The sequence below is a fragment of the Clostridium frigidicarnis genome (assembly GCF_900111985.1).
In the GTDB taxonomy this organism is placed as follows: Bacteria; Bacillota; Clostridia; order Clostridiales; family Clostridiaceae; genus Clostridium_Z; species Clostridium_Z frigidicarnis.
Map to the genome: position 1 here is coordinate 190296 of NZ_FOKI01000001.1, position 44143 is coordinate 234438.

Below are 44143 nucleotides of genomic sequence, written 5' to 3' on the forward strand. Positions count from 1 at the left end.
ATTTAAATACATCCTATGTTAAGGTTCAACCCGTAAAAATCTAATACAACTTCTTAATTAAGTAAATTTAAATACATCCTATGTTAAGGTTCAACCAGATAATTGTTTGGGTGCTGTAGGATTAAGAAAATTTAAATACATCCTATGTTAAGGTTCAACCGGTAATTCTATTTGCATTGTTAAGTGGTCAATAATTTAAATACATCCTATGTTAAGGTTCAACCACTGTAAAATCAAGGTTCCTATAATTAATGATATATCATAAAACCTCATAAATCAAGGATTCCTTTAAAAATTACCAACCGATTCTAATTTTTTAGTTTTACATATTAAAAAATCTACTACCCCCTTAAATTCAAAAGGGTTTAAGAGGTTTTGTTTTAAAATACCGTTGGTAAAATATAATGTGAGCTTACTATTCAATAGATAATTTAATTAATTTGTCACTTGCCACTCTACAACTTGTCACTAAAATAAGTACATCTCATGTTAAGGTTCAACTTTTCATCTATCAAATCTGAAATATATTTCTTATATTCATTTAAATACATCTCATGTTAAGGTTCAACTTATAAATTAAATCCTAAAGTAAATGGAGAAATGTCATTTAAATACATCTCATGTTAAGGTTCAACTTTTAAGTTTCAAGACATGGGAAGAATATATTATAAAATTTAAATACATCTCATGTTAAGGTTCAACTTAACTTAGAAGAAAAGGAATGGATTGCTTCAGCTAAATTTAAATACATCTCATGTTAAGGTTCAACCACTGTAAAATCAACATTCTTATAATCAATGATATACCCTAAACCCTTATAAATCAAGCACTTCTCTAAAAATTTACCAATCGATTCTGATTTTTTAGTTTTACATATTAAAAAGCCTCTTAAGCTCTTGAATTTAAAAGACTTTAAGGGGTTTTATTTTGAAATACGGTTGGTAAACTATAATATAACTTTACTCTTAAATATATACTTTAACTAAATTGTTACTTAACTATTCTCTTCTTCTTCTACCTCTCCCAAAATAACAACTCTACCATTATCAGGACACTTCATCTCAAATTTCTTCGCTTTACAATTACCATAATCCAATGTAGCCCCATTTAAAAGAGCGTATACATTTGGATATATATTATTCCAAAGCTCATGACAAATAGGAGGACATATATCTTCAACAATAAAGACATCACCCTTCTTATGGTATCCGCTTCTACACTTACTTTCTTTTATAGTTAATTTTACTCTTGGCATAACTTTAACTCCTAACTCTTAATAATTTACTGTAATTCCAAACTAATTTTTAATATACATTTATTTAAATCTATAAATTAAGAATTTTACATTGTTTTCTTAATATTCTATCATGTAAATTTAAGTTAAGGTAAGATACTAATTTCAAATAAAATGATTCTAATGCTAAAAATCATTTTATGCTAAAGAAAAAAAGAGATAAATTTAAAATTTACCTCTTTTTAAATATAAAAACTAAATCAGGCTAGTCTAACTATGACCCTTTAGTATTTTATCTGCAAATTATGTAGTTTTTCTACAAATATTGTAACACTTACATTCCTTGAATTATATATCATTTTCCTTAACTTTAGGTTAACTTTTCTATAACCCAACTTTTATCATAAACTTTTAAAAGTTTATGATAAAAGTATACTACATAGATATTCACTTTTCAATATTATTTTTAGTTTTTATAGAACGATCTTTTTAACTGACCTCATAAACTCTTTGTTTAATAAAAAAAGCCCCAATACAAACATATATCAGGGGCAACTCATTAAAATTAAAATATTTTATTTAATTATCTATAAGGAATGTACTTTCTAAGTTTATCCTTAATAAGTACAATATATACTCAATTTTTATTCACGCATTTATTAGCTTAAAGTTTCATTATTAAATTGAATAATTTATATTGGACATACAAGTTAATATAAACTTATTTACTTATACAATTATATTAAAAAACTCTTCTGATGATACATTTCTTAAAATTCTACCATTATTTATTTCTATAATTCTAGAGGATACTTTTTTAGCGAAAATCATATCATGCGTTACTATAAGTATGCCAATACCCTCTTTAGATAATTCTTTTATTATTTCTCCTACCTCAAGTGTTAATTTGGGATCTAATGCTGAAGTTGGCTCATCAAAACATATGTATTTAGGTTTCATTGCTAAAACCCTAGCAATAGCAACTCTTTGTTTTTGTCCACCTGATAACTCACAAGGATAATTTTTAGCCTTATCCTCTATTGCTAGTGATTTAAGTATTTGAAATGCTCTTTTTTCTGCTTCATATTTATCAATTTTAAGAACATTTATAGGTGCCTCAATTATATTTTGAAGAACAGTCATATGTGGAAACAAATTAAATCCTTGGAATACCATTCCTAAGTTTTTTCTTGTATCTTTATTTAATTCTTCTGAATCAATAAGAACATGTCCACTATCTACTTTTTCTAAACCACTTATTATTCTCATAGTTGTGGTCTTTCCTGCTCCTGATTCACCAATTAAGCTAACAATTTCTCCCCTGTTTATATTAAAGGTTATGTTTTCTAATACTTTTATACCTTTAAAACTTTTCTTTATATCTACAACTTGTAACATATGATTTTCCTCCTATTAATTATTGTATTAGTTATAGTAACTGTATCTTTTTTCTAAGATTTTAAGAGCTTTTGATAGAATAGAAATTGTTATTAAATACATTGCCCCAGCTGCAAGTAGAGGAATAATTGATGCCTCTCTATTGCTTGCTATTTTTCCTACTCTTAAAAGTTCTGAAATTCCAACAACATAAACTAATGATGTATCTTTTACTAAGGTTACTATCTCATTTGTAATAGCTGGTAAAACCTTTTTTATCGTTTGAGGTATTATAATTTTTCTTAAAGTATATCCTTTCGAAAAACCTAACATATGAGCTGCTTCATATTGTCCATCATCTATATCTTCTATTCCACCTCTAAATATTTCTCCAAAATATGCTCCATAGTTTAAAACAAATGCTATAATGGCTGCCTCAAATCTACCTAACCTTATACCAACTAACGGTAGTCCAAAGAATATCACTACAAGTTGTAATAAAAGTGGCGTACCTCTCATTATCATGACATAAAAACTGCTTATTCCATTTAATAATTTATTTTTACTTATTCTTCCTAGTGAAACTATTATGCCTAAGGGAATTGAAAGTATTATAGTTATAAAAAACACCCTTAAAGTTTCCATTAATCCATCTATTAAAGCTGGCATCAAATTATATATTAAATCCATTATGTATTCCTCCTAACCCTTTGTTTCTTTAATTATTATTCAATATTGGTTATATCTTCTTTAAACCATTTATTTGATATTTCCTTTATTGTTCCATGTTCCTTTAATTCTAACAATGCATTGTTAATCTTATCTTTTAGTATGTCATCACCCTTTCTTAATCCTACGCTATATAATTCCTTACCAAAATCATCATCTAAAACCTTAAACTTTTCTTTTCCTATTTTGCTTATATAGTATCTAGCCATTATTTCATCAGCTACAATAGCATCACTTCTATGGGACTCTAAATCCATAAATGCATCATTATTGCTTTCAAATAAAATAAGTTCTCCTTTTTTAAACGTTTTAATCATATCTTTATCCTTTTCCACTGCCTCTTGGGAACTTGATTCAGCTTGAACTGCAACTGCTTTTCCCTTTAAATCATCTTTATCTTTAATATTAGAATCTTTTAATGTAATTATGACTTGTCTATTTTTTAAATATTCCTTAGTAAAATCCACCTGCCCTTTTCTTTCTTCTGTTATAGAATATCCATTCCATATAACATCAATATTTCCGCTGTCTAGTTCCATCTCCTTCATTGACCAATCTATTGGTTGGAACTCCACATTATAGCCAATATTTCCACCTACTGCTTTTGCTAAATCAACATCAAATCCTACTATTTCTCCATTACTATCCTTAAAACCCATAGGTACAAAAGTATCATCAAGACCTACTATTATGGTGTTTTCTAAGGTTTCTCTTTCATCACCACAGAATGTGATTAAAACAGGTGTTAGTATTAAACATAGTATTAGTATTATTTTTTTCAAAACAATTCCCCCTTTTCTAAAGTTAATCTTTCCTCTTGTAATTTTGTTACAACTACTCTTTTTAACTTGCTTGTAAATTATAAATCTTGTTTATTTAACTTATTACTTAATTTTCAACACAAAAAAACTTCCGCCCTAAGCTATTAACTTAAAGGACGAAAGTATAAAATTCTCACGTGTTCCCACCTTGATTTACTAATTAGTCACCTAATCAGCCTCATAGAGTACGTCAAATTACTTAATGTTTATATCCATTGAAATTTGATTATACCCTGGCACTATAACGGGTGCACCCGAATGCAGTCTACTTCCATTTAGGTTTCGATGATTAACTCCAAGATGTGTTCAAAATGATTTCTTTTGCCCCTCTCACCATCCGGGAACTCTCTGTAAAAGTTCTTCATCTTTACTATTTCTTTTCATCGTTTTTTAATTTTATGTTTTTTTACAGTTTACTATGCTAAAGTGCTAAAGTCAATATTTATTTATTAATTTTTAAAATGCAAATACAAAATAGCTATATTTTTATAAAAAAAGTAGAAATGCTCACTTTCTATTGAACACCTCTACTTTTATCATCTTTAACTCAATATAAACCAACTTTTTCAATTATATATCATTAAGATTATCTTATATAATTTACTTTATTTTTCTTTCTTTCAGGGGGATTTACATTCTCTATCTTTTTGTATCCAACTGAAATAGAGTGCATAACTTTATATTCTTCTGGTATACCACATTTTTCTCTATATACGTTTCCTACTTCTGGATCTGAAAATAATGATGCTACTGTACCAATCCAACAAGTACCTATTGATAAGCTTTCTGCTACTAACAACATGTTTTGAACTGCTGCACTGGTATCTTCCATAGGAGTTATAGCTTTTTCATTACCTGAAATTAGTATTACTGTAGGTGCGTTATAGAATATATGAAGCTTTTCATTTTCACCCAACTTTCTGATATATTCATTTTCTGATTTTGATAATATGGTTTTAGTTTTATCGCTTATTTCTTTTGTTAATTCTTTATTTTGAATTACTGTAAAATGCCATGCTTGTTCATTTGTTCCACTAGGTGCCCAAATCCCTCCTTCTAAAATAGTTTCAAGTTCTTCTTCTTTTATTTGGTCTTCTTTGTATGATCTAATGCTTCTTCTCTCTTTTACTACTTCTAGAATATCTTTTGTCATAATATAGTCCCCTTTCAATAAAGTTTTCCGTTTTATCTTTTACTATTATTTATGATTTATTCTTTGGGTAATCTTTATTTTTCAATTATATCCTTCAACTTTTGAATTTGAGCATATTTAACCTTTTTATAACGTATTCTCTAAGTTGTTTTTGTATAATTTTAATAATGCCCCTTGAATAAAAGGAATCATTAAGAAAAAGTAGGTTATATTCTTAGAAGAAATAAACATAATAAATAAAATGATTATAATTCCATAATTTACATTTTTGAAATTCATAAACTGATGCCTCCTTCTGAAATTTATATTATGTGTAAATATTTAACATTTATATAATATTCATATGTATAACTTGTCTCATAATATTAATTTAAAAATCCACCTGAACATTAATATGGATTTACCTATGGTTATATAAACAAGAAGAGTATGCTTCAAACTACTTATTATACTTACTCTGCCAAAGCTACTAAATTCCCAAAGAACTCCTCTAAACTTACCCCAAATTCATTTTTCATTTCGTCACTTGCTTCTTTATTTATTTCCCTACCTATCTCTCTATACCTTTTATAGTCAGCATTCAAAATTTCTAAATATATATCAAAAGTATTATCCATTCCTCCAATACCATTTAGTATGTTCTTAGATTTGGCAAGAGATTCAACAATATTTTTTTTAAGCTCCTCATTTTCATTTATAGATTTTACAAATGAAATAATATCTTTTTTATATTTTTCCTTTAAACTACTATCTCCACTTAAAAGATTTAACATGTTGTTTTTGGATTCTTCGTTATAGTCTTTAATTTTATCAATATCTATGCTACTCATACCTTTTATAAATGTATTATTATCGTCTAACTCATCTAAATCATCCAAGAACTCTACAAGCTTTAACCATACATCTTTCTTTTCATTATTATCTATAGTAATGTTCAAAAATGGTTCATAGCAACTTACAAATATCTCCCCAAAGGTTCCTGGAAAGATTCTTATTAAAGTATTTGATATTAACTCCTTTTTTTCAGTTATAGAAAGTTCTAATGTTTCTCTTAGTGTCCTAACTTGTTCGCCAACACTATAATAATCCTTTGTTTCTTTGTTAATAATACTGCTAATAATAAGTTTGGTTTTTTCTAGGTTACTTATAGTTTCAGTCACTTTTTTTAGAGTATCATCCATAATTTCATGGATACATTTATTTCCCTCTACTAAACACTTTATTTCACTTATTGGTATTTCTATAGCTCTTAATGCACCAATTAAATTAAGTTTTACAATATCATTATCTGTATATTCTCTATAGTTGTTAACATTATTTTTAAAAGGATTAATTAAACCCTCACTCTCATAATACTTAATAGCTTTTTTTGTTAATCTAGTCTTTTCGGATACGACTTTAATATTCATAAATAAAACCTCCAATAAAATTAAAAGTTAGCTAACCTTTAATTTAACTATAATGGTACCTGTAAGGTACAAGTCAATGATTTTTTATAAAGCCAAAAAATATTTATAATATATATCTTGATTCCTAAGGCCATACATAAGGCACATGAAAGAAAATAACAAGTCAAATGTGCCTAAACTTAACAACTACTTTTAATTTTATTTAACTTACATATTTATGATTATAAAATACCATACCAATAATGTCTAATTCTTTATATAAAAAGAATTTGAATTAAATCTTAGCATTAATAAAACTGTCCTCTCTTGTAAATTATCAGTAGAAATTCATTGCACAAAGTTATAATTTTATTACAACATTGCACATTTAATGAAATTTGATTATTTATTTTTTCCTCTAATTGCTTTACCTTAATATTAGAAATACATTATAACTAACAATTAGGAGGGTAAATTTATGGGAAATTTTCAAAATATAAATACTTTAAAACCAGAAGGTATAGAAAATAAAAAAGCTTATTTAATTGGAGGCGGTGTAGCCTCTCTTGCAGCTGCTGAATACTTGATTCGTGATGGACATATGGATGGTAAAAACATCACTATTTTAGAAGAAACACATATTCTTGGTGGTGCTATGGATGGATGTGGAAATCCAAAGGATGGTTACATTGTTCGTGGTGGAAGAGAAATGGAAGAACACTACGAGTGTTGTTGGGATTTATATAGCAAAATCCCTTCTTTGGAAAACCCTAACAGAACTGTTTTAGAGGACTTTAGAGATCTTAACCTTGGTGATCCTAATGAGTCTACTTGTAGATTACTTCATAATTGTGGTGAAAAGGCTGATTTTTCATCTCTTGGATTAAGTGACATTCACGTTAAACAACTAACTATGCTTTTCCTTGCAAAGGAAGAAGATTTAGGCGCTACAACTGTTGAACAATATTTCCACCCTTCTTTCTTAGAAACTAACATGTGGTGGTTCTGGCGTTCAATGTTTGCATTTGAAAATTGGCACAGTGTTGTGGAAATGAAACGTTATATGCAACGTTTTATGCACTTACTTCCTGGAATGAACCGTCTTAAAGGAATTATGTTTCCAAAATATAACCAATATGATACTATGATTCTTCCTTTAAAAAATTGGCTACACTCTAAAAATGTAGTTTTTGATTTAAATACACAGGTTACTGATTTAGATATTCATATAGATAAAGATAAAAAAACTGTTACTGCTATTCACTTATCACGTAACGGCAAAGATGAAATAATTCATACAACAGCTGATGATTTAGTATTTGTTACTAATGGTTCTATGACAGAAAACTCTACTCTTGGAAACATGCATAAAGCACCAGAACTTAATCGTGAAATGGGTGGATGTTGGAGTCTATGGAAAAACATCGCAAAGAAAGATCCTTCCTTTGGAAAACCTGAAGTTTTCTGTGGTGATATTGATAAAAGTAAATGGGAATCTTTCACTATAACATGCACAGATTCTAAAGTAGCAGACCTTCTTAAGGACCTTACAGGCAGAGACCCATACTCTGGTAAATGTGTTACTGGAGGTATTATAACTATTAAAGACTCCAGTTGGCTTTTAAGTGTAACTTGTAACAGACAACCTCACTTTGTTGACCAACCTAAAAATGTGTTAGTGCTATGGGCTTATGGTCTTTTTGCTGACAACATTGGAGATTTTGTAAAAAAGAGAATGTGTGATTGCACTGGTGAGGAACTTGTAACAGAGCTTCTATATCATATGGGAGTGAAAGATGACATGGAGGAAATTATTAAAACCCTTAATGTTATTCCTTGCATGATGCCTTATATAACTAGTCAGTTTATGCCACGTGTGAAAGGTGATAGACCTGATGTTGTTCCAACAGGCAGTACTAATCTCGCATTTTTAGGTCAATTTGCAGAAATTGAAGATGATTGTGTATTCACAGTTGAATACTCTATTCGTTCCGCTATGACTGCAGTTTATACACTACTTAATCTTGATAAAAAAGTGCCTGAAGTATATCCAACTAAATACGATATTCGTGTCCTCGCAGCGGCAGCAAAAACATTATATAGTGGACGTCCTCTCCCTGGTGAGATAGTTGTACGTAAACTGCTAAAAGACACAACACTTGAAGATTTAATTTAAATATACAGTAAATAAAGCAAGGAATCCTCTTGGCTTCCTTGCTTTATTTGCAACAAACGCTTTTATTAAGTTATTCTTAATTGATTTACTTCACATTTTAATAATGCTCTATGTATATCTCCATTTATTACTTTATTAAGATTATCAATAATTTTCTCAGGATCTTCAACCATGTCGGTTCTTATCCATTCAAGCAATAATCCTACTAAAGCAAACTTATAAAAATTCACTACAAACTCCTTGTCCTTTTCTGAAACTTTCATCTCTACAGCAACCTCATCTACAACATCAAATACAAGCTTGTATACAGCACTATATAAATGTATTTCCAACTGATCACGTCCAATGGAATTATAAGTATTTAATACAAGTTTATGATTTTGTTCTAAATACAAAAATATCATTAAAAATCCTTGTTGCCATGTTTCATAAGTTTTATTTTCTGCCATTACGCTAGTAACTTCATTTCTAAAGATCCACTCCAAAAGGGCATAGATATCTTGAAAGTGATAATAGAATGTACGACGATTTACCCCACAATCCTTAACAATATCATTAACTGTAATTTTTGATAATGACTTACTGTTCATTAGATTCTTTAATGATTGTGCCAAAGCTTTTTTTGTCGTTTGTGACATACATTAGGACTCCTTCCTTGTAAATTATATATAATATTTAACCCTCTTCTTAATTTATTTGAATATATTCTATAAAATACATCCAAACTCCTCTAAAATAGCTCCACATTCTATTTCTCTATACATTATCCCTTCAACCAAATTATAGCAATACATAAAAAATAAATCCTGTCTTAAAATGCTCTGTCTTGATAAGATTTAACATTTCTCTTCTTAATAATATTTTGAATGAACATTTATTCACTAATACCAACCTAATATGAAAATCCATTACTAAATGGTATAGAAGATATATAAATAACACATGCTATATTTATATAAATTATTAGTTATAGTTAAACTTTATTATACCTATAATTAATGTAAATGAGGTGAAAATAATTGAGCAAAAAATTTAAAGTCCATGTATCCGCCATTTTGATCTTTTTAAGTTTTTTTTACTCTTTAGGAATAAAAACTCAAGCACATGCTTATGATGTATCTTTAGATGTCAAAGATGACAACAGTGTAAATCTTGTTTTAGATACATCAAAATACAATGACATGCCAAAAAGGTTTCGTAAATCATCTAATTTAGAAGGTATAAAAAACAATAATAATGTAAGTCTTAAAGGACTGGACAAATTGAATATTTCTGGTAGCCAACAATTTTCCGAACATAATCTACCTCTTGTAATAAAGAGTATAGGAACTTCATTACCTATAACTGTTGTTGACTTAAGACAAGAATCCCACGGATTTATTAATGGCATGCCTGTAAGCTGGGCTAATTCAAAAAATAATGCTAATATTGGTCTAACAAGAGATGAGGTTATATCAAAAGAAAATAGTGACCTAAATAGCATTAAATTAAATGTACCTATTACTTTTTATAATCACCAAAAACTAACTGTAGTGCCAACAAAGGTTGAAAATGAAGATAAGCTTGTTACTTCTAATTCATTATCATATCTTCGTGTTCCCGTTACTGATACTAAACTACCTACAGATGACATGGTTGATTACTTCGTTGATTCAATAAAATCGCAAACTGAAAATACATGGTTTCATTTTCATTGTAAACATGGTATAGGAAGAACTTCTACATTTATGATTATGTATGATATGATTAAAAACTCAAAAGATGTTCCAGCTGATGATATTATAAAAAGACAACTATTATTAGCAGATTTTGATGAAGATCACATTCAATCTTTCTATAAGAATGAAAGAATTACTTTTTTACAGAATTTTTATAAATATTGTAAAGAAAACAGCAGTGATTTTAATATTAAATGGAGTGAATGGAAAAAAACTATAAGCACTGAAAGCAATAGTTTTTTTCCTATTGCTTCCCTATCTAACTCTAACCCTACTTCTTATTACATAAAAAACTCTAAAATTCCAACTTCTTTATATGTTATTTCTCAAAATACTATGTCCCCCAGTGAAAGAACAATGGTATCTACCCTTCAAGGAATAGTTAATAGTAAATCATCTAATCAAATCTATACCCTCAATTCCTCACAACCAGATTACAAGATATGGTTAGATGATTTAAAAAACAATTATGGAGTATCATACCAAAATATTTCGGACCCATGGGAATTATTAAATATGTTTAAAAATTATGTTGATGGATATGTACTTTATAATAACAAATCACTAAAAGATCCTTCAATAAATAATGCTTGTTCTTTTGCATCATTAAATAATTGCATTGCAATTGATGAATCTATCCAAGATAAGGTACGAGCCCATGGTGTAACAAATGTTAAAGGTGACTGTAGAAATACAGATAAGAATTGGGCTTACAATAATTTATGGAATGGTTTAAACCATTCCATAGTAATTCAACTATCACCTGAAAAAGATACATCCTTAAGAGACTATGCCATAATGACTAAATCTCTAATATTTTATGAAGATAGCATAAATGATACTACCCTTAGAGATAAAATATTTTCATCAATGGAAACAGATTCCATCTGCTTAGGTTGGGGTCCAGATGAATTTACCAATGTAAGTACATCCTCAAAACATGGTGTAAGTATGATTGCTGCAGATTGGTCCTATAATTTAACTGTGTTAAGTGCCTTTCCATCATCACCCATGACTCAAAAGTCATTACTAAATATTCCTGATAAAGAAAACGCTCATTATGTAACCTTTATTATGTCTGATGGAGATAACCAGCAGTGGAACCTGGGTACTAATTATAACTCACCTAAATGGTACGGCTCTTCTTATAGAGGTAACTTTAATTTAGGTTGGTCCTTAAGCCCATCTTTATATTATCTAGCTCCTACTGTTTTTAACCTATATTACAAAAATGCATCTTCTGGATGTAATAATGATTATTTTGTAGTACCACCCTCTGGAAATGGGTATATATACCCAAGTAAATTTAATACCAATGCTCTAGGTTCATATGTTAATAGATTAAATGATTATATGAAAGAAGTAGATGAGAAATATGTAGCAATTATAGATGACGCCTCTTTTCATAATAATAAACTTTGGGATGAATTTACTTCTAAGCCTAATATACAGGGATTGTTTTATCTTGATTACCATAAACACGATAGTTATCATGGAGAAATTAATTGGTCCAACAATAAACCTATAGTATCTTGTAGAGATTTACTTTGGAATAATCTAGAGGGTGAAGATGAATTAGTTAAAAACATTAATGAAAGAATTGATTCTGGAGAGGTGGATATTCACAATTCTAAGAGTTATACCTTTGTTTATGTTCATGTTTGGAGTAAAGATTTAAACAACATTGAAAATGCAGTTACTAAACTAAAAGAGAATCCTAAAGTGGAAATAGTAACTCCTGAAGTTTTTATGAAGCTTATAAATAAAAATGTTGATCACTAAATAGAAAAACCATTGAATTACAGTCAATGGTTTTTACAATAATTTATCACTTTATGCTTTCTAATATGTTTCTAAAGTGCATTCTTCTCTAAAGAAATGTTAACCTCAATACTTAGTTCATCTATTCCAACCTTTACACAAATAACCTTTTCTGAACTAGCATTTGCTGTAAAGTCTCCTTGAATAATGGTTGGTGTAGATATATCTATATTTATATTATCATTTGAAAAATTAGTTGCAGAATTTGCTGTTAACATATTTATAAGCTCTGAAATCGCACTTTGAGATAATCCATCAAAGTTCTCTACAGGTATTCCCATCATCATTTTTGATGATATTTTTTTTGCATCATCTACACTCATTCCATAAATAATATTACCTTTAATATCTCCAACTAATCCTATAATAACTACAACACCTGGACTTCTTATGTATCTACCATTTAACTTAATTGAATTTTTCTTAATATTTTTAAAGCCTAGTTGAGGCATGATATTTGTAAATGAGTCTAGAAATGGATTTATATAATTGACATCCATGTTTCTTCACCTCTTCTAAATCCTATATTTATTGATATATCAACAATATATTACTAAGTTATTGTTATAATCACTATATTTAATAATTCGACTCTTTTCAACATTTCTTTAGAGGTTTAAGTTATTTTCCCTATATTCAGTGTAAATTTAGCACTATACTAGTCTATTAAGATACATATCCTTTAACAACTTACTTATTCTATTTTTCATTGTTCTGCCACAAAATAAATACTCTCTATAGTATTCTTACTATGTCCTATGGTAATTCATTACTATAATCCTCCATAAAAAGAAATCTCCTCTTTATTTACTCCTTTAATTATATTTGAATTAAGCTAACTTTATTTGAAACTCACATTAGGATTTTAAATAAAGTTATAATGTAACCTTGTAATTACTGGTTCTTATCATTCTAATTTAAATGTCTAAATTAAAATACTTTTATGCCTTTATAAAAGTAAAAAGCTAAGCTTAATGCTTAGCTCTATATACTTAGTAATATTAAAGTTGTATTTATATTTTTTTAACAAATTCAGATTTTAATGACATAGCTCCAAAACCATCAATTTTGCAATCAATATCATGATCTCCATCAACTAAACGTATATTTTTTACTTTTGTACCTATTTTTATAGATGATGAACTTCCTTTTACTTTAAGGTCTTTGATTACTGTTACAGTATCACCATCATTTAAGATATTTCCGTTTGCATCTTTAATAATCTTCGTATCTTCACTATTTTCATTTCCTGATTCTAAATTCCACTCGTGAGCACATTCTGGACAAACAAAAAGGCTTCCGTCTTCATAAGTATATTCTGAATTACATTTTGGGCAATTTGGTAAATTAGACATAAATTCATTTCCTCCATTTGTTAGTGTTAAGTATAATATATAAGAATTATTTTCAATTCCCTTTTCACAAAATATATAGGGAATTCCTTATATGCTTATATTTTATCATAATCTTCTCCTAATGACAAACCCTCCTACAACCTCTCCTTGAAGTTCTTTTTAATTAAACTTAATATAACATAATCATATTAAAAGTTGCAGTTAAAATAGCAGCTATACCCGCAAGTAGTACCCACCCTGGCCATTGTTTAGAGATACTTTTCTTCTTACCTGTAATCATTGCAATAAAACCTATTAATAATAAAATTATTCCTAACGTAAAGCCTAAAATAATTCCAATTAACATATTAATTCCTCCTTTATATAGCATCCATTTTATTAATTTTTCTTATTAACCACCTTATTACTAAAACATCTAATAAAATAAGAATGGCTAATAATACCATGCCTATAAATCTATTATTAATAGACATGTTACCTACAATATCAACTAAAACAAATGATGTGATAATTGTAGTAGGCATTGATTTTCTTATAAATCCTATTGCCATGGCAAGAATACTAATAGCCCCCACAGTAAAAGTTGTCAATAGAATAGTTTGTAAGGTAGATAAGAAGAAAAATAAGGTTAATTTATCTGGAACAATAGGATATATAGACTCGGTTATACTAAAAATCATTAGGCAAAGGCTATTACTCACAATAAACGCTATGACAGTGAATAAAATAACTAAAAATATTTTAGCTAGAAAAATTTTCTTACGACTTTTAGGATATGAGAATAAAAGCACAAGTTTCTTTCCAACATAGTCTTCTATAATAATTCTAGAAGACATAATCGACGAAAGTGTGGCAAATATAATCATGGACATTATACCTATAAATTTAAAAATATTTTGGTAATTTTCAAATAAAGGATCCTTTTCAATATAAGAAACTACAGAGATAAAATAGGTAAAACCTATAAGAACTATGCAGGAAATGATGCTTGCCAAAACATAGGTTTTTATTTTAATTTTTTTCATTTCTAATGTGATTAGGTTAATCATATTTTAATTCCTCCTTGATTTTTTGAAAAAAATAGCCTTCCAATCCTTTCTCTGAGAATTGTGATTGGATTTGTTCAATACTAGCTTCATCTATAATTTTTCCATTTGCAATAATACCTATGTTATCTGCAATATGTTCAATATCAGTAAGAATGTGGCTAGATAGAAGAATTGTCATACCATTATTTTTTAATTTAAGGAATAATTTTCTCATCTCTTGAATTCCCATTGGATCAAGTCCATTAAGAGGCTCATCTAATATAATAAGCTTGGGCTCATGAATAATAGCCCTTGCAATTGCTAATCGTTGTCTCATACCTAAAGAAAATGTTGACACGGGCTTTATATTATTAGCTGAAAGACCAACCATTTCTAAAGTCTTTTCTATATTCATATTAAACTTATCCATATAAGCAAGGTGAACTCTTAAATTTTCAGTTGCAGATAGATGTTCATAAAAAATAGGCACCTCTATAATACTACCTATATCTCTTAAAACTTCATCCCTACCATAAGTAATATCTAGTCCCATTACTTTTACACTTCCTGATGTAGGTGTAAGTAACGTTGTAAGTATTTTAAATACGGTTGTTTTACCAGCCCCATTCAGACCTAGAATCCCATAAATAGTACCTTGTTTTACATGGATACAGCAATCTTTAATTACTTCTACTCCATCAAAGACTTTAACTAATCCATCAGTTTCTACAATCAATTCATTGTACATATGCTTATTTCCCCCAATCTTATACTTATTTTTCATACAAACCGTCGGTATGTATTTATTTAAAAATATACTACCTTTAATTAGGTAGGCTATCTTTAAAATTATACGTTTTTATTAAAAATATTCTCATAGTATTGTACACATTGGCATATGAACTCATCATTAATAAATGGAATTCCAATTTTATCAGTTAAATCCTTCAAAAACTTTAATTTATCTAAAAACTCTTCCTTAGAAACCATAAATATAGCAGGAGTAAGCCAAAAATTAAATAGTAACATAATAGCTTCTGATGCAACCTTTGGATTAATAGCATTAATTGATTCATCCTTTATGCCCTCTTCAATGAACTTAGCCATCATAGGAGCCACATACTTCATTGTATCTTCAAGATGTTTAACAACCATTCTAGGATTTTTTGCAATAGAAAGTGATACGTTGTCAATAGTCTGCTTATTGGCATCTGCTATGTTGTAAATAAAAGTTTTTTTAATTTTTTGAAGCCCATTTAAAGTAGGATCATTATAAATTTTTGTGTAGAAAACGTTCTCTTCAAAATTCTTTTTACTAATGGCATTCATAATTTCTTCTTTAGATTTAAAATGATGATAAATAGCACCCTTAGACATACCTAAGTTATTAACAATATCTTGAATAGTTGTTTGGTCATATCCCTTTTCAATAAAAAGTTTAAAGGAAACATCTAATATCTGTTTAATTGTCTCTTCAGGATATTTATTACGTGCCATATAAATCCCTCCTTAATATACATACTATTGGTATGTATTATACTACAAACTCTAATTAAATATCAACAAAAAATAATATTTATATAGAAATATACCTCTCCTATGCCCTTTAGGTATAATATTATTATCACTTTTACCTTTTTAATCTCTTATTTAATCATAATGTGTTAAAATTATGCTCATTATCTTAAGTTTAATGCTTATACTCTTGTCCTATTACGTTCTCATATAACCTTACAAATAAAAAATCAATTTCTTTTCCTTGTCACTTGTTTATCACCGCAATTTCGCCATACGAAGAAATAGTGATTGTAATGAGTCCTTCCGTATCTGTACGTAAAATAGTTGTATCTAATTTTTCCAATCTTTTTAGAACTTTATTATCAGGAGCATGCCCATCGCTTTCATTGCATGTTATGACAGCATACTGAGGATTTACCGCTTCAAGAAATTTTTTAGATGAAGTGCCTGAAGAGCCATGATGTGCCACTTTTAATACGGCAGCATTTAAATTCATTGTTGAATTTAGCAAATCATTTTCAGCTTCTGTTAAAATATCTCCGGTAAACAGCATCGATTGTCCTGCATAAGTTACTTTTACCACAATAGATGAGTTATTTACATCATCGTATTGATTTGATAAAGGAGCAAGAAAAGTCACTGTGGCACTTCCAAGAAGAAAACTGTCACCTATTTTTGGGTTTTTAACATGAATACCTTTATTTTTAATAGCTGACATCATTGCAATATAGTCGTCTGAATTTTTTTTCACTACGTCCGTCTTATATAGAACGCCTATATCAATTCCACTCTCAATCATGCCAGTCATTCCTCCTATATGATCTTTATCAGGATGAGTTGCAATAACAGCTGAGAGGCTCGTGACATTTTTTTCTGTAAGATAAGAAATCACATCGTCGGCATTTTCCGCATAGCCTGCGTCAATCAAAATAGATTCTCCTTCGCATTGAAGAAGAATGCAATCACCCTTGCCCACAGGATAAAATGAAGCAATTAGACTTTCATCAGAAACCACCTGTTTCATATTAGAATATGAACACCCAACAAATAAAACTCCCATAATCAGCAGTAAAGACATCGAAATCCTGCAACGTTTTTTTTAATATGATCAATATATTGTCTATTAAAGCCACCTCCCGTTTTTGACATTCCTAATAATATGAAAACATTATAATATCACCCAAAACAAGCAACACTATTAAATATGTCCACAAACCGGATGTCATAATTATTCAATATTCATAAAACTCATATTACATACGCCATCATACAGTATGCGGGGTACCTAATTAAATTATCCATCATTATATCATAAGAAAAAACTAAATTCCATATTATTTGAAACCCTGCTTGACTTTTTTAAATCAAAAGCATGTACTACATATTTCTTGACAATCTTTGAAGAAATAGATATAATATTGTTAGTAAATTATAACAATTTAGCAATAAACTGCTATAATAATTATATTTTTACTTGGGAGGGGTATTTATGTTTTTCTTTGAATCACAGCCTTTGACAAATTGGCTTATGTGGCTGGTAGTATTTCTGGTGTTACTTGGACTGAATGAATTAGGTCGTAGATTTAAATCGGGAGGAATATTACTTTTTATTGTATTACCTTTAATTCTTACCTTTGCTGTATGGCCAAATACTACTAAAGGCACAAGCGTAAACGACTGGTTCCATTATGCTAAAGTGTACTCAGCACTAGGAGGATGTATTGGTTTCTGGATTATTAGACATGTGAAAGGCGTAAGTAGTAAAAAGTGGGTTTTATGTTTTCCACCATTGATTTTAGCAATTAATATTTGCGAAGCAGTAGCACGTGATTTCCAGATTTACGGATTACATCTTAACAAAGAGATATTTGAAGGAATGATGACTGTAAGCGGTTCTTGGAATGTTATGAATGGAATTGCTGGTATCTTAAATATCATTACCATTACAGGTTGGTTTGGAATCTGTATCAGTAAGGATAAGAGCAAGGATATGTTATGGCCTGATATGCTTTGGTTCTGGATTGTAGCATATGATCTTTGGAACTTTGCATACACATATAACTGCTTACCTGACCACTCATGGTACTGTGGTTTAGCATTACTGTTAGCTCCTACATTTGCTGCTTTCTTTATCAAGAAGGGCGCTTGGTTACAACATCGTGCACAAACACTTGCATTATGGTGTATGTTTGCAATGACCTATCCTGGTTTCATTGATAAATCGCAGTTTGCAGTTAAATCATCACACAACACAACTGCTTTATTCATTGTAAGCTTAGCAGCATTAATAGCAAATATTGCAGTATTTGTATACTATATTTACAATATTGTTAAGACAAAACGCAATCCTATTAAGGAAGAGCTTTATTCAAACCTTAAGAGCTACAATGAAATTAAAACATTATCTCAATAATATTATAATAGTCATGACCACCTGTAAAACGGTTGGCTTGCTCAAGTGCTATAAAGACATAATATTTTTATTTTATAAATAAAGACTTACAACTATCGCTGTAAGTCTTTTACTATTTTTATATTATTAATAATACTTTTACCTGACAATATAGAGTCATAATATACATGATTCATAAAACCTAATTCTAAATTAATGAAAATATTTTATAAACGATAAGATAATATAATAATTTACCCTATATTTATAAAATTTAAAATATCTTTCTCAATAAGTTTTAATGAATTTCTCCAAAAATCTATTGAATGAACATCTATATCCATTATTTTTGCAACATCAATAATATTATTTTTGCTTGAATAACTTAAAAACTTATCGTATTGTTTTACAAAAGCTTCTCCCCTTTTTATATATTCAGCATATAGACCTTTTGAAAACAATACTCCAAAGAAATATGGAAAATTTAAATATTCATTACCAGCCATAAAATATCCCACCTTATTCATCCACATATATGGATGTACAGTTTTACTTTCAATACTATCGCCATAAGCTTTTTTCATACAATTACTCATTAATTCATTTAACTCATTAACTGGTAGTAATCCTAATTTCCTTCTTTCAAATAATTCATTTTCAAATAAATACCTACCATAAAAATCTACTATATAATATGCAACATCAGAAATACTTCTTTCTAAAATTACTAATGCCTCATCTCTTGGTAATGTTTTTAATAATTCATTATTTAATATAGTCTCACAAAAGGTTGAAGCTACTTCTGCAATTGGTGTTGGATATTCTATGTTTAACATTGTTTCATCAAAAAGATTGGCACTATGATATGCATGTCCAAGTTCATGTGCTAATATGCTTATATCAATATAGTTTCCATTAAAGTTAGTAATGATCCTACTTTCCCTTATTGGAAAAATATCTACTGACAATCCAAAATTAGCCTTGCCTTTTCTTGGTTCAGCATCAATCCATTTGTTCTCAAAAGCCTTTTTTGAGAAACTTCCAAGTTTTTCACTAAAAGTTTTAAAACTAGATACTATTAAATTCTTAGCATCCATATATGATACTTTTATATTACTATCACCAATAGGAGCATAAATGTCATAAAAAGGAAGCTCAGATTTATGTCCTAATATTTCAGACTTTTTGTAATAATACTTATGAAATATGGGTAAGCTTTCCTTTATAGCTGAAACCATAACATTTAAAGTTTCAAAATCCATTCTTGAATCTATTAAAACTTTCTCTAATGGTGATTTGTAACCCCTCATTTCATAAATTGTAGAAGCTTCTCCACTAATTCCGTTTATACATTTTGCACAAACTTGTGATATCTTTTTACACAGATCAGCTTCCCCATAGTAAGCCCTCTTCCTTAAAGAATAATCTTTTTCATAGCCTATATTTCTAAGTTCGGGAAGTGTTAATTCTTCTTTTATGCCATTTATAGTAATATCAATTGTAGTATCACTAATCAATTCCATATAAAGGTTTTCAAAAGCCTTCGCACCTGTCTTGTTCATTTTAGCAAAAACTACTTCTTCTTTTTCACTTAATAAATATTTTGCCTTTAATAAAAGTTCTTTAATATAAAATTCGTGTTCTGAAAGATATTTGGATGAATAGATTATTTTATCTAGATTTTCAATATCATTAAGCCACCTGCTAAACCTTATAAACTTCTCAATAATCTTAAAGTTTTCATTCTCAAGCTGATCTAAAATATCCATTGCTTCTTTATTTTGAAAATCAGCATTTATAGTTAAATATATATATGAATGTATCATGGAATACAATCTTTTGTATTCATTATTAATTTTTAAAAACTCTTCAATTTTAGAAACAGCGTTCCTTTTATTATCCCAATTCTTTATATCCAATTCATTTATAGAATCTATATATTTTTTAAGCTGTTCCATATCTCTTTTAAAATTTTCAGAATCAAATGAAGTATAAATATTATCTAAAGTCCATGTTAAATCCATTAATAAACATCTCCTTGTTTACATCATTATAAAATTCAAAAATTTATTTGATTGTTACATATTTTCACCACTCCTAATATTATTCTTTAAAATGTAATTAATGGATTTTCTCTTACTTTTAATTCCATTGATAAATACCATATTTCTATATCTATTCCTTAATTGTTCGAAATCTACAGTAAATATTAAAAATATCACCTTTCATATCTGCTATTATATTTCCATTCATTTTTTCAACTAGCCCCTTTGTAATAGCTAACCCAAGACCTGTACCCTTTCCTGAACGTGTTTTATCTGCCATATAAAATCTTTCAAAAATATTTTCCACATCTTGTAATGTTAAATTTACAATAGCATTACTGATTTTTAGCAATGCCCTATTTTCTTCTTTTTCTAAAGAAATATCCACATTATCTTTTGCATACTTGATAGCATTACTTAATAAATTTTCAATTACACGCTCTAAGGACTTTTGTTCAGCTATAATATATTTTTCCTATGGCATTTATACTTTAAGATTATACTAATAAACTCATTAGAATTATTTTTTAAATTTATATAAACTTCAGTATACAAAAAATAACTTTCTTCAAATATTATACCAATTATATCGCAAGTAAATCCACTATATTTTATAAATCAAGGAAAAATTAAATATATTTTCCACAAAAAATATTTACAATTAGAAATATTTAGTTTATAATAAATATATAGAATATACAAAAAAAATCTGGAAGGAGACTGTAAAATGTTAATTTATAAAGATAAGATTAGATTAAACTCAAACAATAATATACACAGTCTGCTGTCAGTAAATGATTTATATTAAGATTTAATGCTATATTGCATTATTTAATGTGTAAACTTTTGACCGCAGACCTTATATCTGCGGTTTTGTTATGCAAAAAAATGAACTAAAATTGATTTTATCTTACGTATGTTACCTGGTATATCCTAATTTGGTTAATAACAGGTGCCATACCCTTAGATTAACTCATCTAACATTCATATTACTGAATGAAGACTAAGTTCTATTAAATATATATTTATCTGAATTATATTTTCAGGTTTTATATTTATTTAAATTTGTATACAATCACCGCAGAGAAAATCTGCGGTTTTTTATTTTAGATTTTTATTAAAATTTTAGCCGCAGTACAATGTAAACTTACGATTAATTCTACAGTTTGCATTGTTTCTGGGGCTTTTATGTATTTAGTCCTATGTTTAAAGCTCTTAACTTTTATTTTCTTAAACTAAATAAAATGTTACGAGTTCTTATATACTTCGTGCAGCTTTAAAATAGCTAGCATAAATTTGTCTTAGGAGGATTTAAAAATGAGCTTAAAATAAAAATTTAAATTATAGATATATTTTGATTGGAGGAAGTTATATGATAACAGGAAATATTAATGGAATAAAAAAGGTAATACTTGAAAAACTAGAAAGCTTATATGACTTAAAAATAGATAATAACAGTATTTTTTCTTATGAATTGGTTGAGAAAATTAATGAAATCAGTATAACTACAAAAAAGGAACTATGTGTAGTTATTAATAGACAAGGTAAAATTACTGATATTTCAGTTGGCAAAATAAACATTACTGAACTACCTTCTATGGCTTTTACATGTAAAAAGCTAAGTGGATTTAGAGTAATTCATACCTATACTACTAGTAACAGCAACTTGTCTTCAATGGACATCTCAGCTTTAGTAGATTTAAAATTAGATGCTATTGCTGCCATTGGAGTTAAAGAAAATATAAAAGATATTACTATAAATATAGGTTTCTGTGATGTTTATAACAACAGTATATCCTTTGAAAAAATTGAAAACTTAAGCTTAGAAGCTTCATTACAATTAAATTTCAGAGATAAAATAAATTATATTGATAAAATAATTAGTGATATAAAACAATTTGAAGATGATGTTGAGAGAGCTATTTTAGTAGGAACTGATAGCGAAGAAAGTCTTGATGAGCTTTTTTGTCTTGCTGAAGCTTGTAATGTTTTTCCTGTATGGAAGGTACTACAAAAGAAAAACAAAATACACTCTGCTTACTATGCAGGACAGGGTAAAGTTCAAGAAATATCACATCTAAGACAACTTAAAAATGCAAATGTAGTAATATTTGATGATGAACTATCTGGTTCTCAGGTTAGAAATCTGGAAGAAGTTATTAAATGTAAAGTAATAGATAGAACTACCTTAATACTAGATATATTTGCAAGACGTGCTAAGAGCAAGGAAGGTATCTTACAAGTTGAGCTTGCAATGCTTAATCATAAACTTCCTAGATTAAGAGATGCAAATGCAAACCTTTCAAGAATTAAAGGCGGTGTTGGAATAAAGGGTGGAGTTGGCTCAAGAGGACCTGGAGAGAAAAAACTTGAAACTGATAGAAGGCACATAGAAAGCAGAATAGAGGAAATAAAGAATGAGCTATCTAAAGTAATCCATCAAAGAACTGTTCAAAAGGTGAAATTAACTAAAAATAATATAAGCAAGGTAGCTATTGTAGGTTATACTAATGCAGGCAAATCAACTTTAAGAAACAAGATTTGTGAAATTTCTGCATCCAACACTATTAGTAAAAAAGGTGTTTTAGAAGCTGATATGCTTTTTGCAACATTAGACACTACCGTTAGAGCTATTACTTTAAGTGACAACAGAAAAATTGCTCTATCTGACACTGTTGGCTTTATTAGTAAACTTCCTCATGAACTTGTTGAAGCCTTTAAATCAACCTTAGAAGAGGTAATTGAAGCAGATTTACTTTTACATGTGGTAGACGGCTCAAATGAAGAAGCTATAAAACAAATAAAGTCAGTAAACATGGTTCTTAATGAGCTTGGTGCTAAAAATAAGAACACTTTAGTTGTTTTAAACAAAGTTGATAAAGCTTCTGATAAAAATTTAAGTAAAGTAAAAGATTTTTTAAAAGGTGAAAAAATAATAGAAGTCAGCGCTATAAAGGAAATAAATTTACATGAATTGCTTCACATGATAGGTAGAGAAATCCCAATTAAATTAGTAGAAAAGGATTTTATTATCCCTTATACTGAACAAAAACTAATCTCAATGCTTCATGAAAATTCTAATATTATTGATGAAGACTATATTGAAGAAGGAACTCATATAAAAGCCTTGGTACATGAAGAAATTTATAAAAGATGTATGGATTTTGAAGTAATAACTTTATATTAGGCGCATGAAAGAAAATAACAAGTTCAAGATGCCATGTATATTTTGTGTCAGACAAGGAAGTGATATTAGTTCATAGCATAGACTATGGGCTGATATTGCTGACGAAGTGTGACACAAAATAGACTAGCATACTGACTTGTTATTTTTTGAATGTTCTTAATAATAGAAAGGACTCCTTAAAATTAAGGAGTCCTTAAGTTATATTAGATTCTGATTTTGTCTGTTTCTTCATATTAATAATATGGTTGACTTTTTTACTTCACTCATAAGTTTCCTCTTTTCACAAACCCCATAACTTTTAAAGCAGCATTATCTTTTTCTTTAGCCTCTACCATTAGATCTACATCAATATCCTCTATTAATGATATGAAAGATATTATGTCTTCCTCTTTTATATAGTCACTATGGCTTTTATCATAAATACCAGTTTTTCCGCTACTTATATGCATTTTAGGAATCATTCCTGTATCCTCCCAGCTCTCCTTAATCCTATATATATCCTGATAACTAATGTCTCTTTTCTTATTACAACGGTGATGATGAACATCTAAAATAATAGGTATAGAGGTCTTTTCACTTATATATAAAACATCATCTATATTAAATGAAACATCATCATTTTCTAGTCTCAGCATTTTTTGAGTTCCCTCTGGTAGCTTCTTGTATTCTTCTATAAATCTATTAATGGCACTAGTCTTATCTCCATAAACACCACCAGTATGAATTATAATATCTTTTCCTCCAAGAAGGGTTAATATCTGATAATGAAAATTCAAGTAATTTATACTGTTCTCTACCACAGTTCTCTTTGTGCTATTTAAAACTGTAAATTGGTCAGGATGCATTGAAAGTCTAATATTATTTTCTTGTACAATATTCTTTATTTCATCCATTATCTTTAATATCTCCTGATCCTTCTGCCATTTCCATTGAAAATCCCTTAATACATCAGGATGATCCACTAAAGGCAATAGAGTACTGGTAGCTCTATACATAAATATCCCATTATCCACATTCCATTTTATTATGTCCTTAGTTAACTTTAAATTATTGATTATCTTTTCCCTTAAATACTCTATTCCATATTTATATACAGAATTAAGCCTACATTGCTGAAAAGTTCTTGGCTTTAAACTATTATTTATACAAGCGTATCCGATTCTTTTAATCATTCTTCTCACCTTCAATATAATATAATGTTATTTAGAAATTTTATGTATTTTAAACCTATTAATAAAAATTTTTTAAAATTAACTTTTAAACTACCATAATAATTTATACTTTTAATATAGTTGTCTTAATGATAAATATTATTCAATATTTAAAATCCATGAATGTATTATCTTTAAATATAACTTTATTATCATATACTGTATATCAAAATAGTTTAAACTATGTAAATAAATGTTTAAATACATTATAATATATTTAAACATTTATTTACATGTACTCTTTTAAAATTACTTATTACATACACGGAGGTATAAATAGTGATAATTGATAGAATATTTGCATTTGTAATAGGAGCTCCAATATTAATAATTATAGAGTCTATCAGGTATATAAAGGCAAAATCACTAAAGCAAAAGTTTATTAACTATAGAGAATTAGTCCTAATTATATTTTTAATATATTTAATAGGATTAATCTCTATAACATTGCTTCCATTTCATACATTTGGGAATTTAAAGCCTAGGGCAAACATACTCCCTATATTCAATACAATAAAGGATATATCACTTACATCATCAAGTATGCCAAATTATATGATCAAGTTCTGGATAGTAAATATTTTAGGAAATTTGTTCATTTTAGTACCGTTAGCAACTATTGTACCTATATTATTCAAGAAATTTAGAAATATTAAATCAACACTAGTTCTATGTCTTTTGGTGTCAATATTAATAGAGTTTCTACAGTATTTATCTGTTTTTTTAGGAAATGCGAGATCCGTTGATATAGACGATGTGATTTTAAATAGTTTAGGAGCCTTAATAGGATTTTCAATATTTAAAAGTATAAACAAAAAATATTTAATACAAAAGAAAAAGTCAAATTTTTTGATATAGCAAATATAATTCCATAAATTATGCTATGTATAAATATAAATGCAACATCTAAAAATACATATACAATTACCACGTAATATTTTCATATTAAACGTAAAAAAGCCATAAATCTAATTATGGCTTTTAAATACTTATAAAAAGGTAATACTAAAATATATTTTATTAATTTATAGTTATATCTACTCCAAACCATTTTTCTGAAATCTTCTTTAATGTTCCATCTTCTCTTAACTCTTTAAGTGTACTATTAACTTTTTCTACCTTTTCTTTATTTTCATCATTTTGAATGAATGGAAATGCACTCTCCATAGTTTCTACAGGTTCTCCTGCAAGTTCAAGTTCATAGCTTGAATTCTTTAATGTATCCATTATTGCTAGCTTGTCCTGTATTAGTGCATCTGCTCTACCAAGGTTTACTTCATTAAATATTGAATTATAATCATTATATCCATTAATTTTAACATTTCCACCCTCATTATTAAATTTCTCAATGCTCTTATAAAAATTCATTCCTGATTCAACCGCTACAGTTTTTCCATTTAAATCATTTAAACTTTTTATAGAATCATTTCCCTTTTTCACTGCTAGTTGAACACCTGAATAAACATATGTATCTGAAAAATAGTATTTTTTCTTTCTTTCCTCTGTAACTGTAACTTGATGAGCTACTGTATCTATTTTTCCTGAATCAAGCATACCTATAAGTCCATTCCAGTTAGCTATAACATATTCAACTTTCCAATTGTTTCTCTTAGCTATTTCATCACATACATCGATTTCTAATCCTTTTACATCTTTTTCATTTTCTCCTTCTTCAATAAATGCAAATGGTCTATAATCTGTTGATGTTCCAACCTTTATAACATCTTCGTTTTTATTTTCCGAAGTTGATTTTGAGCCACAGCCAACTAACACTCCTACTAGAATCATTAAAGTTAGTGATAATAATATACCTTTCTTTTTTAACATATTTCTTTCCTCCATCCTCTGTATTTATTATTTATTTACTTTGTTTATAAACTGTTTAATTCTTTGGTTATTAGATTCTTCAAATATTTCTTTAGGTGTTCCTACTTCTACGATTTTTCCACCTTCCATAAATACAACCTTATCTGCAACCTCTTTTGCAAAATTCATTTCATGAGTCACTATAATCATAGTTATGTGCTTTTTAGCTAGAGATTTTATAACTTCAAAAACTTCTCCAACTAGTTCTGGATCTAGTGCTGAAGTTGGCTCATCAAAAAGCATTACTTCTGGATTAACAACCATAGCTCTAGCTATACCAACCCTTTGTTGTTGTCCTCCTGACAAAGCTTTAGGATAATATTCTACCTTATCAGATAATCCTACTTGCTCTAAAGCTTGTCTTGCTAAAACTTCAGCATCTTTTTTAGAAACCTTCTTCACAACTACTAATGCTTCCATTAAATTTTCTAAAACTGTTCTATTTTTAAATAGATTATATCCTTGAAATACCATAGATGTTTTTTTTCTAAGCTTGTGAATATCACTTTCTGTTGTCTTTTCAGCATCAACTGTAATTTCTCCTATGGTTATAATTCCCTTATCTGGTCTTTCAAGATAATTTAAACATCTTAAAAATGTAGACTTACCTGTTCCTGATGGGCCTATAATTACAACTACTTCTCCATCTTTCACCTCTAAATCTATAGATTTTAAAACTGTATTGCTATTAAAACTCTTTTGAATATTTTGTATTTTAATCATTTAATTCATCCCCTTTATCAATAACTTATTAGTTATTAACGTTGAAATTTTTCAATATGCTTATTAATCCCTTAATAATACTCATTTTAACTTATATTTTAATAAGCTTTAGCTAATTTCTTTTCTAGTAGCTTTTGCAGAAAATTAAAACCTTCAACAATTATCCAATATATAATTGCTATTGATAAATAGCTTTCCATAACCTTAAAGCTAGAAGCTGCTGCCATTTGAGCTCTGGCTAGAATTTCAGTTAACCCCAAAACAAATGCTAGTGAAGAACTCTTTAATAAATCTACAAATGTATTTCCTATACCTGGTATAGCTACCCTTATAGCTTGTGGAAAAATAATTCTTCTTAAAGCTTGAGATCTTGTCATTCCTACTGAAAGCGCTGCTTCCATTTGTCCCTTATCTACTGAATCTAATGCTCCTCTTATAATCTCTGCCATATAAGCGGAACCACACATACTAAGCCCTACAATCATAGCAGTTAGAGGAGTAACATTTCTAAGTGCCTTTATACTTTGTGGTAAGCCATAGTAAAATATAAATAACTGTACTAATAGTGGTGTTCCTCTAAAAAATGATATATAAACATTACTTAATTCATATAATCCTCTTATCTTAAAAAATCTTATTGTAGCCAATACTAAAGCTATTACAAGCCCAATTGCTGTTGATATAGTTGCCATATATAAAGTCAATTTTATATATTTTGTTAAATCTAATGAAACATTAAAAAAATAATTCAAATCAAAGTTCATTTATCCTTCTTCCCTTCTTAAGTTTAATTTACTATAGTACTATTTTTCAGCTGAATACAATTTGAAACTAAAAATTATTTGTTACACCTAGCTAGTTAGATTATAGATATCTATTTTAAATATTTTAAAATCATATGATTAAAATAAGACACATGAAAGAAAACAATAAGTCAAATATACTAGCATACTGACTTGTTATTTTTTTGAATGTGCCTAAATTTGAACATAAAAAAACCTGCCTCTAAATACAGAGGCAGGTATATTCCCGCGGTTCCACTCTGTTTATTATGTTATGAATATATAAATATAAAATATACATTCATAACATAACAACTCTTACATATTAGCACATTTATGCTTCAACACTATAACGGGTGTTCCCGCTGAGGTCTACTCCACAATAAAATTGTGTTTCAATTCAGTGCTCCAAGATGCACTTCAGTTAAGTTCCACTTAAATCTCTTCCACCAACTGAGATTATTCTCTGAAAGTTTCTCTTACCCTACTCTTCTTATCTACGCATTTCCAAGTATTCTTATCGGATTACTATGTTATATTTATTATATTTAGCTTTATATAGTTTGTCAACATTTTTTTTAATAAATTTTATCTGACCATTGCAAGTTTTCAAAGTTCATAATTGCGTTTTCCAATAATATGTGCTTATTAGTATATTTTCTTATATAATATCTTTCCAAGTAGTCTACAACTACAGTTTGTTGGAAATATACATGCTGATGTAAAATATATTACTTCTTTTATTTTCCCTCTAGTATTTCGCTAAATTTTTTTGATGCTGGTGAACGTGATACGCTCTTTAAAAAACAAAAACCTATATTTCTTTTAGGTATTTTTTCTACTGTTTTTACTTCATATAATGTTCCATCTTCTAAATATTTCTGTGAAAATTCTTTAACAACACAGGATATTCCTAAGTTTATTTTTGCAAATTCTAAAAGCAAATCATGGGCTCCAAGTTCAATTTCTGGGGTAATCTTAATATTTTTTGATAACATATATTTTTCCACATAATTTCTAGAATTTGATTTAGGCTCAAGTAGTATTAATGGTAATTTTGCTATCTCTTCAAAACTCAAAGGTTCAGAGATTATTTCTTTGAATTTTTCCCCACAAACAAAAATGTCCTGAATATCTATACAAGTTCTTTTCTCTAAATAAGGAGCCTTGATTGGAAAATTACAAATTCCAATATCAACTTCTCCTGACTTCAACATATCACAAATTTCTAAGGTTGTACGGTTTACAATTTCCAACTTAATATTAGGGTATTTATTGTGGAATTCTTCTAAATAAGGCAACAAGAAATATCTTGAATTTGTATCTCCTACTCCTATTTTTAAATCACCTATCATTAAATTTTTAGATTCTAATAGTTTTTTTTCACCTAAATTAATTAAATTAATTGCAGAACTTACATGCTCAAACAAAATTTCTCCTTCATTTGTAAGAATTACTCCTTTAGGTATCCTTGTAAAGAGCCTTGTACCTAAATCTGTTTCTAACTGCATAATTGATTGGCTTACAGCTGGTTGTGTCATGTAAAGACTCTTTGCAGCTTTAGAAAAGCTCCCACACTTACATACTTCACAAAAAACCTTATATAAATCTAGTTTAGTTATCATATAAGCCCTCCTTATATGTGGTATTCTATATATTTATTTTACTTATACCATGAAAATATTGTATATTACAAGTATATTATATAAATTAAATTTTTTAATGAGGAGTTGTTAACTTGGAAAGAGTAGTTGGAACTGTAGTTAGAGGCCTTCGTTGCCCAATCATTAATAACGGAGATGATATAGCGAAAATAGTTGTAGATAGCGTATTAAAAACTTCTGAAGTAGAAGGATTCTCAATAAATGATAAAGATGTTGTTACAGTAACTGAATCTGTTGTAGCTCGTGCTCAAGGAAATTATGCCACTATTGACCATATCGCAAAAGATATAAGCGGAAAATTTGGAGAAGATACTATAGGAGTAATATTTCCTATTTTAAGTCGTAATCGTTTTGCTATTTGTCTTCGTGGTATTGCAAAAGGAGCTAAAAAGAAAATTGTTTTAATGCTTAGCTACCCTTCTGATGAAGTAGGAAACCATTTAGTAGATATAGATATGCTGGATGAAAAAGGACTTAATCCTTGGACAGATGTTTTAACTGAACAACAATTCTATAATTACTTTGGTAAAATTCAACATACTTTTACAGGAGTTAATTATGTTGAATATTATAAATCCATAGTTGAAGAGTATGGTGTTGAATGTGAAGTTATATTCTCAAACAACCCAAAAACTATATTAAACTACACAAAGAATGTTCTTGCTTGTGATATTCATACAAGGTTTAGAACTAAAAAAATACTAAAAGCAAATGGTGGAAATAAAATTTATAGCCTTGATGATATTTTATCAACATCTATTGATGGTTGTGGTTGTAACGAATCATATGGTCTTTTAGGTTCAAACAAAGCAACTGAAGATACTGTTAAACTTTTCCCACGTAATTGTCAACCTATAGTTGATACTGTTCAAGCTATGCTTAAAGAAAAAACTGGTAAAACAGTTGAAGTTATGATTTATGGCGATGGTGCATTTAAAGATCCAGTGGGTAAAATTTGGGAACTTGCTGATCCAGTTGTATCTCCTGCTTATACAAAAGGACTTGAAGGTACACCTAATGAAGTTAAATTAAAATATCTTGCTGATAATAACTTTGCTGATTTAAGAGGCGAAGAACTTAAACAAGCTATTTCTGAATATATTAAAAATAAAGAATCTGACCTTGTAGGATCTATGGTATCTCAAGGAACTACCCCAAGAAGACTTACTGACCTTATAGGTTCACTTTCTGACTTAACTTCTGGAAGTGGAGATAAGGGTACTCCAGTTATATATATACAAGGTTATTTCGATAATTATACAAAATAAGAGAATGCAAAAAAATAACAAGTCAACTATGCTAGCATACTGACTTGTTATTTTTTGAATATGACTAATTAAACGAAATTATATACATTTAATATTTCATCTCTATATTCCTTCTAGAATAAAGCATCCAACTGGATATTTGGATTTCCTAATAATACTTTACGTAAACTTTATTATCTACATCTTGTAACTTGCTTACTTTTAGTTTTTACTATGAGTAAATTATAGAATAAACCCTTATGTTTTGACTATAACTCATCTTTAATATATAATAAAGAATCTATTTGAAAATGTGCATTTAGTATTAGTGTGCATTTTTATTTTTTTCAAATATTATCTAAAGACTATGTACTTAACTTTAAAAGTAGTTTGGTAAGGGAGGTTTTTTTATGCTAAATAAATTAGGTCCAAACCCCAATGATATATATCCAAATAAAGATATAAACAGCGTTTGTTTTATAAAAAACACTATTAAAAGCTCTAATATTAAAGTTGGAGATTATACTTATTATTCTGATAGAAATGGTGCAGAAAACTTTGAAGAACATGTAACCCATCACTATGATTTTATTGGTGATAAACTGATTATAGGAAAGTTTTGTGCTATTGCTAGTGGAGTTGAGTTTATTATGAATGGAGCAAATCATAGAATGAATAGCATAACAACTTATCCATTCAATATTATGGCCAATGGTTGGGAAAAATCAAAACCTACTACAAAAGACATGCCCTTTAAAGGAGATACTATTATAGAAAATGATGTTTGGATAGGTCAAAATGTTACTATTATGCCTGGTATAAAAATTGGAGATGGAGCTATTATAGCAGCCAACTCAGTTGTTACAAAAAATATTCCAGCTTACCATATTGCTGGCGGAAATCCAGCTAAAATTATTCGTAAAAGATTTGATGATAATTTAATATCCTATCTTTTAGAATTAAAATGGTGGGATTGGCCTAAAGAAAAAATCTTCTCTAATTTAGAGACATTGTGTAACCCTAATTTAGAGAAAATAAAAAGTATAACCTAACCAATATTATTTTAAAAATCCTATTATCAAAATTATAGATAATAGGATTTTTATTCAAGATTAAATTAAAACATTCTCTTTTATATATTTTAAACACAATTTTAAGTTCATATTAATACTATTGTCTATTGCTTTATGTTTAATTAATTCAGCCTTTAAATACTTCTCCATGAAATTCCCCTCTATCACATTTTTCCCATATAATTAATTATAATATAAAAACTAAAATCAATACACTTAATATAACATTTTTAACATAAATGTCCTTCATTGAACCAGCTTTCATACAATATAAAACGTAGTCAATTTTTGCTTATAGTATAAAAAGTTCTATATATTTCTAAAGATCTAATATCAATGCCCTATTTATTGTTTGTAACATTATTCTTTCATTCCACATAGGATAGTATGAATAATATATATAGGAGTTTTAACAATTGAAAAAAATTTTATCACTCTCAATTTGTTTTATTTTTTTAGTAACAACTAGTTTCTTTGCTTTACCTTCTACTAAAGTTGAGGCACAGGAAACAAATAAAAAAAATGTTATAGTATATTTCCCTAACTGGGGAATATATAACAGCTCACATCAAAGCTTTTCTGTAGATATGATACCATGGGATAAAGTTACAATAATAAACCACTCATTTTTTACTGTATCTAAAAACTTCAAGCTAGAGTCAATAGATACTTTTGCCGATTATGATAAAATGCTTCCTCACTCTGAAGGTTGGGATTCAGGACAATTAAGAGGTCATTTTGGTGAATATAAATACTATAAAACAAAATATCCAAATGTTAAGGTTTTAATATCAATAGGTGGCTGGACTAGGGGAGAAAACTTCCACGATATGGCCAAAACAAAAGAAACCAGAAAAGTATTCATTGATTCTTTAATAAGTTTCTTAAAAACTTATACTTTTATAGATGGTTTTGACATTGATTGGGAGTATCCTGGCATAGATAGACCTAAAGATACTGCTGATGAATACGATAGAGGTTGTCCAGGTGGCCCTGAAGATAAAGAAAATTTTACTCTTCTATTAAAAGAAATTAGAGAAGCTTATAATTCAAATAATATGAATAAAAAAGTGCTAACAATAGCTGCTTCTGCTGGTTATGAAAAACTAGCACTTCAAGAGCCTGAAAAATATATAGAATATTTAGACCTTATTAATGTAATGACTTACGACTTTCATGGCGCATGGGAAAACGTAACTAATCATCATTCCCCATTGTATGCTAACCCTAATGATCCTTCTGGTTCATCTCCAACAAATATAAAAGAACGCTACAATGTAGACTCTGCAATAAAAACTTTAGTTGAACAATACAAAATTCCTAAAAACAAATTAAATATTGGTACTCCTTTATATTCTAGAGGATGGTCAGGAGTTGATTCTAAAACTGGTGAAAATGGAATGTTTGCCAACGCTACTGGCCCTTATAAAGGTATTTGGGATAATCCAAATTCACCTGGTGGTCAAGAACCTTGGTTTAAGATAAAACAAATGGAAAATAAAAATGGATGGGTTAAATATAGAGATTCCTATAACAAATCTCCTTGGTTGTATAATAAAGATTTAAAATCTGTTTTAACTTATGAGGATGAGGTATCTCTTGCTACTAAATTAGACTATATAAATACAAATTCACTAGGTGGAATCATAGTTTGGGAAATTACTGGCGATGATATTAATGGTTTCCCAATGATATCTATGATGTATAATAGTTTAATAAAAAATTCTCCTACGGACCCTCCAGTTGATCCCAATCCACCTAAAGCTGAACTTTTAAATCCAACTATAAGGATTGAAAGTGGATCTTTACCTGGAAACTATTCTTTAAAAGCAATTTCACCAGCCAATTCTACAGCTGTAAAAATGCAAATATTCGAAAACAATTCCTTAATAAAAGAAAGTAAGCTTTCAGAAAATAGTTCTTTAGAAGAAACCACTGAATTAAATTTTGAAAATAAAGCTAATGGTAAGTATGTTTATACAGTTTCTGTTGAAGATTCATTGCAAAATAAGAAGACTGCAACTGCTGAAATAGTAGTTGATAAGATAACTACTAATGATGTTGAAGTAAAGTTTTCTGTAACTAGTGATTGGGGAACTGGTTCAAATTATAGTATAACAATTAAAAATAACTCTCAAAAAGATATTGCAGATTGGTCACTAGATTTTAATTTTGATAAAAAGCTAATTTCTCTTTGGGATGCTAATTTAACTAAGTCAAACAATAAATATACAGTAACTCCTAAAGAATGGGATAAAACCATAAAAAAATCCTCAATCATAACACTTTCTGGCGCTGCTGAAGGCAATATAAGTAGATACAATATTTATAATGTGAATTTGTCAGTTAAATAATTATTTTTTAACCTTAATTTAAATGTAACCAAACCTTTCTTAATTTAAATGTAAGATAAGGTTTGGTTATTTTTAGTTACTTTAAGCCTCTCGAAACTGACTATTGTAGAGAATAGAATAATGCCCTTCCTTTCTTATTAACTCTTCATGTGTTCCACTCTCTACTATATCTCCATTATCCATGACTAATATTATATCAGCTTCTTTTATTGTAGAAAGTCTATGAGCTATTATAAAGGTTGTTCTTCCCTTCATTATTCTTTCAAAGGCTTTTTGTATATGGATTTCTGTTCTTGTATCTATGTTACTTGTAGCTTCATCCAATATAAGCATTGGTGGATTTTCAAGCATTACACGAGCTATGGTTAAAAGTTGTTTTTGCCCTTGGGATAAATTATCTCCTGATGAAGTTATTTCAGTATCATATCCTTTTGATAAACGCCTTATAAAACTATGAACATCTGCTTCTTTTGCAGCTTTAATGATTTTCTCCCTAGAAGCTTTTTGATTGCCATAAGCAATATTATTAGCTATGGTATCTGAAAATAAAAATGTGTCTTGAAGTACCATTCCAAAATTTTTTCTCAAATCATCTCTATTAATATGTTTAATATTTACTCCATCAACACATATCTCTCCATTATTAACCTCATAGAACCTCATTAATAAATTTACAAGAGTTGTTTTTCCTGCTCCTGTTTTTCCTACAATAGCAACTTTGCTCCCTGGTTTTATATCTAAATTTAAATTCCTGATAAGTGGATTTTGTAAATCATATGAAAATGAAACATTCTTAAAAGTTATATGTCCTTTGTACTCTTGAAAATTAACTAAGTGTTTTACATCCTCTTTCTCTTCTTCTATATCAATTATTTCAAAAACACGTTTAGCTGAAGCAATAGCTCCCTGAATTTGTGTTAATACTCCTGTTATTTCATTAAAGGGCTTTGAAAATAATGTTGAATATATTAGAAAACTTGATATATCACCAACAGTTATTTTTCCTATAATCGCAACACAACTTCCTATTATTCCTATTAAAGAATAGGTTATATTGTTCACAAGCCTAGTTGATGGGTTTGCAAGAGAACCATAAAATTGTGATTTAACCCCTGATTTATACAGTTCCTCATTAATTTCTTTAAACTTATTATAGGAATGTTTTTCATAATTAAATGCCTTTACTACCTTTTGACCTTTTATTATTTCTTCAGCATATCCATTTAAATCACCTAGTGTTTTTGCCTGTTTCATAAACATCTTCTTAGAATTTTTAGTTACAAAACTTGCTACAAAAAATGTTATTGGAGCAGACATTATAACCACTAAAGTCATAATTAAATTAATAGATAGCATGAATGCTATAGCTCCTATTATTGTGGCAACTCCTATAAATAAAGATGACATACCTTGTAAAAGTCCGTCTCCAATTGCATCTATATCATTAATAAATCTACTTATAATATCTCCATGTGAATTGCTATCGTAAAACTTTAATGGTAAAGAATTAATTTTATTAAATAAATCCTCTCTAATAGAGTTTATAGTTTTATATGATATAAGATTTAAAAAATAACTTAGTAGCCAATTAAAAACACTGCTACACACATAAACCACTGCTAATATAATGATTATGTTGAATACCTCTTTAAAATTAACATTACCTTTTCCAGCCATGTTATCAATTGATTTACCTATCAAAATAGGTCCCATTAAATTTGTAGTAACACTTATTATAGTAAAAATTATAGATATAAATAAAAGTCCCTTTCTTTCCCCTACATATTTAAATATTCTTATTAATGTATTGTTCTTCATTTAATTGCCTCCTCACTTGAAAGTTGAGATAAGCAGATTTCCTTATATACTTCTGACCTATCCATAAGATCCTTATGTGTACCTAACCCAACTACTTGTCCATCATCAAATACAATAATTTCATCTGCCTCTTTTATAGTACTTACTCTTTGAGAAACAATTATTACCGTCATATCATTAAAACTTTCTTTAATAGATTTTCTTAGGGTAGCATCAGTTGCTAAATCTAAAGCACTAAATGAATCATCAAGAATTAATATTTCCGGATTTTTAATTAAAGCTCGAGCTATTGTAAGTCGTTGCTTTTGTCCTCCTGAAAAGTTTGCTCCTCCACGCTGAACTTTAGTTTTATACCCATTGGGGAGTTTTATTATAAATTCATGAGCTTCTGCCTTTTTTGCAGCTTCTATAACATCATCCACTGAAGCTTCTAGATTACCCCATTTAATATTTTCTTCAATAGTTCCAGTAAATAGCTCCGCTTTTTGAGGTACCATACTTATTGTATTTCTTAATATTTCTAAAGGATAATCTTTAATATTTATACCATTAACCATTACTTCTCCTGAAGTCACTTCATAAAATCTTGCTATTAAATTAATAAATGTAGATTTACCTGAACCTGTTCCTCCTATTATCCCTATTGTCTGTCCCTTATTCATTGATAATGAAATTTTTTCTAGAGCCATATCACCAGCTACATTATAATTAAAAAATACATTTTCAAATTCAATAATTGGTGCATCTTCCTTAAAACCCTTGGATAAATCTTCTTTATTTTCAATAATAGATGTTTCAGTTTCAAGAAGTTCATTAATACGTACTGCTGAAGCTGAGGCCTTAGTAAATATAACAATAAGGTTTGAAACAACTATAAGTGCAAGTAAAATCTGAGTAATATAATTTGCAAAAGCTATGATTGTTCCTGGTGCTAAAGTTCCAACATTAATTTGGAAAGCTCCTACCCATAATAAAATTATTATAGAAACATTAACAACAAGTGATGTTAATGGATTTAATAATGCTGATATTTTCCCAACATGAATTGACGTATAAGTTAAGTCATTATTTTCTTCCTTAAACCTATCCTTTTCTTTAGGTATCTTAGCAAATGCACGAATAACTCTTACCCCACCTAAATTTTCACTTATTATAAGAGATAATTTATCTAAGTCCTTTTGATACTTTTTATATAATGGTGTAGTTTTTTTTATGAAAAAATATAATATTAATGCAAAAAAAGGTATGGCTGAAAGTATAATTAAAGATAGTTTAAAGTCTAATATCATTGCCATAATAGTAGCACCTATACATATAAAAGGTGCACGTATAACAAGTCTTATAAGCATTGCCACTGCAAGCTGCAATTGATTTACATCATTGGTGATTCGATTTATAAGTGAAGAACTTCCAAACTTATCTATTTCAGCATGAGATAATGAAGATATATGCAAAAATATAGCATTACGCAAATCTGTACCAAATCCTTGAGATGCACGTGCTGCATAATATTGGCATATAAGAGAACCGCAAAATCCAAGAATAGCCATACATAACATAATGCCACCCATTTTAAGAACATAAGAACTATCTTTATTACTAACGCCATTGTTTATTAAAAGAGCTATAATTGTTGGCAAAAGTAACTCTAAAATAGCCTCAAACAATTTAAAGATTGGTCCAACTATGCACTCTTTTTTATAGGGATTTAAAAATGATATAAGTTTCAACAAATTTGTCATCGCCTTTCTTCAATATATAAGTTTTTTACTTTAAGCACATGAAAAAAACTAGCATACTGACTTGTTATTTTTTGAATGTGCCTTACATCTATTAAGAAATAGATTATATAAATCTATGTAATAACTTTATATTGACTATAAAATATTTATCAATTATGATTTTAACATAGAAATTTCCATATTAATAATATTTAATTAGTATCACTTGTATATGAAAATCATATGTATTGGAGATAATATATTTATGGATATAAAACAGTTAAAGTACTTTTTAACAATTGTAGAAGAAGGGAATATAACCTTAGCTGCTAAAAGACTTAATATGGCTCAACCTCCATTAAGTCAACAACTTAAAAATCTTGAAAGTGAACTTGGTGTAAAACTTATAGAAAGGGGGGCTCGTCACATAGAATTAACTGATGCTGGTATGATTTTAAAAGATAGGGCTGAACAAATATTAGCTCTATCAGATTCCACAATAAATGAAATAAATGATTTTAAAAAAGGTTTTAAAGGTACCTTATCTATAGGTACAGTATCATCATCTGGATCTATTTTACTTAACCATCGAATCTCGGACTTTAGAGAAAATTACTCAGGAGTAAAATTTGAAATATATGAAGGCAATACCTTTAAAATATTAGAACTTCTAAACAGGGGTATAATAGAGCTAGGTATTGTAAGAACTCCTTTTAATTCCTCTAAATTTCAGTGTAAATATGCAGAAAATGAACCAATGATAGCTGTGATGTCTAAGTGTTATTGTTTTAAAATAGAAAAACCTTATGTAACAATAAAAGATTTGAAAGAAAAACCATTGATTATATATCGTAGATTTGAACAATTAATACGTGAAACTTGCCTCGAACAAGGATTTGAACCAGAAATCTTCTGCAAAAATGATGATGCTCGTACTACTCTCTTATGGGCAAATGCTGGCCTAGGTATTGGTATTGTTCCAAAATCTGCATTTGGTCTTGTTGGAAATGATAATTTAATTTATAAAGAAATAAAAAATGATAGATTAATGACTCAAGTAAGTGCAATATGGCTAAAAGATAAATATATTTCATCCATTGCCCAAAAGTTTATAGAGTATTTTGGTGAAAATAAATAGTAGCTAAATAATTACTTAGCTACTACCCTTTTCACCGTAAATATAATATAGATAAAAAAACTACTTTTTTGAAAAAACAAATATATTGTTACATCATAGTTAATAATAATTTATTCGGCAAAACCATTTTCTCTCATTTCCTCTGCATTATAGAACAATGCCATTCCTGTTTTCATCTTTCTAAAGTTCAGTTTTTCATAAAATACTTCCTTTTCTGGGAATGTGTATAATATAACATTTGTTTCAGAAATACGTTCTAAAATGTTGTTTATTATCATAGTGCCTATTCCTTTACCTCTATATTCTGGTGAGATTGCTACATCATAAATTGCAGATTGGTAAATTCCATCTGAAATTGCACGCCCAAAGCCAATTAATTTATTATCATCAAATGCGAATACAACAACATAACTATTCTCAAATGCTTTTCTATGAGTTTCTCCGTGAAAGTAAGCCATTCCTACATTCTTCAATGTGTTAGAGACACAATCCCAATCTATATCTGAACAATCATATTTAAGTTTTAATTTCATATTTTTTCCCCCTTAGCTAATATATTTAGTTTTCCTTCTAATTATTTATTACTTTGTTATCCTATTTTTTCAAAAGTCTACACACTCATAGAATGAATCTTATTGTAGGCTATAGCTATCATATAAATTAGAGTATACAGATTTCTCTAATGTAAAGTATAAAAAAGGTCTATAGCTTTGCAACAATATCATATGATTAAATATATTGTTTTAAATGACTGATTTAACATTAGCATGATCTTACTTTAGAAATTTTTTAATTCTTGTGTCCTACTGTATCTTAATGCTAATTATATTAATATTAAGATATAATAATATTAACATATCTTTTTTCTTCCTTCAACTCTCTTGATGTTAAGATACTTTAATGATAATATTTTCTTATGAAGAAAGATAATGTGAACATAATAATAGATCAATGGAATAAAGAAATACCAAATTTAAACACAACATCTATGGGTGTCATTGGTAGACTTGGAAGAGTTCTTAAATATACAGAAAGGAGTCTTCAAAAGAATTACTCAAGCTACAATTTGAATGCTGGTGAATTTGATGTTTTAGCTACTTTAAAACGATCAGGTGAGCCTTATAAATTAAAACCTACAGAACTTTTCAATATGCTTATGATAACATCTGGTGCAATGACAAACAGAATTGATACTTTAGAAAAAAAAGATTTAGTTAGAAGAGTAAATGACCCTTTAGATAGAAGGGCTATGTTTATTGAGTTAACAGAAAATGGTCATACTCTTATTAGTGAAGCAATATTTAAACATATTGATTTAGAGGATAATTTATTAAGTACTCTAAATTCTAAGGAAATTGAAATGTTAACAGGGTTATTATCAAAGTTATTAATAGCCTATGAAGAGGATGAAGTTAAAAAGTAATAGTTAATTTTTGGGCCTTATGAATACTCCTTAACTTAGCTCCATAGGTATTTTTAAAAGTAATTTTTAAGGTAAGCAAAAAAAATTACTTACCTTAAAAATTACTATAAACCTTTCAGTTTGCCTCTTCATCAAACATGTTAGTCAAACAAAAAGTAGCAAGACTTAACCCTTACTACTCACATAAATTTATACTATTTATTTGTTGGTCTATGGTTCCACATTGCTTCTGTAATTCCACCCTTAGAATTTTCTCCCCATTTCAAGCCTGCAAAATAACCTCTATACCAACTTCTTTTTCCTTTATTATATTGATATAAATCTTGGCCATCATTGTAAGGTTGAAAATAAGATTCATCTAAACTAAATCCCTCTGAACTTAAATATTCACATATACCCACTGCAAATCTATCAATTAAGTACATTGGTTCTATGTTATCAATATAATTCATTTTATGATCAGCATCATCTAGCCTAACTGTTGTCACAATTGCTCCATTTGTGTCTCTATATTTAGGTAAATCAGTTATATTTGTTGTTCCTAAATTAGTTGTGTAATCATTATTTCTATATACAACTAATACTGAATCATACTTTCCTTGTGGTGCATATTTATCTAAAATATCCTCTATATTAATAGTTAGACCGTCAGCCATAGAAAGAGATAGATGCTCTATTGGCATATCGCTTACTGCTACATCTACTGTCATATTTGCTTTGTTCATTGAGTCGTTGTTGATTGTTTCTTCCATAAATTTCGCATCTTTTTTTACTTTTTCTACTTCTGAAGTATACATTAATGTAGTTCCTGCAGCTATATATGGTGTTTTTTGTATTTCTGTTCTTGGGCAAATCAAAACCAATGTCTTCCAACCATCTTTTGTTTCTGCTGCCTTTGCCTTCATACTTGGCATAGCCATAAAAGAATTTGATGCTACTATAAGGCTACAAACTAAAACCTTTGATAATACTTTTTTGATATTCATTTGAATACCCCCTTTTATTAATTTCAATTATACAATATCATATTTTTACCAATAAATCTATATTATGTATAGAAACTTCAAATGTGTTTTTCACATTTTTCACTTTATCAATTAAGCAAAACTTAAAAGCCATAAATCTAATTATGACTTTTAAATATATAAATTTATTTTCTATATTTTTCTCTTTAATCCTTCTATTTGAACATTTCTGATATAGATTTACCATATTTCCATACGTTATTTTCTTCATTACTAATTATTGCAACCCTTAAATTACTTTCTAAATCAACAAAGGAATTGAAACTTACTCCTGGATCACCCCCAACAAGTTGATAAATATAATTTCCATTGTCTTTTCTGTGTAACCATACACCATAACCATACATTTCTTTATCATCTTGTGCCTGTGGTGAAACCATAGTTTGTGTAAGTTCTTTTGATATTAATTTGTAGGTGAGTAAGCAATTCCAAAACTTTATCATGTCTCTTCCAGTAGTAAAAGCTCCTCCAGCACCTGTTCCTTTTACATCCACACTATAAATGTTTGTTTTAAAATCGCCTCTTTCTTCATCATATATATATGCATTAGCACATTTTGCTGGCAATCTATCTAATTCAAAATAGCCTGTATCATTCATATTACAAGGTTTGAATATATTTTCTTTTATATAATCATCAAATTTTTCACCTGTTACTTTTTCTATTATTATTCCAAGCATAACATATCCAGAATTATTATATTTAAATCTACTTCCTTTAGGATATTGCATTGGTTTTTCAATAAACAAGGGAAGTATGTCATAAGAAGATCTTATTTTATACATGGGATAATCTACCCATAGTTCATCATATTCATCCATTACATCCTCATCAAAATAATCTGGTATTCCAGAAGTATGATTTAAAAGTTGATCTATTGTAATATTTTTATCTATTTCATGGAGATCAAAATCTAATATTTGACCTATTGTAGTATGAAAAGATAATAAACCCTTTTCAATTAATTGTAATATTGAAACTGCAACAAAACCTTTGCTTCCTGAAGCAATCGGAAATCTTGTTGTTATTTCATTTGGTATTAAATTACTTTTATCTGCATATCCATATGCCTTACTATAACTTTCATCATCATTACTAATATAAATTACTCCACTAAAATTCTTATCTACTAATTTTTCAAATTCTTCATAACACATATTAATCCACCCCATATCATTTATACTATTGTGTAATTAGTTTATTGAAACTCCCTATTTATTACACTCTATAATTTTAAGTAATCTTCTTTTGTTAATCCAAAATATATTTCGTCATAATATCTACCATTTGTATAAATATTTTGTTTTAAAACACCTTCCTGTTCACATCCAAGTTTTTTATGCATTTTAATAGATGCTTCATTTCCTTCTAAAGCACTTGAAGAATACTTATTCAATCTCTTTTCCATAAATCCATATTTTAAAAGTATCTTCATGGCACTTGTTCCATATCCCTTACCTCTATAGTCTCTGTCAATTAAAAGTCCACTTCCAAAAGTTCCATTCTGATGATCATCTAGTAATATATTTATTCTACCAACATGTATTCCATCCAATGTTTCTATAGCAAAAGTTGTCCTACAATTATTAGTTGATAAACTGGATACTTTCTCTGAATATTCTTTGGAATGTGAAACTGTTGGGGGAAGTTCAACCTTACAATCTGCTAATCTTACTGCTAAAGTATCAAAACTATTATAATAATCCCATTCCCAATCAGCCTCACTCCAAGCTCTTAATCTCACCATATCATTTTGCCAAAAATAAGTATCATATACTATTTCTCTCATAATATCTATCCCCTTTAATTTCTAATATAAAGTTGAGAATTGAGAGTGTAAACCCTATAGGCCCCCTAATTAGAATGGACAATGTTTACTCAAACAAAGTAAAATAGTTTTAAGATGATTAGGAGGTCTAAGGGATGGAGAAAAAAATATTTACAAGAAAGTTTTCAGAAGATCAAAGAGTTTCATTTGTTAAGGAAGTTTTAGAATCAGGAAGCAATATTTTAATTGCTAAAAGGTACGACTTAAATCCCCAATTATTAAGTAGATGGGTTAATAATTATCGTCGTTATTCTCAAACATTAGAGCCAAAAGAGCCTAAGAATAATGAAATAATACCTAATTATAAGAAAGAATATAAAAAAGCTAT

At 28.5% G+C, this 44143-nt stretch carries 38 protein-coding genes and 1 other annotated feature; of the genes, 11 read left to right on the top strand and 27 right to left on the bottom strand.

Annotation, left to right across the window (positions count from 1 at the left end):
- Positions 1-994: 994 nt before the first annotated feature.
- The 6 genes from BM119_RS00900 to BM119_RS00925 all read right to left on the bottom strand — a co-directional run bounded on the left by BM119_RS00900 (position 995) and on the right by BM119_RS00925 (position 6723).
- Positions 995-1255: a TIGR04076 family protein gene (locus BM119_RS00900; RefSeq protein WP_090037881.1), complete on the bottom strand. Its 261-nt coding sequence runs from the start codon at positions 1253-1255 to the stop codon at positions 995-997.
- 708 nt (positions 1256-1963) lie between these two features.
- The gene (locus BM119_RS00905) at positions 1964-2632 is read right to left on the bottom strand and encodes an amino acid ABC transporter ATP-binding protein (RefSeq protein WP_090037884.1); all 669 of its coding nucleotides are present in this window, start codon (positions 2630-2632) and stop codon (positions 1964-1966) included.
- Positions 2633-2659: 27 nt separating this feature from the next.
- Positions 2660-3301, bottom strand: a complete 642-nt coding sequence (locus tag BM119_RS00910; protein WP_090037887.1) for an amino acid ABC transporter permease — start codon at positions 3299-3301, stop codon at positions 2660-2662.
- A 35-nt stretch (positions 3302-3336) separates the two neighbouring features.
- Positions 3337-4128 (bottom strand): amino acid ABC transporter substrate-binding protein, encoded by a 792-nt coding sequence (locus BM119_RS00915; RefSeq protein ID WP_423230989.1) that lies wholly within the window; start codon positions 4126-4128, stop codon positions 3337-3339.
- Between the two features lie 142 nt (positions 4129-4270).
- Positions 4271-4554 (bottom strand) — a binding site (T-box leader).
- A 193-nt stretch (positions 4555-4747) separates the two neighbouring features.
- Positions 4748-5314 (bottom strand): nitroreductase family protein, encoded by a 567-nt coding sequence (locus tag BM119_RS00920; RefSeq protein WP_090037892.1) that lies wholly within the window; start codon positions 5312-5314, stop codon positions 4748-4750.
- Between the two features lie 452 nt (positions 5315-5766).
- Positions 5767-6723, bottom strand: a complete 957-nt coding sequence (locus BM119_RS00925; RefSeq protein WP_090037895.1) for a MerR family transcriptional regulator — start codon at positions 6721-6723, stop codon at positions 5767-5769.
- A 457-nt stretch (positions 6724-7180) separates the two neighbouring features.
- Here BM119_RS00925 and BM119_RS00930 point away from each other — a divergent pair, with 457 nt between their 5' ends.
- The gene (locus BM119_RS00930; protein WP_090037897.1) at positions 7181-8878 is read left to right on the top strand and encodes an oleate hydratase; all 1698 of its coding nucleotides are present in this window, start codon (positions 7181-7183) and stop codon (positions 8876-8878) included.
- A gap of 65 nt (positions 8879-8943) precedes the next feature.
- On the opposite strand, the gene BM119_RS00935 is transcribed toward BM119_RS00930, so the two are convergent.
- Complete coding sequence (locus BM119_RS00935; RefSeq protein WP_090037900.1) at positions 8944-9516, bottom strand: TetR/AcrR family transcriptional regulator; 573 nt, start codon at positions 9514-9516, stop codon at positions 8944-8946.
- Between the two features lie 450 nt (positions 9517-9966).
- Here BM119_RS00935 and BM119_RS00940 point away from each other — a divergent pair, with 450 nt between their 5' ends.
- Entirely contained in the window at positions 9967-12378 is a 2412-nt protein-coding gene (locus BM119_RS00940; RefSeq protein WP_423230990.1) for a GxGYxYP domain-containing protein, read from the top strand.
- A 71-nt stretch (positions 12379-12449) separates the two neighbouring features.
- Here the strand turns inward: BM119_RS00940 and BM119_RS00945 are convergent, their stop codons facing one another.
- The 7 genes from BM119_RS00945 to BM119_RS00970 all read right to left on the bottom strand — a co-directional run bounded on the left by BM119_RS00945 (position 12450) and on the right by BM119_RS00970 (position 17342).
- A complete protein-coding gene (locus BM119_RS00945; RefSeq protein ID WP_090037906.1) occupies positions 12450-12917 on the bottom strand; it encodes a chemotaxis protein CheX in 468 nt (155 codons plus the stop codon).
- Positions 12918-13430: 513 nt separating this feature from the next.
- A complete protein-coding gene (locus BM119_RS00950) occupies positions 13431-13772 on the bottom strand; it encodes a zinc ribbon domain-containing protein YjdM (RefSeq protein WP_090037909.1) in 342 nt (113 codons plus the stop codon).
- A 169-nt stretch (positions 13773-13941) separates the two neighbouring features.
- On the bottom strand, positions 13942-14118 hold the full coding sequence (locus tag BM119_RS19730; RefSeq protein WP_177199274.1) for a hypothetical protein: 177 nt from the start codon (positions 14116-14118) through the stop codon (positions 13942-13944).
- 13 nt (positions 14119-14131) lie between these two features.
- Positions 14132-14821, bottom strand: coding sequence for an ABC transporter permease (locus tag BM119_RS00955; protein WP_090037911.1), 690 nt, complete (start codon positions 14819-14821; stop codon positions 14132-14134).
- The gene (locus BM119_RS00960; RefSeq protein ID WP_341465740.1) at positions 14814-15584 is read right to left on the bottom strand and encodes an ABC transporter ATP-binding protein; all 771 of its coding nucleotides are present in this window, start codon (positions 15582-15584) and stop codon (positions 14814-14816) included. The genes BM119_RS00955 and BM119_RS00960 overlap by 8 nt, the downstream gene beginning before the upstream one ends.
- Before the next feature lie 65 nt (positions 15585-15649).
- Positions 15650-16297: a TetR/AcrR family transcriptional regulator gene (locus BM119_RS00965; protein WP_090037916.1), complete on the bottom strand. Its 648-nt coding sequence runs from the start codon at positions 16295-16297 to the stop codon at positions 15650-15652.
- A 265-nt stretch (positions 16298-16562) separates the two neighbouring features.
- Positions 16563-17342 (bottom strand): ComEC/Rec2 family competence protein, encoded by a 780-nt coding sequence (locus BM119_RS00970; RefSeq protein ID WP_177199275.1) that lies wholly within the window; start codon positions 17340-17342, stop codon positions 16563-16565.
- A 465-nt stretch (positions 17343-17807) separates the two neighbouring features.
- On the opposite strand from BM119_RS00970, the gene BM119_RS00975 reads away from it, so the two are divergent.
- Positions 17808-18731, top strand: a complete 924-nt coding sequence (locus tag BM119_RS00975) for a DUF5692 family protein (RefSeq protein ID WP_090037922.1) — start codon at positions 17808-17810, stop codon at positions 18729-18731.
- Positions 18732-18964: 233 nt separating this feature from the next.
- Here BM119_RS00975 and BM119_RS00980 read toward each other — a convergent pair whose 3' ends face one another.
- A complete protein-coding gene (locus BM119_RS00980) occupies positions 18965-20734 on the bottom strand; it encodes a M3 family oligoendopeptidase (RefSeq protein ID WP_090037924.1) in 1770 nt (589 codons plus the stop codon).
- A gap of 151 nt (positions 20735-20885) precedes the next feature.
- The gene (locus BM119_RS00985) at positions 20886-21221 is read right to left on the bottom strand and encodes an ATP-binding protein (RefSeq protein WP_090037927.1); all 336 of its coding nucleotides are present in this window, start codon (positions 21219-21221) and stop codon (positions 20886-20888) included.
- A 906-nt stretch (positions 21222-22127) separates the two neighbouring features.
- Between BM119_RS00985 and hflX the strand changes: the two genes are divergently transcribed.
- A complete protein-coding gene (gene hflX, locus BM119_RS00990; protein ID WP_090037929.1) occupies positions 22128-23942 on the top strand; it encodes a GTPase HflX in 1815 nt (604 codons plus the stop codon).
- Positions 23943-24205: 263 nt separating this feature from the next.
- Here the strand turns inward: hflX and uvsE are convergent, their stop codons facing one another.
- Entirely contained in the window at positions 24206-25114 is a 909-nt protein-coding gene (gene uvsE, locus BM119_RS00995; protein WP_090037932.1) for a UV DNA damage repair endonuclease UvsE, read from the bottom strand.
- A gap of 318 nt (positions 25115-25432) precedes the next feature.
- On the opposite strand from uvsE, the gene BM119_RS01000 reads away from it, so the two are divergent.
- A complete protein-coding gene (locus tag BM119_RS01000) occupies positions 25433-26011 on the top strand; it encodes a VanZ family protein (RefSeq protein WP_177199276.1) in 579 nt (192 codons plus the stop codon).
- Between the two features lie 162 nt (positions 26012-26173).
- Here BM119_RS01000 and BM119_RS01005 read toward each other — a convergent pair whose 3' ends face one another.
- From BM119_RS01005 to BM119_RS01020, 4 genes are all read right to left on the bottom strand, one after another.
- Positions 26174-26980 (bottom strand): transporter substrate-binding domain-containing protein, encoded by an 807-nt coding sequence (locus BM119_RS01005; protein WP_090037938.1) that lies wholly within the window; start codon positions 26978-26980, stop codon positions 26174-26176.
- A 27-nt stretch (positions 26981-27007) separates the two neighbouring features.
- Positions 27008-27742 carry an amino acid ABC transporter ATP-binding protein gene (locus BM119_RS01010; protein WP_090037941.1) on the bottom strand — a complete coding sequence of 245 codons (735 nt, stop codon included), beginning with the start codon at positions 27740-27742 and terminating at the stop codon, positions 27008-27010.
- Between the two features lie 98 nt (positions 27743-27840).
- Complete coding sequence (locus BM119_RS01015; protein ID WP_090037945.1) at positions 27841-28506, bottom strand: amino acid ABC transporter permease; 666 nt, start codon at positions 28504-28506, stop codon at positions 27841-27843.
- Positions 28507-29264: 758 nt separating this feature from the next.
- Positions 29265-30149: a LysR family transcriptional regulator gene (locus BM119_RS01020; protein WP_090037948.1), complete on the bottom strand. Its 885-nt coding sequence runs from the start codon at positions 30147-30149 to the stop codon at positions 29265-29267.
- Between the two features lie 113 nt (positions 30150-30262).
- Between BM119_RS01020 and BM119_RS01025 the strand changes: the two genes are divergently transcribed.
- The 3 genes from BM119_RS01025 to BM119_RS01035 all read left to right on the top strand — a co-directional run bounded on the left by BM119_RS01025 (position 30263) and on the right by BM119_RS01035 (position 34862).
- Positions 30263-31456, top strand: coding sequence for a coenzyme F420-0:L-glutamate ligase (locus BM119_RS01025; protein WP_090037951.1), 1194 nt, complete (start codon positions 30263-30265; stop codon positions 31454-31456).
- Between the two features lie 389 nt (positions 31457-31845).
- Entirely contained in the window at positions 31846-32487 is a 642-nt protein-coding gene (locus tag BM119_RS01030) for a Vat family streptogramin A O-acetyltransferase (protein WP_090037954.1), read from the top strand.
- Positions 32488-32924: 437 nt separating this feature from the next.
- A complete protein-coding gene (locus tag BM119_RS01035; protein ID WP_177199278.1) occupies positions 32925-34862 on the top strand; it encodes a glycosyl hydrolase family 18 protein in 1938 nt (645 codons plus the stop codon).
- Positions 34863-34943: 81 nt separating this feature from the next.
- Here BM119_RS01035 and BM119_RS01040 read toward each other — a convergent pair whose 3' ends face one another.
- Together BM119_RS01040 and BM119_RS01045 are read right to left on the bottom strand one after the other, a co-directional pair.
- Positions 34944-36680, bottom strand: coding sequence for an ABC transporter ATP-binding protein (locus BM119_RS01040; RefSeq protein ID WP_090037956.1), 1737 nt, complete (start codon positions 36678-36680; stop codon positions 34944-34946).
- Positions 36677-38422, bottom strand: coding sequence for an ABC transporter ATP-binding protein (locus tag BM119_RS01045; protein WP_242948259.1), 1746 nt, complete (start codon positions 38420-38422; stop codon positions 36677-36679). Before BM119_RS01045 ends, BM119_RS01040 begins: the two co-directional genes overlap by 4 nt.
- Before the next feature lie 244 nt (positions 38423-38666).
- Between BM119_RS01045 and BM119_RS01050 the strand changes: the two genes are divergently transcribed.
- On the top strand, positions 38667-39539 hold the full coding sequence (locus tag BM119_RS01050; RefSeq protein ID WP_090037961.1) for a LysR family transcriptional regulator: 873 nt from the start codon (positions 38667-38669) through the stop codon (positions 39537-39539).
- Positions 39540-39649: 110 nt separating this feature from the next.
- Here BM119_RS01050 and BM119_RS01055 read toward each other — a convergent pair whose 3' ends face one another.
- A complete protein-coding gene (locus BM119_RS01055; RefSeq protein ID WP_090037963.1) occupies positions 39650-40072 on the bottom strand; it encodes a GNAT family N-acetyltransferase in 423 nt (140 codons plus the stop codon).
- 383 nt (positions 40073-40455) lie between these two features.
- Here BM119_RS01055 and BM119_RS01060 point away from each other — a divergent pair, with 383 nt between their 5' ends.
- Complete coding sequence (locus tag BM119_RS01060; RefSeq protein WP_090037966.1) at positions 40456-40962, top strand: MarR family winged helix-turn-helix transcriptional regulator; 507 nt, start codon at positions 40456-40458, stop codon at positions 40960-40962.
- A gap of 194 nt (positions 40963-41156) precedes the next feature.
- Here the strand turns inward: BM119_RS01060 and BM119_RS01065 are convergent, their stop codons facing one another.
- The 3 genes from BM119_RS01065 to BM119_RS01080 form a co-directional block, all read right to left on the bottom strand.
- Positions 41157-41948, bottom strand: coding sequence for a hypothetical protein (locus BM119_RS01065; RefSeq protein WP_090037969.1), 792 nt, complete (start codon positions 41946-41948; stop codon positions 41157-41159).
- A gap of 194 nt (positions 41949-42142) precedes the next feature.
- Positions 42143-43159 (bottom strand): serine hydrolase domain-containing protein, encoded by a 1017-nt coding sequence (locus BM119_RS01075; RefSeq protein ID WP_242948260.1) that lies wholly within the window; start codon positions 43157-43159, stop codon positions 42143-42145.
- A gap of 53 nt (positions 43160-43212) precedes the next feature.
- Positions 43213-43776, bottom strand: coding sequence for a GNAT family N-acetyltransferase (locus BM119_RS01080; protein WP_090037977.1), 564 nt, complete (start codon positions 43774-43776; stop codon positions 43213-43215).
- Between the two features lie 134 nt (positions 43777-43910).
- On the opposite strand from BM119_RS01080, the gene BM119_RS01085 reads away from it, so the two are divergent.
- Positions 43911-44143 (top strand): transposase (locus BM119_RS01085; RefSeq protein ID WP_090037979.1); only part of this gene is annotated, 233 nt, incomplete at its 3' end.

Coding starts and splice junctions, on each gene's coding strand:
- BM119_RS00980 (WP_090037924.1), bottom strand. CDS start 20,734: ATGGATTTAACATGGACTTTAGATAATATTTATACTTCATTTGATTCT.
- BM119_RS01080 (WP_090037977.1), bottom strand. CDS start 43,776: ATGAGAGAAATAGTATATGATACTTATTTTTGGCAAAATGATATGGTG.
- BM119_RS01020 (WP_090037948.1), bottom strand. CDS start 30,149: ATGATAACTAAACTAGATTTATATAAGGTTTTTTGTGAAGTATGTAAG.
- hflX (WP_090037929.1), top strand. CDS start 22,128: ATGATAACAGGAAATATTAATGGAATAAAAAAGGTAATACTTGAAAAA.
- BM119_RS00900 (WP_090037881.1), bottom strand. CDS start 1,255: ATGCCAAGAGTAAAATTAACTATAAAAGAAAGTAAGTGTAGAAGCGGA.
- BM119_RS01015 (WP_090037945.1), bottom strand. CDS start 28,506: ATGAACTTTGATTTGAATTATTTTTTTAATGTTTCATTAGATTTAACA.
- BM119_RS00950 (WP_090037909.1), bottom strand. CDS start 13,772: ATGTCTAATTTACCAAATTGCCCAAAATGTAATTCAGAATATACTTAT.
- BM119_RS01060 (WP_090037966.1), top strand. CDS start 40,456: ATGAAGAAAGATAATGTGAACATAATAATAGATCAATGGAATAAAGAA.
- BM119_RS00930 (WP_090037897.1), top strand. CDS start 7,181: ATGGGAAATTTTCAAAATATAAATACTTTAAAACCAGAAGGTATAGAA.
- BM119_RS00925 (WP_090037895.1), bottom strand. CDS start 6,723: ATGAATATTAAAGTCGTATCCGAAAAGACTAGATTAACAAAAAAAGCT.
- BM119_RS19730 (WP_177199274.1), bottom strand. CDS start 14,118: ATGTTAATTGGAATTATTTTAGGCTTTACGTTAGGAATAATTTTATTA.
- BM119_RS00945 (WP_090037906.1), bottom strand. CDS start 12,917: ATGGATGTCAATTATATAAATCCATTTCTAGACTCATTTACAAATATC.
- uvsE (WP_090037932.1), bottom strand. CDS start 25,114: ATGATTAAAAGAATCGGATACGCTTGTATAAATAATAGTTTAAAGCCA.
- BM119_RS00905 (WP_090037884.1), bottom strand. CDS start 2,632: ATGTTACAAGTTGTAGATATAAAGAAAAGTTTTAAAGGTATAAAAGTA.
- BM119_RS00975 (WP_090037922.1), top strand. CDS start 17,808: ATGTTTTTCTTTGAATCACAGCCTTTGACAAATTGGCTTATGTGGCTG.
- BM119_RS01040 (WP_090037956.1), bottom strand. CDS start 36,680: ATGAAGAACAATACATTAATAAGAATATTTAAATATGTAGGGGAAAGA.
- BM119_RS00960 (WP_341465740.1), bottom strand. CDS start 15,584: ATGAAAAATAAGTATAAGATTGGGGGAAATAAGCATATGTACAATGAA.
- BM119_RS01065 (WP_090037969.1), bottom strand. CDS start 41,948: ATGAATATCAAAAAAGTATTATCAAAGGTTTTAGTTTGTAGCCTTATA.
- BM119_RS00970 (WP_177199275.1), bottom strand. CDS start 17,342: ATGAAACAGGTGGTTTCTGATGAAAGTCTAATTGCTTCATTTTATCCT.
- BM119_RS01010 (WP_090037941.1), bottom strand. CDS start 27,742: ATGATTAAAATACAAAATATTCAAAAGAGTTTTAATAGCAATACAGTT.
- BM119_RS01045 (WP_242948259.1), bottom strand. CDS start 38,422: ATGACAAATTTGTTGAAACTTATATCATTTTTAAATCCCTATAAAAAA.
- BM119_RS00955 (WP_090037911.1), bottom strand. CDS start 14,821: ATGATTAACCTAATCACATTAGAAATGAAAAAAATTAAAATAAAAACC.
- BM119_RS00910 (WP_090037887.1), bottom strand. CDS start 3,301: ATGGATTTAATATATAATTTGATGCCAGCTTTAATAGATGGATTAATG.
- BM119_RS00935 (WP_090037900.1), bottom strand. CDS start 9,516: ATGTCACAAACGACAAAAAAAGCTTTGGCACAATCATTAAAGAATCTA.
- BM119_RS01005 (WP_090037938.1), bottom strand. CDS start 26,980: ATGTTAAAAAAGAAAGGTATATTATTATCACTAACTTTAATGATTCTA.
- BM119_RS01050 (WP_090037961.1), top strand. CDS start 38,667: ATGGATATAAAACAGTTAAAGTACTTTTTAACAATTGTAGAAGAAGGG.
- BM119_RS00965 (WP_090037916.1), bottom strand. CDS start 16,297: ATGGCACGTAATAAATATCCTGAAGAGACAATTAAACAGATATTAGAT.
- BM119_RS01030 (WP_090037954.1), top strand. CDS start 31,846: ATGCTAAATAAATTAGGTCCAAACCCCAATGATATATATCCAAATAAA.
- BM119_RS00920 (WP_090037892.1), bottom strand. CDS start 5,314: ATGACAAAAGATATTCTAGAAGTAGTAAAAGAGAGAAGAAGCATTAGA.
- BM119_RS01075 (WP_242948260.1), bottom strand. CDS start 43,159: ATGGGGTGGATTAATATGTGTTATGAAGAATTTGAAAAATTAGTAGAT.
- BM119_RS01055 (WP_090037963.1), bottom strand. CDS start 40,072: ATGAAATTAAAACTTAAATATGATTGTTCAGATATAGATTGGGATTGT.